A 56,094-nucleotide genomic window follows, 5' to 3' on the forward strand; every position below is an offset into this window, starting at 1 on the left:
CGCCATGAGTGCGATGAGGGCCACCACCGCCATCGGAGTGGCCGTGAGGCGGCGGAATTCGGCCATGAGGAGCGCAGGGACGCGCACGGGGCTGCGCCTCATGCGAGGGCCTCCGCCTCGGCGGGCGCGCACGCCACGGAGGGCTCGGAAGCCTCGGGGGTGGGCTGCCCGGCGGGCTCGGGGGAGGCCTCGAACAGGTCCGGCGCGCCGCCCACCGGCGTGCGCGCAATCGCGGCCATCGCAGCATCGCCCACCAGTGCCAGGACCGCGAGATCGCGTCGCGCGAGCGCGAGCGCCGCGTTCCACCAGCCGGCGGGGTCACCGCCGTGCCGGTCGGGCGAGACAAGGACGACGCCCTCGACGCCGGGGCGCAGCGCGGCGAGCTCGAGCAGCAGGCGGCAGCGATCCGTGGGGGCGACCGCGCCGATGGGGATCCGGGCCCACTGTTCGAGGTCCAGGGATGCCAGCAGGCGGCGGGCCGCTCGCGGGTGGGCGGCCCGGCCGGCGAACATGAGCTCCTCCTCGACGATTCCGAGCGTGGAGACCTCGGGCGCCGGGTCGCAGACGGCGGGCGCGTCCACGAGGGCGACGGAGCGACGCAGCCTTGCCCGGTCCGGCCGTCCGTCGATCGTGACGGTGCCCGACGAAGGAGCCATGCGGCCGGACGCGAGGAGCCCGAGCACTGCCGGGCGCTGCTGGGTCTCGACGCGTGCCGCGGTCACGCCGCCGGAGGAATACGTCAAGGTCACCGGAGCGAGCGCCCTGCCGCGACGACCCTTGGAGACCTGTGCGAGAGCGACCCTCATGCCGCGTCGACCTCGTGGGCGACCTCGAGCGCGCGCTCGCCGCCTACGCCCGCCGCGCACAGCGGGTGGGTCATGGCGAGCAGGCGGGCATCGCCCGCGGGGGAGTCGCCGGTCACCTCGAGCACGTCGAGGGCGGCGCGCTCGACGAGCAGGGCGAGCGTGGTGAGGCCGACGTCGGTGCGGACCTCGCCGCGGGCCGCGGCGCGCTCCAGAATGCCGCGCATGCGCTCGCGCACCGGGGCGAGCCCGCGCGCCACGAACGCGGCGTGCGGGGTGGCGACCGCCGCACGGGCGAATGCCCGCACCTCCGCGACCTGGTCCCAGAGTGCGCCGCCGAGTCGCGCCAGCGCGTGCAGCGGCGGCTCGTCGCGCGCCTCGCCCACGGCTCCCGCGATCCGGGCCGCACCTCGCTCGAGCATCGCTGCGACCAGGTCGTCGCGGCTGGGGAAATGGCCGTACACCGCCCGCCGCGTCAGGCCCGCCGCGGCCGCGATGGCGTCGAGCGGGGCGTCGAAGTTCTCCCGCAGCAGCGCGGTGGCGGCGTCGAGCAGCGCCTCGCGGTTGCGGGCGGAATCGGCGCGTGGGGGGCGGGGCGACATGCCCTCCACGGTAGGAAATTGCACGTCGATGTGCAAGTTAGTCGGGTCGGCGGGTCGCCCCGCCGGTCGGTCAGCCCACGAGCGACGCGGCCGCGCCCACGATCCCCAGCACGCCACCGATGATGGCGAACGTCCGTGTGGGTGCGTGCCGTGCGTTGAGCAGGAACGCGATCACGGCGAGGAGGATCGCCGCGGCCGCCAGCAGCGGCATGGTGAGGCCGACGAGTCCGAACACCATCGAGACGATCGAGAGCGGGAAGGCGACCTCGGGGTCGGTGCGTCGGGGCGGGCGGTCCTGGCCGTCGGCCCCCGCATCGTCGCCCGGGTCGGTGGTCACTCGCGCACCCGCGCGAGCGCGTCCCGGTAGACGGCGCCCAGGCGGTCGAGCAGTGCATCGTCCGCGGCGTCGACCACCTGGCGCGCGGGGTCCGCCTCGAACCAGTCGACCGCGCGCCGGATGCCCTCGTCGAGCGGCACGCGTGCCTCCCAGCCCGGCACGAGCGTGCGGATCAGCGACGTGTCGTAGATCGCCGCGTGCATCTTGTCGCCGCGCGTGCCGCCCTCGAGCGAGGGGTCGACGGCGACCATCGCATCGGTCGGGACGCACACCGCCTGCGCGTCGAACTGCGCGGGCGTGAGGCCCGCGGCCTCCGCGACGGTCGCGAGGATGCCCCGCCAGGTGTGGGGCACGTCCGACGTGATGTGGACCGCGCGGCCCAGCGCGTCGGCGTTGCCCAGCAGTCCCAGGATGCCGGCGGCGACGTCGTCGGCGTGGGTGAGCGTCCACAGCGACGTGCCGTCGCCCGGGACGATGATGTCCGCGCCCCGGCGCATGCGGTCCACCAGGGTCCACGGCGCGCGGGAGTTGCCGATGTACGACGGGATCTTCGAGTCGCCGTACGTGTGGGCGGGCCTCACGACGGTCCAGCCCAGGCCTGCCGGCCCGGCCGCGTCGCGCAGCACCCGCTCGCAGTCCGCCTTGAGGCGGGCGTACTCCCAATACGGGTTCTCCTGCGGGGTGTCCTCGGTGAGCGGGTGGTAGTGGGGGTATGTCGCGTAGGCGGCCGAGGTGGCGATGAGGGCGTACTGGTCCGTCAGCGGGGCGAAGGTGGCGACGTCGTCCGCGACGTGCTCCGGGCGGAACGCGACCGACTGCACCACGGCGTCGAAGCGCTCCCGGCGCAGGCGCATCCCGTGGAGGGCGTCGCGCATCGCCGTCGCGTCGGTCGCATCGGCATGGATGGTCCGGGCTCCGGGCGGGGCGGGAGTGCTCGAGCGGCCGCGCGTGACGAGCGTGAGCTCGTGCCCGGCCGCGGCGGCCTGGGAGGCGAGCGCGCCCGAGATGAGTCCGGTTCCGCCGACGATGAGGATCCGCATGTCTCGACCCTAGGGCAATCGTCGGACCGGGTCCGCAGCCCCCGCGTCAGTACACGACGCGCGACAGCAGCGCGACGCGGACCGTGTCCCCGCGCGTCCACTGCTCGGCGACGCGCTGGAAGCCCAGGCTCTCGTGGAAGGCGAGCGAGTTGGGGTTCGGCGGCTCGAGCTGGATCTCCGTGGTCACCTCGCTCGCGCCGCGCTCGCGGGCGCGCTCGAACACCGACTCGTAAAGGGCGCGGCCCACGCCGGTGCCCTTGGCCGTGGGGGCGACGACGATCCGGTCGATGTACTGGTGCCGGCGTCCGCGGGCCTCGAACCAGCGGTAGTTCTCCGAGCCGTACGGCTGTCCCGGCGCGAGCGACAGCACGAACGCCTGCAGCCGCCGGTCGCGGTCCGTGGCCACCAGCGCGACGTCCGTCATGGCGAACAGCGCGCGGAGGTCCTCCTCCGGCATGGGGTTGACCGCGGGCGCCGCCGCGGCGTTGAGGGCGGCGACGGCGGGCACGTCCGAGTCGCGCATGATGCGGAGCCGGAGGTGATGCATGCCGTTATTGTGCCCAATCCGTGTCACGAGCGTGTGACGTGGGCGTGTCGCGCGCGCGACGGGCCCCGGCGGGCGGCGATGGACGGGCCTGGACCCGGGACGATGCGCGGGCCGGGTCAGGGGTGGAGCAGCACCTTGCCGCTGGTCGCCCGGGACTCGAGCGCGCGGTGCGCGTCCGCCGCCTCCTCGAGCGCGAGCCCGCGGTCGATGCGCACCGTGATGTCGCCCAGCAGCACGCCGTGCAGGATGTCGCCCGCGCGCCATTCGCGCTCCTCGGGGGTCGCAAGGAAGTCCCGCAGGATGGGGCGCGACAGCATGACGGACCCGGCGCGCATGAGGCGCATGGGGTCGACCGGCGGCACCGGGCCGGACGCGCCGCCGAACAGCACCAGGTGGCCGCGGCGCGTGAGCGAGGCCAGCGAGCCGTCGAAGGTGGCGCGGCCCACGCCGTCGTACACCGCATCGGCGCCGGCGGGGGAGAAGCGGCGGACCGCCTGCGGCAGCTGCGTCGCGATGTCGTCCATGAGGTCGTAGCGGATCACGTGGTGGACGCCGGCCTGCTGGGCGATGCGGGCCTTGTCCTCGGTGCCCACGGTGCCGATCACGGTGGCGCCGCGCGCCGCCGCGAGCTGGGTGAGCAGGAGGCCCACGCCGCCGGCGGCCGCGTGCACCAGCACCACGTCGCCGGGCTTGACCGCGTGCGACGAGGTGACCAGGTAGTGCGCCGTCATGCCCTGCAGCATCACCGCGGCGGCCATGTCGAGCTCGATCTCGCCGGGCAGGGGGTAGGCGTCCTCGGCCGGCAGGAGCACGTACTCGGCGTACGAACCGGTGGTGAAGGCCCACCCCACGGCGTCGCCCGCGGCGAGGCCCTCGACGCCCTCGCCCACCGCGACCACCTCGCCGGCGCCCTCGGAGCCGGGGACGAACGGCAGATCCACGGGGTAGAGTCCGGAGCGCTGGTAGGTGTCGATGAAGTTCACGCCCGCCGCCTCGACGCGGACCAGGACGTGTCCGGGGGTCACCTCCGGGAGGTCGAGCTCGACGACCTCGAGCACCTCGGGGCCGCCCGGCCGCGTTACCTGGATCGCTCTCACACGGTGAATCGTACGTCCCGGTGCGAGGGTCCCAGACCACTCATGCAGTCGTGTGTATATTTATGCACATGACCCTCTCTGTCGCCGTCTCCGGCGCCTCCGGCTACGTCGGGGGCGAGGTGCTGCGCGTGTTCTCCGCCCATCCGGACGTGGAATTCGGCGCTCTGACCGCCCACTCCAGCGCGGGCGACCGCCTGGGCGCGCACCAGCCCCACCTGCGCACCCTCGCCGACCGCACCCTGGTGCCCACGACCGTGGAGGAGCTCGCGGGGCACGACGTGGTCGTGCTCGCCCTCCCGCACGGCGCGTCGGGGGAGATCGCGGCGCAGCTGCCCCCCGAGACCCTGGTGCTCGACTGCGGCGCGGACCACCGCCTGTCCGACCCCCAGGCGTGGCGGCACTACTACGGCGGCGAGCACGCGGGCACGTGGCCCTACGGCATGCCGGAGCTCATCACCCCGGACGGGCATCAGCGCGACGCGCTGCCCGGCGCCCGGCGCATCGCCGTGCCCGGCTGCAACGTCACCGCCGTGACGCTCGCGCTCCAGCCCGGCGTCGCGGCCGGCGTCGTCGATCCCACGGACGTGGTCGCCGTGCTCGCGAACGGCTACTCGGGCGCGGGTCGCAAGCTCGCGCCGCACCTGCTCGCCTCCGAGGCGCTCGGCGCCGCCGCCCCGTACGCGGTGGGCGGCTCGCACCGGCACATCCCGGAGATCGTCCAGAACCTCGAGTCCGCCGGCGCCGCCGACGTGCGGATCAGCTTCACGCCCACGCTCGTGCCCATGGCGCGCGGCATCCTCGCGACCGTGACCGCGCCGCTCGCGGCGGGCGTCCACGTCGAGGCCGTCCGCCACGCGTGGGAGCAGGCGTACGCGGACGAGCCGTTCGTCCACCTGCTGCCCCAGGGTCAGTGGCCCTCGACGGCCGCGACGCTCGGCGCCAACACCGCGCTCATGCAGGTCGCCGTCGACGGCCGCGCCGGGCGCGTGGTCATCGTGTGCGCGATCGACAACCTGGTCAAGGGCACCGCCGGCGCCGCGCTCCAGTCCATGAACGTCGCGCTGGGCCTCGAGGAGACGCTCGGCCTCACCACGCTGGGGGTCGCGCCGTGAGCATCACCGCAGCGCAGGGATTTGTCGCCGCCGGCGTGGCCGCCGGCCTCAAGTCCACCGGAGCGAGGGACGTGGCCGTCGTGGTGAACGAGGGCCCCGAGCGCATCGCCGCGGGCGTCTTCACCACCAACCGCATCTGCGCCGCGCCGGTGACCTGGTCGCGCCAGGTGGTCGCCGACGGTCGCGTCGACGCCGTCATCCTCAACTCCGGCGGCGCGAACGCCGCCACCGGGCCCGAGGGCTTCGCGGACACCCACCGCACCGCCGAGCACCTCGCCGCGTCGCTCGCCGCCACCGGGCGCGACGTCTCCTCCGGGGACGTCGCCGTGTGCTCGACCGGGCTGATCGGCGTGCGGCTGGACATGGAGGCCCTCCTGTCCGGGGCCGATGCGGCGGTCGCCGGCCTCTCGGAGGGCGGCGGGGACGACGCGGCCCACGCGATCATGACCACCGACACCGTCGCCAAGCAGGCCGTCGCCGGCGGCGACGGCTGGACCGTGGGCGGCATGGCCAAGGGCGCCGGGATGCTCGCGCCGGGCATGGCGACCATGCTCTGCGTGGTCACCACGGACGCGTCGCTCACCGCCGAGCGCGCGGACGCGGCGCTGCGCGCCGCGACCGGCGTCACCCTCAACCGGGTCGACTCCGACGGCTGCATGTCCACCAACGACACGGTGCTGCTGCTCGCCAGCGGCGCCTCGCGCATCGTCCCCGGTCCCGGGGAGTTCGAGGCGGCCCTCACCGACGTGCTCGCCTCGCTCGCCCGCGGCCTGGTCGCGGACGCCGAGGGCGCGAGCCACGACATCGCGGTGACCGTGGAGAACGCCACCACCGAGGCCGCCGCGGAGGCGGTCGCGCGCGCGATCACCCGCTCCAACCTCTTCAAGGCGGCGATCTTCGGCAAGGACCCCAACTGGGGCCGCGTCATCTCCGCCGCCGGCACCGTGCCGGAGGAGGTCGCACCCTTCGACCCCGCGCTCATCGACGTCCACATCAACGGCGTCCAGGTGTGCCGCGGCGGCGGCGTGGGCGACCCGCGCGAGCTGGTCGACCTCGAGCCCCGCGAGGTCCAGGTGCGGGTCGACCTCCACGCGGGCGGAGCTTCGGCCACCGTCTGGACCAACGACCTCACGCACGACTACGTCCACGAGAACAGCGCGTACTCCTCATGACCGACCTCGACCTCACCCCCCAGCAGAAGGTGGGCGTCCTCATCGACGCCATGCCGTGGATCGAGCAGTTCCGCGGCGCCATCACCGTCATCAAGTACGGCGGCAACGCCATGATCGACGACTCACTCAAGCGCGCCTTCGCCCAGGACGTGGTGCACCTGCGCCTGCTGGGCCTGCACCCCGTCGTGGTGCACGGGGGAGGACCGCAGATCTCCGGGATGCTCGACAGGCTGGGCATCGAGTCCGAGTTCCGCGGCGGCCTGCGCGTCACCACGCCCGAGGCGATGGACATCGTCCGCATGGTGCTCACCGGGCAGGTCTCGCGCGAGCTCGTGGGGCTCATCAACGACCACGGGCCGCACGCCGTGGGGCTGTCGGGCGAGGACGCCGGGATGCTGCAGGCCAAGCGCCGCCACGCGCTGGTCGACGGCGCACCCGTCGACGTCGGCCTCGTGGGCGACGTCGTCAAGGTCAACCCGGGCGCCGTGCTCGACATCATCGAGGCCGGCCGCATCCCCGTGATCTCCACCGTCGCGCCGGACATCGACGATCCCACGCAGGTGCTCAACGTCAACGCGGACACCGCCGCCGCGGCCGTCGCGATCGCGCTGCGGGCCCGCAAGCTCATCGTGCTCACGGACGTGGAGGGCCTGTACGCGGACTGGCCGGACCGCGACTCGCTCATCAGCCAGATCCACGCGACCGAGCTCGAGGGGATGCTGCCCTCGCTCGAGTCCGGCATGCGACCCAAGATGGAGGCGTGCCTGCGCGCCGTGCGCGGCGGGGTGCCGCAGGCGCACATCATCGACGGCCGCGACCCGCACTCGATCCTCACGGAGGTGTTCACCACCGCCGGCGTGGGAACCATGGTGCTCCAGGACAAGGAGATCTGGGTATGACGCTCACCGGACACAACGAGGCCGGCCTCGAGCACGGCCGGGTGGACCTGCAGCGCTACGACCACGCCCTCATGGGCACGTACGGCACCCCGCAGCGGGTGCTGGTGCGCGGCGAGGGCTCGTGGGTGTGGGACGCGGACGGCAACCGCTACCTCGACCTGCTGGGCGGCATCGCCGTCAACGCCCTGGGCCACGCGCATCCGGCCTGGGTCGAGGCGGTCTCCGCGCAGGCGGCGACGCTCACGCACACCTCGAACTTCTTCGCGACCGAGCCCCAGATCCGCCTGGCCGAGCGGCTGCTGACGCTCGCGCACGCGCCCTCGGGCTCGCGCGTGTTCCTGTGCAACTCCGGGGCGGAGGCCAACGAGGCCGCGCTCAAGCTCGCGCGCCGCACGGGCCGGCGCACGGTGATCGCGCTCGAGGGCGGCTTCCACGGCCGCACCGCGGGTGCGCTCTCGGTCACCGCCAAGGAGGCGCTGCGCGCACCCTTCGAGCCGCTGGTCGCCGGGGCGGTGTTCGTGCCGCCCACGGTCGACGCGATCCGCGAGGCCGCGTCCGCGGCGGGGGAGGACCTGGCCGCGATCCTGGTCGAGCCCATCCAGGGCGAGGCCGGCGTGCGCCCGGTGCCCGTCGAGGTGCTGCGCGTCGCCCGCGAGGCGGCCCACCGGCACGGCGCGCTGCTGGTCATGGACGAGGTCCAGACCGGCGTGGGCCGCACCGGCGCGTGGTTCGCGCACCAGCTCGCCGGCGTCGTGCCGGACGTCATGACCCTCGCCAAGGGCCTGGGCGGCGGCTTCCCCGTGGGCGCGGTGGTCGCGTTCGGCGAACGGGCCGCCACCGCCCTGGTCAAGGGCGACCACGGGACCACCTTCGGCGGCAACCCGCTGGCCTCCGCGGCCGCGCTCGCGACCCTCGACGCGATCGAGGCCGACGGCCTGCTCGACCACGCCCGCAGCCAGGGCGAGCACCTGCGGGCGGCGCTCGCCGCCGTGCCCGGCGTCACGGAGGTGCGCGGCGCGGGGCTCATGCTGGGCATCGGCCTCGCCGCACCCGTCGCACCCGCGGTGGTCGCCGCGGCGCTCGCGGACGGCTTCATCGTCAACGCCCCCGATCCCGCCACCATCCGGCTCGTCCCGGCGCTCACCCTGACGCGCGCCGAGGCCGACGCCTTCCTCGCCTGGGCCGCGGCGCATCTGCCCGCCCTCGTCACCAAGGAGCCTGCATGACCCGCCACTTCCTGCGCGACGACGACGTCACCGCCGCCGAGCAGCACGAGATCCTCGAGCTCGCGCTGCAGTTCCGCAAGAACCGCCACCTCGAGCAGCCCTTCGCCGGGCCGCGCGCCGTCGCGGTGATCTTCGACAAGCCCTCGACGCGCACCCGCGTGTCCTTCTCCGCCGGCATCGCGGAGCTGGGCGGCTACCCGCTGGTCATCGACTCCGCGTCGTCGCAGCTGGGCCGCGGCGAGTCCGTCGCGGACACCGCGCGCGTGCTCGAGCGGATGGTGAGCGCGATCGTGTGGCGCACGTTCGGCCAGGACCGCATCGAGGAGATGGCCGCGCACTCCACGGTGCCGGTGGTCAACGCCCTCACCGACTCGTTCCACCCGTGCCAGATCCTCGCGGATCTGGCCGCGGTGGCCGATGCGCGGGGCGGGGTGGACGCCCTGCCCGGCCTCACGCTCGCGTACGTGGGCGACGGCGCCAACAACATGGCCCACTCCTACCTGCTCGGCGGGGCGCTCGCCGGACTGCACGTGCGCATCGGCACGCCCGCCGACTACCAGCCCGACCCGGACGTCGTCGCCGATGCCACGCGCATCGCGGCCGCCCACGGAGGCTCGGTGCTGGTCACGTCGGACCACGACGAGGCGGTCGCCGGCGCCGACGTGCTCGCCACGGACACATGGGTGTCGATGGGGGACGAGGACCAGTACGCGGCGCGCGCGGAGGTGTTCCTGCCGTTCCAGCTCAACGCGCGGTCCCTGACGCTGGCCGCCGACGGCGCGCAGGTGATCCACTGCCTCCCCGCGTACCGCGAGAAGGAGGTCACGGGCGAGGTGCTCGACGGACCCCAGTCCATCGTGTGGCTCGAGGCCGAGTACCGCCTCCACGCCCAGAAGGCGCTGCTCGCATGGCTGGCGAGGCACTGATGGCCGCCTCCGTCCCGCCCACCAAGTCCGCCCGCCAGGCGCTGGTCGCGCGGCTCATCGAGTCCTCGACCATCCGCTCGCAGGCGCAGCTCGCGCAGGCGCTCGAGCGCGACGGCATCCACGTCACCCAGGCGACGCTGTCGCGCGACCTGCTCGACATCGGCGCCGTCAAGGTGCGCGACGCCGGCGGGCAGATGGTCTACACGACCCAGGCCGCGCTCGAGGCGGGCGAGGACACGGACGCGCGGCTCACACGGCTGTGCATCGAGCTGCTGCACTCCGCCGACGCCTCGGGCAACATCGCGGTGCTCCGCACGCCCGCGGGCGCGGCGCAGTTCCTCGCGACGGGCATCGACGCGCACGACGACCCCGAGGTCGTCGGCACCGTCGCGGGCGACGACACGCTGTTCGTGCTCGCCCGCGACACCGACGGCGGCGAGCGGCTCGCCCACAGGTTTCTGGACCGCGCGAGCGGCCAGCGGTAATCGGCAACGAGAGAAGGAAGAGACATGACTGAGCGCATCGTGCTGGCGTACTCGGGAGGACTGGACACGTCCGTGGCCATCGGCTGGATCGCCGAGGCGACCGGCGCCGAGGTGGTCGCCGTGGCCGTCGACGTGGGCCAGGGCGGCGAGGACCTCGAGGTTATCCGCCAGCGCGCGCTCGACTGCGGCGCCGTCGAGGCGTACGTGGCCGACGCGCGCGACGAGTTCGCGGAGCAGTACTGCATGCCCGCGCTCAAGGCCAACGCGATGTACCACGACAAGTACCCGCTGGTCTCCGCGCTGTCGCGGCCCGTGATCGTCAAGCACCTGGTCCACGCCGCGCGCGAGTTCGGCGCCTCGACCGTGGCGCACGGCTGCACCGGCAAGGGCAACGACCAGGTGCGCTTCGAGGTGGGCATCGTCTCCCTCGCGCCCGAGCTCAAGTGCATCGCGCCGGTGCGCGACCTCGCGCTCACCCGCGACAAGGCGATCGACTACGCCGAGCGCCACGCGCTGCCCATCGCGACCACCAAGAAGAACCCCTTCTCGATCGACCAGAACGTGTGGGGCCGCGCCGTCGAGACCGGCTTCCTCGAGGACATCTGGAACGCGCCCACCAAGGACGTCTACGACTACACCGACGACCCGGCCTTCCCGCCGGTGCCGGACGAGGTGGTCATCGGCTTCGAGCGCGGCATCCCCGTCTCGATCGACGGCCAGCCGGTGACGCCGCTGCAGGCCATCGAGCAGATGAACCAGCGCGCCGGCGCCCAGGGCATCGGCCGCATCGACATCGTCGAGGACCGCCTGGTGGGCATCAAGAGCCGCGAGATCTACGAGGCGCCCGGCGCCATCGCGCTCATCGAGGCGCACAAGGAGATGGAGAACGTCACCCTCGAGCGCCAGCAGGCCCGCTACAAGCGCCTCATCCAGGAGGAGTGGACCGAGCTGGTCTACGACGGCATGTGGAGCTCCCCGCTCAAGAAGTCGCTCGACGCCTTCATCGAGGACACCCAGCAGCACGTGTCGGGCGAGATCCGGATGGTCCTGCACGGCGGCAAGGCCGTGGTCACGGGTCGCCGCTCCGAGACCGGCCTGTACGACTTCAACCTCGCCACCTACGACGAGGGCGACACCTTCGACCAGTCCGCCGCCCGCGGCTTCATCGAGATCTACGGGCTCGCGGCCAAGCAGGCGGCCGCCCGCGAGGCGCGGCTGGCGTAGGGTCGCCGGTAAGGGGCCCGGGCCCGCCGGTCCGCAGTGTCCCGTGGGATGCCACGGGGTCGGATCGGCGGTCCGGCGCGTCCCGATGCAGGGGCTACCTGCGGCCAACCGGTCCGCAGTGTCCCGGAGCAGGTTTCTGAGGTGCGTGAGCGGCACTGACTGTCCCGGATGGGGCGGGGTCCGCAGTGGAGGGGTGACATGGAGCAGGCGACGAACGAGGGTGCCCTGTGGGGCGGACGCTTCGAGGGCGGGCCGGACGCGGCGCTCGCCCGACTGAGCAAGTCGACTCACTTTGACTGGCGGTACGCGGACGACGACCTCCTCGGGTCCATCGCGCACGCGCACGCGCTCGAGCGGGCCGGCCTGCTCACGGCGGACGAGTCCGCGCGCATGGTGGGGGAGCTCCAGCAGATGCGCGCCGACGAGGCCGCCGGCACGCTGCACCCGGCGGACTCCGACGAGGACGTCCACGGCGCCCTCGAGCGCATCCTCATCGAGCGCCTGGGGCCGGAGCTGGGCGGGAAGCTGCGGGCGGGACGCTCGCGCAACGACCAGATCGCGACGCTGCCGCGCATGTTCCTGCGCCGCCACGCGCGCCTCATCGCGTCGGAGCTGCTCGACCTGGTCGACGCGCTCCTGGGCCAGGCGGACCGCCACCTCGACGCGCCCATGCCGGGCCGCACCCACTTCCAGCACGCCCAGCCCGTCACGCTCGGGCACGCGCTGCTGGCCCACGCCTGGCCGCTGCTGCGCGACGTCGAGCGGCTCACCGACTGGGACTCGCGCGCGGCGTTCTCGCCCTACGGCGCAGGCGCCCTCGCCGGCTCGACGCTCGGGCTGGACCCGAAGGCCGTGGCGCAGGAGCTGGGCTTCGTGGGTCCCACGGAGAACTCGATCGACGCGACCGCCGCGCGCGACGTCATGGCGGAGTTCTCCTGGGTGGCCGCCATGATCGGCGTGGACCTGTCGCGCATCTCGGAGGAGATCATCGCGTGGTCCACCGTCGAGTTCGGCTTCGTCGCGCTCGACGACGCCTACTCGACGGGCTCGAGCATCATGCCGCAGAAGAAGAACCCCGACATCGCGGAGCTCGCGCGCGGCAAGGCCGGGCGGCTCATCGGCGACCTCGCGGGCATGCTCGCCACGCTCAAGGGTCTGCCGCTCGCGTACAACCGCGACATCCAGGAGGTGCACGAGCCCGCCCTGGACGCGGTCGACACCCTCGAGACGGTGCTGCCCGCCTTCACCGGCATGGTCCGCACCCTGGTGTTCCGGGTCGAGCGCCTCGCCGAGCTCGCCCCCGCCGGCTTCTCGCTCGCCACGGACATCGCCGAGTGGATGGTCAAGCAGGGCGTTCCCTTCCGCGAGGCCCACGAGGTCGCCGGCGCCTGCGTGCGCCTGTGCGAGAAGCGCGGCAAGGACCTGCACGAGCTCACCGAGCAGGAGATGCAGGCGATCCACCCGGATCTCACGCCTGGGGTGCTCGAGGTGCTCACCGTCGAGGGCTCGCTCGCCGCGCGCTCCGGCGCCGGCGGCACCGCGCCGTCCCAGGTCACCGAGCAGGGCAAGGCCGCGCGTGCGCGCGTGCGCCACTTCCGCCCCTGGGCCAGCGGGCAGTAGGGCGCGTCAGTCCTTCCGGTCGCGCCGCGAGCGACGGGCGGGGGAGAGGCGTCCCCACCTCGTCGTCTCGGGGGACGACGCGTCGGTCGCCTCGTCCTGCTCGGGCGCCCCGCCGTGGCTCGCCTCCGTGACGATGGGGATGGCTCCGGTCACGACCTCGTCGAACGACGGGAGCGCGGGCTCGGGCCCCGGCTCGTGCGCCCCGGCGGCGGCCTCGGCCTCCAGCCGGCGCCGCCGCTCGCGGCGCGACTCCTTCACGGGAACGGCGGGAGCCTCGGGCTCGCGCACCGGCGGCGGGGCCATGGGCACCTTCTCGCGCTCGCGCGGGGGCGAGGGCAGCACGTCCTTGCGCCGGCGTCCGGTCTCCGCGATGCCGCGTGCGTGAAGCGCCTGGCCCAGCTGGAGCGCGAAGCCCACGGACCGGGTCGCGGACGGCACGAGCACCGCGCGCAGCGACCGGTCCATGCCGCGGGCGCGCGCGGCGATGCGCGCCTCGACCATGATGCGCGCGGCCTCGGGCAGCGCGCGCAAGGTGAGCGCGACCATGACGCCGATGGTGTCCGGCGGCAGGATCCACCGCAGCGGCTGCGCCATCGTGGAGACGAAGTCGAGCATCTCCTCCATCGACGTCGAGCTCGCGATCGCCAGCGCGAGCGCCGCGATGGAGATGAGGTCGCCCGCGAGGTCGAGCGCGCGGATGTAGTCGCCGCGCCAGACCTGGAAGAGCGTCGTCAGCGCAGCGATGACGATGATGAGGCTCATGCCCTTGAGCGTGGCCTTCGCCGGCGGCAGGGTGGACGCGAGCAGCAGCAGGCACGCCGCGGTGATGCCGATCGAGGTGACCGGCTCGGAGATGATGAGGCACGCGACCGACAGGCCGAGCATGAGCAGCACCTTGAACCACGCGGGCGCGAGGTGCATGGGCGTCCGGCGGCGCCGGTAGAGCCCGAAGAGCGAGATCACGCAGTCGCCCCCTGCGAGGCGCGCCCGAACATGAGGTCGCGGTACAGCCGGATCGCCTCCTTGGGGTCGCCGTCGAACACCACCTCGCCCAGGTCGATCACCAGGGTGCGGTCCGCGCGCGAGGCGGCGTCGAGGTCGTGCGTGACCTCGATGACCTGCAGCGGCAGCGACCGCAGCAGCGCGCCCACGTGCGCGCGCCAGCGCAGGTCCAGGAGAGTCGTGGGCTCGTCGGCGACCAGGATCGAGGGGGTCGTGGCGAGCACGCCCGCGAGCGCGAGCAGCTGGCGCTGGCCACCCGACAGGGCGTTGACGGAGACGTCCGCCTTGCTGGCGAGGCCGATCTCGCGCAGCGCGTCGAGCGCGGCCTTCTCCCGCTCGCCGCGCTTCCTGATGACGCGGCGCAGCGACAGCATCACGTCCTCGATGGCCGTGGGCATGATGAGCTGCGCGGAGGCATCGGTGAACAGGTAGCCCACCTTGCGGCGCACGTCGGCGCCGCGCTTGACGGTGTCGAGGCCGTCGACCTCGACGGATCCGCTCACCGGCGTGACCAGGCCGTTGATGAGGCGCGCGAAGGTGGACTTGCCGCCGCCGTTGGCGCCGATGATGCTGATCCGGTCCTCGGTCAGCGTGAGCGACGTGGGCTCGAGGATGGGCACACCGGAATCGGGCGCGACGACGGCGGCATCCTTGAACTCGATCATGCGGACAAGGTTAGGCGGTGGCGGTCCCGCCCGATTCCTCCGCCAGGGCGACCCGTGCATCGTCCCTGGTCGCGCGCGTGGCGACGCGCGCCCTGCCCAGCAGGCCGGGGAAGGTGCGGTGGACGGCGGCGGCGACCACGCCGGCCGCTGCGACCTTGATGAGGTCCGGGACGATGAACGGGATCACGCCCACGGTCACCGCGGAGACGCAGTCGGAGTCCGTCAGCCCGGTGCAGCTGACGGGCATGACCGGCATGCCCGTGCGCCACGCGAGCCACGGCACGCCCACGGCGTAGACGAGCGGCAGCGACACCAGCCCGGCGGCGGCGAGCATCGCGGCGGACCACACGCGGCGATGCAGCAGGCCGCGGCGGGCGAGGGCGCGCGCGATGAACCCGATCGCGGTCGCGGCGAGGATGAACCCGAACAGGTACCCGCCGGTCGGGCCGCTGAGCACCACGATCCCCGCGACGCCGTTGGCGAAGATGGGCGCGCCCATGAGGCCCATGAGGAGGTACAGCGACACGGCCGCGAGCGCCCGCCATGGTCCCAGGACCAGCCCGGCGAGGACCACCGCGAAGGTCTGGAGCGTGATGGGCACGCCTCCCAGGAGGGTGAACTCGGGCACCAGCGTGGACGCCGCGATGACCGCCGCGAAGACCGCGACGAGCGCGATGTTCTGGCCGGTGAGATGACGATGCAGCGACACGGGCGACCTCCGGGGATAATGGACGGCGGCCACCCTACCGACGGGGTACCCCGCTCAGGGCCGATGCACGGAACGTTGTGGGGATGCCACAAACCTTTGGTCCCCCAAGTCAGGAGTACGTGTGATCGTCGCCAAGGATCTGGAGATGCGCATCGGCGCCCGCGTGCTGCTGCACCCTGCGAGCTTCCAGATCGGGCCCGGCGACCGCGTGGGCCTGGTGGGCCGCAACGGCGCCGGCAAGACGACCATGACCCGCATCCTCGCGGGCGAGGGGCAGGCGACCGGCGGCCAGGTCACCCACAAGGGGCGCATCGGCTACCTGCCGCAGGACCCGCGCGAGGGCGAGCCCACCCAGATGGCGCTCGACCGCATCCTGGGCGTGCGCGACCTGGCCGGCCTGCTCACCAAGATGCGCGCGGCCGAGGAGGCCATGGCCGGCGACGACGAGAAGGCGCGCGACAAGGCCATGAACGCCTACCCGCGCCTCGAGGAGCGGTTCCGGGCGGCGGGCGGCTACGCGGCCGAGTCCGAGGCGCAGAAGATCGCGGCCAACCTGGGGCTCGACCAGCGCATCCTGGGCCAGCCGCTGGGCACGCTGTCGGGCGGTCAGCGCCGGCGCGTCGAGCTCGCGCGCATCCTCTTCTCCGACGCGGAGACGCTCCTGCTCGACGAGCCGACCAACCACCTCGACGCGGACTCGATCATCTGGCTGCGCACGTTCCTCGCCCAGTTCTCCGGCGGGCTCATCGTGATCTCGCACGACGTGGACCTGGTCCGCACGGTGGTGACCAAGGTGTTCCACCTCGACGCCAACCGCGGCGAGCTCGACCAGTACGCGATGGGATGGGACCTCTACCTCAAGCAGCGCGAGACCGACGAGAAGCGCCGCCGCCGCGAGCGCGACAACGCGGAGAAGAAGGCCGCAGCGCTCATGGCCCAGGCCGCCAAGATGAAGGCGACCGCGACCAAGGCCGTCGCCGCGCAGAACATGGCCAAGCGCGCCGAGAAGATGCTGGCCGGCGTCGAGGGCGAGCGCGTCCAGGACCGCGTGGCCGCGCTGCGGTTCCCTACGCCCGCCGCGTGCGGCAAGACCCCGCTGCGCGCCTCCGAACTGTCGAAGTCCTACGGCTCGCTCGAGGTCTTCACGGATGTGGAGCTCGCGATCGACCGCGGCTCGCGCGTGGTGGTGCTGGGCCTCAACGGCGCCGGCAAGACCACGCTGCTTCGCCTGCTGGGCGGGGTCGAGGACGCCGACACCGGCCAGGTCGAGCCCGGCCACGGACTCAAGCTGGGCTACTACGCCCAGGAGCACGACACGCTCGACCTCGACGCCACCGTGCTGGAGAACCTGCGCCACGCCGCGCCCGACCTCACCGACACCGAGGTCCGGAACGTGCTCGGCTCGTTCCTCTTCGCCGGAGACGACGCGCACAAGCCCGCGCGCGTCCTGTCGGGCGGCGAGAAGACGCGCCTCGCGCTCGCGACCCTGGTCGTGTCCCAGGCGAACGTGCTCCTGCTCGACGAGCCCACCAACAACCTCGACCCCGCCTCGCGCGCGGAGATCCTGCGCGCGCTGCGCACCTACGAGGGCGCCGTCGTCCTGGTCACCCACGACGAGGGAGCCGTCGAGGCCCTCGAGCCCGAGCGCGTGCTGCTGCTGCCCGACGCGGTCGAGGACCTGTGGAACGACGAGTACCGGGAGCTCATCTCGCTCGCGTAGCGGCGCCGTTCCACCCCGCGCAAGCACCACCTGTTGTCCGCGCAACGACAACCATCTACCCGTGGGACGCGGCGACCTCCCCAAAGCGACCGTCAGCTACCCATTTGCCTGAGCGGCGCAGGTGGGGCGGCGCGCGGGGTCGGCCGGAGGGGGAGTTGCTTCCGTCGCACTAGCCGAATTCGTGCACTTTGGGCGGTCCGTCCGCACCGACCCGCCCAAACTGCATGAATTCGGCTAGCGTCGCGCAACACACCGCCCTGCCCCCGGCACGTGAACGGTCGGGCGGATTCGAGCGCATCGATTCCACGCGCCCGCCTCAGGGACGGCTAGAGAGCGTCCTCGATCTCCTCATCGGAGAGTTCCCGCGTGCGCCGGGCCGATGCACGGGCGGGCCTGGCGGGGCGCGCACGCTTTCGAGCGGCGACGGACGCAGGTCCGGGTGCGGCGTCGGAAGGCGCTGCGGCCGGCGGGGCAGCGGCGGAGGCGGCGGCCGGCGGGGCGGGGCCTGCGGCCGGCGGGGCAGGAGCGGGCTCCGACTCGTCGTTGGAGGTACGCTCGGCGCTCAGCACCCACTCGCGGCGCGCGAGCAGCACGCCGCCGACGGGCGCGATGAGCGCGAACGCCCACCACTGCCACGCGTAGGCGAGGTGCGGGCCCAGGCTGAGCGTGGGCAGTGGGACGGGGGAGCCGAACGCGTCGACGCAGCCGTCGGCGGAGCATGCCTGGGTCACCACGGCGTAGCCGTCGATCGGCTCGGCGGGAGGCGCGGGCATCTGCGCGGCCGCGATGCGGGTGGCGCCGTCGTCACGGCGGCCGTCGTCGGGCTCGCTCTGGCGCAGCACCGCGGTGACGGTCACGTCGCCGGCGGGCCAGGCGGGCACCGCGAGGTCCTCGAGGGGGCCGGGCACCGGGATGTGCCCGGCGTTGAGCAGCAGCGCTCGGCCGGAGTCGGTCTCCATCCACACGAGCAGCTGGTAGACGCGCTCGCGGTCGACCGGACGGTTGCGCAGCAGGGTGAGCGAGTCGCCCACGATGCGGCCGGTCACCTCGACGGCGCGCCACTCCTCGGTCGCGTCGACCGCGAGGTCCGTGCCCACGGCCTCCTCGAGCGAGGCCGGCGGCAGCGAGGCGTTGGCGTCCGAGGCGGCGATCGCCTCCGAGCGCGCCACGTGCTTGCCGTACTGCCACGCGCCCGCGCGGACCCCGACCACGGACACCGCCAGCCCGACGGCGACGATGATCGCCGCCGTGAGCGCGCGTCGCGCGGGGGAGTGGGGCACGCTCCCGATGCTAGCGGCGGCCGCCGGGCCGCCAGGCCCCCGCCACCATCGCATCGTCCCCGGTCCATGTCGTAGAAATCCCCAAAGTCCGGGGTGCGACCTTGGAAGCGGCGGTGACGGCGTGCGCGGCGGGGCCGGGATAGCGTGGCGGTCATGAGTCGTCACGTCATCGTCACCGGCGCGAACCGCGGCATCGGCCGCGCGATCGCGGAGGCCTTCGTCGCCCAGGGGGACACCGTCTCCACCATCTACCGGGGAGGCGACCTTCCCGAGGGCGTGGACGGCGCGATCGCGGACGTCACCGACACGGATGCGGTGAACGCCGCGTTCGACCAGCTCGAGGAGCGCCACGGCCGCGTTCGCGTCCTGGTCGCCAACGCGGGCGTCACCAAGGACGGCCTGCTCATGCGCATGTCCGACGAGGACTTCGAGCGGGTCGTCGACGTCAACCTCACCGGCACCTTCCGGTGCGTGCGCCGCGCGGTGAACTCGATGCTGCGCGAGCGGTTCGGGCGCATCGTGCTCGTCGGCTCGGTCGTGGGCCTCATGGGCAACCCCGGCCAGGTCAACTACTCCTCGTCGAAGGCGGCGCTGGTGGGCATGGCGCGCTCGATCACCCGCGAGGTGGGCGCGCGCGGCATCACCGCGAACGTCATCGCGCCGGGCTTCATCACCACCGCGATGACCGCGGAGCTGCCCGAGGCCACCGTCAAGCAGTACGAGGCCACCATCCCCGCCAAGCGCTTCGGCGCCGTCGAGGAGGTCGCCGCCGCGGCCACCTACCTGGGCTCCGACGCCGCCGGCTACGTCTCGGGCGCGGTGCTGCCCGTCGACGGCGGCCTGGGCATGGGCCACTAGAACTCAAGGAAGCGAGACACACCATGGGCATGCTCGAAGGCAAGAACATCCTCGTCACCGGGGTGCTGACGGAGGGCTCGATCGCCTTCCACGTCGCGCGCCTGTGCCAGGAGCAGGGCGCGACGGTGGTCCTCACCGGCGTGGGCCGCTCCCTCAAGATCACCCAGGCGATGGGCCGGCGCCTGCCGGTCCAGGCGGCGGTGGTCGAACTCGACGTCACCGACCCCGACCACCTCGCGGCGCTCGCGGACCGGGTCAAGGAGCACGTGCCGCACCTCGACGGCGTGGTCCACTCGATCGGCTTCGCGCCCCAGTCCGTCATGGGCGGCAACTTCCTCGCCGGCGAGTGGGACGACGTCGCCACGGCGATGCACATCTCCGCGTACTCGCTCAAGGCGCTCGCGGTCGCCGCCGAGCCGCTCATGGTCGAGGGCTCCGCGATCGTGGGGCTCACCTTCGACGGCCGCTTCGCGTGGCCCGTCTACGACTGGATGGGCGTCGCCAAGGCCGCGCTCGAGGCCACCTCCCGCTACGTCGCGCGCGACCTGGGGCCGCAGGGGATCCGGTGCAACATCGTCTCCGCGGGGCCCATCAAGACCACCGCGGCGCGCCACATCCCGGGATTCGAGCAGATGGAGGGTCACTGGTCCGAGCGCGCCCCGCTGGGGTGGAACTCGGATGACCCGGAGCCCACCGCGCGGACCGTGACGGCCCTGCTCTCGGACTGGTTCCCGGCCACCACGGGCGAGATGATCCACGTCGATGGCGGCGTTCACGCGATGGGCCAGTAGCCTCCGCTAGGCTGACCACGTGCCCACGCTCATCCTTGCCCGTCACGCCAAGGCAGAGGGCCCCACGCCCGGCCTGACCGACGACGCCCGCCCGCTCGCGCTCATCGGCCGCAAGGCCGCCGCCCGCCTCGGCGAGGTCATCGCCGAGGCCGGGTACAACCCGGACCTCGCGCTCGTGTCTCCCGCGGTGCGCACCCAGCAGACGTGGAAGCTCATGGAGGCCTCGCTCGCGCCCACGTCGGCCAGCACCATCGACGCGCTGTACGAGACCCACGTCCAGGGCGTGCTCGCCGAGCTCGCGGAGCTGGGCGACGTCGAGACCGTGATCGTCGTGGGGCACGAGCCCACGTCGTCCGCGACCGCGGCCTTCCTGGCCGGCAAGGGGTCGGACACGCCGGCCCTCAAGCGCATCGCGCACGGCATCCAGACCGGCACCGCCGCGGTGCTCGAGTTCGAGGGCGAGTGGGACTCGCTCAAGGCGCGCTCGGCGAGGCTCCTCACGGTGCTGTCCGGCCGCGACGTCGAGGTCCCCTGACCCCTCGCATGACGGACGCCGCCGCGCTGACGCGCGCCCTCCTGACCTTTCCGCGCGCCTCGTGGGAGCAGGGTGTCGCCTCGCATGCGGCGCTCGACCGGGGAGATGCGGCGCTGGCCGCGATGCTCGCCCGCCACGGCGTCTCGCACGCCGCGCCCGACGGGCGGCTCGGCGCGCTCGGCGAGGCTGCCTCGGTCAACTCGGGCGCGCTGCTCGAGGCGACGCTTCGCCTGGGGACGGGGGACGATGCGGCGGCCCGGGCCGCGCAGACCCAGCGCTGGTGGCTGCTCCGGTACGCGCCGCGCGACGACTCGGGCGTGCTGCATCACCGGCTCGACTCCGAGGAGGTGTGGGCCGACTCGGTCTACATGATCGTGCCCGCGCTGGTCGCGTGCGGGGACATCGCCCCGGCGGACATGCAGTACCGCATGCACCGCGAGCACCTGTGGGATCCGGCGACGGGCGTGTACCGGCATCGGCGCGACCTCGCGACCGGCGAGCTCACCCGCGGGGCGCGCTGGGCCGGCGCGAGCGGATGGGTGGCCGCGGGCCTGGCCCGGTCGCTCCGGCTGGGAGTGGCGGCGGAGCAGATGCGGGAGCGGTGGCGGCGCGAGACGCGCGAGCTGCTCGACGCGTGCGCCGCGTTCGAGCGCCCGGACGGCCGGTTCCACGACGTGCTCGACGACCCGGAGTCCTTCGTCGACGGCACCGCCGGGCTCATGCTCGCGTACGCCGCCCTTACCGGCGCGGCCGGCGGCTGGCTGCCGGAGGCCTACGCGGAGTCGGGGGAGCGGTGGCTGGCCGCGTCGCTGGCCCGGGTGGACCAGGACGGCTTCGTCCGCGAGGTGTGCGGCGCGCCGCTGTTCGACCGGCCCGGGGTCTCGCCCGAGGCGCAGGCGTTCGCGCTCATGGCGCTGGCCGCGCGCGAGCGGCTCGACGGCACGCTCCCCACGACCTAGGCCTCAGGACCGGGCGCGGATCACCTCGAGCGCCTCGTCCAGGCGCTCGCCGTTGAGGGCGACGTCGGCCTGCTCCTGCACGATCGGCTTGGCGTGCCACGCGATGCCGAGGCCCGCGGCCGCCATCATGTCCAGGTCGTTGGCACCGTCCCCGATGGCCACCGCATCGGCCAGGGGGCAACCCACCTCCGCCGCGAAGGCGCGCAGGGTGTCGGCCTTCGCCGCCCGATCGATGACCGGGCCGACGGTGCGGCCCGTGAGCCGCCCGTCGACCACCTCGAGCGAGTTCGCACGGAAGCGGGTGATGCGCAGCCGCTCCGCGAGCCCGCCCACCACCTCGACGAAGCCGCCGGAGACGAGCGCGACCTCCCAGCCCTCGTGCTGGAGCGTCGAGATGAGCGACTCCGCGCCGGGCGTGAAGCGCACCTGGGCGAGCACGTCCGCGAACACGGAGTCGGGGACACCCGCGAGCGTGGCGACGCGCTCGCTCAGCGAGGCCGAGAAGTCGAGCTCGCCGCGCATGGCGCGCTCGGTCACGGCCGCGACCTGCTCGCGCGTGCCCGCGCGCTCCGCGATGAGCTCGATGACCTCGGACGTGATCAGCGTGGAGTCGACGTCGAGGACGCAGAGCCTCACTCGATGACCGTGCCCTTCGCGACGACCGTGATGCCGGACTCCGTGACGGTGAAGCCGCGCGCGAGGTCGTGCTCGCGGTCGATGCCCACGCGGGCACCCTCCGACACCACCACGTCCTTGTCGAGGATCGCGCGGTGCACCTGGGCGTGGCGGTTGATCTGCACGCGGTCCAGCAGCACCGAGTCCGAGACGGTCGACCACGAGTGCAGGCGCGCACCGGGCGACAGCACCGAGCCCGTGACCGTCGCTCCGGAGACGATGACCCCCGGGGAGACGACCGAGTCCGCGGCGTGGCCCAGGCGGCCCTCCTCGGAGTGGATGAACTTGGCCGGCGGGTTCGTGATGAGCCCCTGGTGCAGCGGCCACTCCTCGTTGTACACGTTGAACACCGGCATGACCGCGATGAGGTCCATGTGGGCGTCGTAGTACATGTCGAGCGTACCCACGTCGCGCCAGTAGTCGCGGTCGCGGTCGGTCGAGCCCGGGACGTCGTTGCGAATGAAGTCGTAGACGCCGCAGGAGCCCTTCTCGACGAAGTAGGGGACGATGTCCCCGCCCATGTCGTGCTTCGACGTCGGGTTGTCGGCGTCCGCCTGGAGCGCCTCGAGCAGCGGGCCCGCGGTGGCGACGTAGTTGCCCATCGACGCGAGGATCTCGTGCGGGCTGTCCGGCAGGCCCTCGGGGTCGGTCGGCTTCTCGAGGAACGCGCGGATCCTGTCCGGCTGGGTCGGGTCCGCGTCGATGACGCCGAACTGGTCGGACAGCGAGATGGGCTGGCGGATGCCCGCGACGGTGAAGTCCGCGCCGGACTCGATGTGCGCGTCGACCATCTGGGAGAAGTCCATGCGGTACACGTGGTCCGCACCCACGATCACCACGTAGTCGGGGCGCTCGTCCTCGATGATGTTGACCGTCTGGTAGATCGCGTCGGCGGAGCCCAGGTACCAGTGGGGGCCGCGACGCTGCTGCGCGGGCACCGGGGCGACGTAGTTGCCCAGCAGCGGCGACATGCGCCACGTGCGCGCGATGTGGCGGTCGAGCGAGTGGGACTTGTACTGCGTCAGCACGACCACGTGGAGGTAGCGCGAGTTGACCAGGTTGCTCAGTGCGAAGTCGATCAGGCGGTACGTGCCACCGAACGGCACGGCGGGCTTGGCGCGGGCGGCGGTGAGGGGCATGAGGCGCTTGCCCTCACCCCCGGCTAGGACGATGGCGAGAACTTTCGGCGCTGACATGGGGCCAGCATAGGGGTTTCTTCGGGGTGCGATGTGAGCCTTGGCACACGTCGGAGCGACTAGGTTGGTGGCCATGCGAGTCGACATCCTCACCCGTGAGTACCCGCCCCACATCTACGGCGGCGCCGGCGTCCACGTCAACGAGCTGGCCGCCGTGCTGCGCGGCCACATCGACGTGCGGGTCCGCGCCTTCGACGGACCCCGCGAGGAGGAGGGGGTGACCGGCTACGAGGCCCTCGGCGGCGGCGTGGGCGACGCCTCGCTCGACGTCCTCGCCCACAACCTGCCCATGGCGAAGGACGTCGCCGGCGCGGACCTGGTCCACTCCCACACCTGGTACGCGAACATGGGCGGCCACTTCGCCTCGCTGCTGCACGGCGTCCCGCACCTGATCTCCGCGCACTCGCTCGAGCCGCTGCGGCCGTGGAAGGCCGAGCAGCTGGGCGGCGGCTACCGCGTGTCCTCGTGGATCGAGAAGACCGCCTACGAGGCGGCCGCCGGCATCATCGCCGTCTCCGACGGCATGCGCAAGGACGTGCTGCGCTGCTACCCGGACGTCGACCCCGCGAAGGTCCACGTGGTCCACAACGGCATCGACCTGTCCGCCTGGGCCAAGCCCGTCACCGACGAGGAGCGGGCGAAGGCCGATGCGGTGGTCGCCGAGTGGGGGATCGACCCCACCCGTCCGGCGATCGTCTTCGTGGGCCGCATCACGCGCCAGAAGGGCCTGCCGCACTTCCTCAAGGCCGTCGAGCAGCTGCCCCAGGACATCCAGGTGGTGCTGTGCGCCGGCGCCCCGGACACCAAGGAGATCGCCGCCGAGGTCTCCACCGCGGTCGCGAAGCTCCAGGAGGAGCGCGACGGCGTCATCTGGATCGAGAAGATGCTCCCGCGCCCCGAGCTGGTCGCCGTGCTCGACGCGTGCACCGCGTTCGTGTGCCCGTCCGTCTACGAGCCGCTGGGCATCGTCAACCTCGAGGCCATGGCCGTGGGGCTCCCGGTGGTCGCGACCGCGACCGGCGGCATCCCCGAGGTGGTCGTCCACGGCGAGACCGGCACGCTCGTGCCCATCGAGCAGGTGCAGGACGGCACCGGCACCCCGCTCGACCCCGAGGGCTTCTCGCGCGACCTGGCCGCGGCGCTGACCGACATGGTGGCGGACACGGACCGGGCCGCTCGCATGGGCGAGGCCGGCCGGCAGCGCGCCGCCGACGCGTTCTCGTGGGAGGCGATCGCGGAGCGGACGCTCGACGTCTACCGCCAGATCCTTCGCTAGGCTCGCGCCCATGACTGAGGTGCTCGCATTCGAGGGCGTGACGGTGCGCCGGGGCGACAACGACATTCTCCGCGACGTGTCGTGGACCGTCGACGACCGGGATCGCTGGGTGATCCTGGGGCCCAACGGCGCGGGCAAGACCACCCTCATGTCCATCGTGGGCGCGCGCCTGCACCCCACCTCGGGCACCGCGCGCGTCCTCGACGAGACGCTCGGGGAGACCGACGTGCGGGAGCTGCGCGTGCGCGTGGGCCTCTCGAGCGCCGCGCTCGCCGACCGCATCCCCGGGCACGAGACGGTCAAGAACGTGGTCATGACCGCCTCGTACGGCGTCACCGGGCGCTGGCGCGAGGAGTACGACCCCATCGACGAGGAGCGGGCCGATGCGCTGCTCGCGGCGTTCGGCATGTCCGGCTTCGCGGGGAGGGAGTTCGGGACGCTCAGCGAGGGCGAGCGCAAGCGCGTCCAGGTGGCCCGCGCGCTCATGGCCGACCCCGAGCTGCTCGTGCTCGACGAGCCCGCCGCGGGCCTGGACCTGGGCGGCCGCGAGGAGCTGCTCGCCGCGCTCACCGAGCTGGCGGGGGACCGGCGCTCGCCGGCGATCCTCATGGTGACCCACCACGTCGAGGAGATCCCGGTGGACTTCACCCACGTGCTCCTCATGCGCGACGGCCGGATCGTCGCCGCGGGCCCCCTCGCGGAGACCCTCACGGAGGCGAACCTCGAGGCCACCTACGGCATGCCGATCGCCCTCACGGAGGCCGACGGCCGCTACGCCGCCCGGGGCGCCTGACGGTCCATCCCGCCACGTAATCCCCGGGGTGAGCGCCGCCCTGGCGGGCGGTGCGACCGTCCTGGCCGTGCATCGTCCCCCGGTACGATGTGGGGAGACGGCAAGCGCCATCGGGCGCGACGCGAGGAGGCGGACGATGCAGTTCCTGTGGTGGTTCATCGGTGCGATGATCCTGGGCGCGGCCGAGCTGTTCACGCTCGATCTGCTGTTCGCGATGCTCGCCGTGGGCGCGCTCGCCGGCGGCGTGGCCGCGCTGCTGGGCGCGCCGTGGTGGCTGAGCACGATCGTCGCGCTGGCCGTGGCCTCCGCGCTCATCGCCGGGCTGCGGCCCTTCCTGCTGAAGACGCTGCGCGCCAAGGGCGAGGCACAGCCGCAGACCAATACCAAGGCGCTGGTGGGCCGCGAGGCCCGCGCCATCGACGAGGTCACCGAGGTGCGTGGCCGGGTCAAGCTCGCGGGCGAGGTCTGGACCGCCCGCACCGAGAACGACGCGCCGCCCATCCCCGAGGGGTCCGAGGTGCGCGTGCTGAGAATCGATGGGGCGACGGCGATCGTCGGCCCCGAGGAGGCATGATGGAAGACGCTCAGATTGTCACGATCGTCGTGTGGGTCGCTGTCGCGGTTCTCGCGCTGTTCGTCATCACCGCGATCGCGAAGGCGGTCGTGGTGGTCCCGCAGACCCAGGCGATCATCGTCGAGCGGCTGGGCCGCTACCACGTCACCATGGATGCCGGACTGCACCTGCTGGTGCCGTTCATCGACCGGGCGCGTGCCAAGGTGGACCTGCGCGAGCAGGTGTACTCGTTCCCGCCGCAGTCGGTGATCACGTCCGACAACCTGGTGGTCGACATCGACACGGTCATCTACTTCCAGGTGACGGACGCGAAGTCCGCGGTGTACGAGATCCAGAACTACATCATCGGTGTCGAGCAGCTCACCACCACGACGCTCCGTAACATCGTCGGCACCATGGACCTCGAGCAGACGCTCACCAGCCGCGACCAGATCAACGGCCAGCTGCGCGGCGTGCTCGACGAGGCGACCGGCCGCTGGGGCATCCGCGTCAACCGCGTGGAGCTCAAGTCGATCGAGCCGCCGCTGTCCATCAAGGACTCGATGGAGAAGCAGATGCGTGCCGAGCGTGACCGCCGCGCCGCGATCCTCACCGCGGAGGGCGTCAAGCAGTCGGCGATCCTGACCGCGGAGGGCGAGAAGCAGTCCGCGATCCTCAAGGCCGAGGGTGAGGCGCAGTCCAAGATCCTCACCGCCGAGGGTGAGGCGCGCGCGATCCTGCAGGTGTTCGACGCCATCCACGAGGGCGACGCCGACTCCAAGCTGCTCGCGTACCAGTACCTGCAGGTGCTGCCCGAGATCGCGAAGACCGAGTCGAACAAGGTGTGGTTCGTGCCCACCGAGTTCACCGGCGCGCTCAAGTCCATCTCCGCGGCGTTCGGCGCCGAGGAGTCGCTGTCGCCGCTCGAGCGCGACCCCGAGCGTGCCCGGACGGGCTCGCGGATCACCTCCGCGCTCGCCGACCCGCGCGAGGCGCTCGAGGAGGCCCGCCGCCAGGCCGAGGGCTTCGCCGCCGAGGCGGACCAGGCCGGCACCGGCTCGGGCCGCAGCTTCGACCCGGACGCAGAGAAGGGGCAGTAAGGGGTTCGGCTCGCGCCGCACCTACTCGACGCTCTCCCTACCGCTTCGTCCTCCGAAACGAGGCCATCTGGTTCAGATGGCCTCGTTTCGGCCGTGTGCGGGGCTCAACCCAGGCCGATGCGCGCCTCGCTCAGCCGGGCGGCGCCTCGGTCAGCCGGGCGGCGCCTCGCTCGGCCGGCGCGTCCGGTCCCGCACCATCCACACGGCGGCGACCACCAGCAGCACGCCCGTCGCGAGCACGCCGAGCCACGTCGCGAACGCGTCCTCGACGACCTCCTCGATGAGCTGCGGCATGGCCGTGAGCAGGCCGATGCCGCCGGGCACGATCAACACCGCCACGTCCCGGCGCGTGATGGCGGCCACGATCATCGCCACCGCGCACGCGACGGCCGCCGCCAGCACCCACGCGCGGGCGTCGTCGAAGGCGCTGGTCTGCAGCCCGTAGATCACCGTGAGCCCGCCGATCACGAGTCCGAGCTTCTCGGGCACGAGCCGCCCCAGCGCGGACAGCACGATCCACACGGCGCCGATGGCGGCCGTCGTGAGGCCCGAGGCGAGCGACATGGTCATTCCGCGATCGTCGAGCACCGTCGCGTAGAGCGCGGTCGCGGTGGCGAGGATGCCGGCGAGCAGGGCCATCTGGGCCAGCGCCCGCCGTCGCGCCGCGTAGATCGCCGCCGCAACCGCCGTGGCTGCGCCCGCCGCGATCAGCGCCGACGCGGGGTCCTCGACGCCGCCGCTGTCCGCGGAGAGCCAGGCGAGCCACGCGGTGAGGCCCACGGTCACGGCCAGCAGCGCGGAGGCGAGGCGCTGGGCCGGCGCCGTCGGATAGCGCGCCGTCACCAGGCCCGCGACCAGAGCGGCGATCGTCAGCGCCGCGACGACGCCCACCCGCGCCGCGTCGTTGAGGTCCTCCCACGCGTTGCCGATGAGGAACGTCACGGCCGACACGACGAGCACCGCGCCCAGGTAGCCGACGATCTCGCCCACCACCGCGAGCGCGTGCGGCGCGGCCGGTGGGGCCTCGTGCGCGGCCTCACGCGAAGCCTCCGACCCGGGCGCTGCCGGCGCGGCCTCACGCGAAGCCTCCGACCCGGGCGCTGCCGGCGCGGCCTCACCGGGCGGGGAGGGAGGCGTGGTCCCGTCCGGTGAGGAGATCTCCGTCGTCTCCATCTGGCCGCGCTCGCGTTCGAAACCGAGCAGCCGCTCGGCGGTCTCGCGATCGATGAGGCCCGCCTGGGCCCACGCCTCGATGCGCGAGGCGATCCCCGGTCCGGTGCCTGCCGGTGCGTCGTCCATGGCGCGCCACCTTCCCTCCGCGCGGCGACTCCCGTTACCTGCGATTTTACTCCCGGGATGGGCGCGCTGCACGGGCGTCGCGGGCGCCCTGAGACAATGCCGCCATGCCCGTGATCCGCCTCGCCGACGCCCCCGCCGACGCCGCTCCAGCCGACGCCGCGCACCCCGAGGCGTCCGCCGCGGACCCGCTCGCCGACTACCGCGGCCTCACCGACGTCGCCCTGCGCCGCGTGCTCGAGCCCGAGCGCGGCCTCTACATGGCCGAGGGCGCCAAGGTGATCTCCCGCGCGCTCGCCGCCGGCCACGAGCCCCGCTCCGTGCTCGTCACCGAGCGCTGGCTCCCCGGCGTCGAGGAGGCCCTCGCCGCCGCCGGCGTCGACGCGCCGGTGTATGTCGGCTCGGAGGCCCTCCTCGAATCCGTCACCGGATTCCAGGTGCACCGGGGCGCCCTGGCGGCCATGCATCGTCCCGTGCTGCCCAGCCTGGAGGAGCTCGCCCGGGAGGCCCGGCGCATCGTGGTCCTCGAGGGGATCGTGGACCACACGAATGTGGGGGCCATCTTCCGGTCCGCGGCCGGGATCGGGGCCGACGCGGTGGTCGTCGCGCCCACCTGCGCGGACCCGCTGTACCGGCGCTCGGTCAAGGTGTCGATGGGGACCGTGTTCCAGGTGCCGTGGACGCGCGCGACGCAGTGGCCGGACGCGCTCGACACCCTGCGCGGCCTGGGCTTCGCGGTCGCGGGCCTCGCCCTGAGGGACGACGCGGTGCCCCTCGACCAGTACGCGGCCCGCGGCCACGAGCGGGTCGCCCTGGTCATGGGCGCCGAGGGCGACGGACTCACCCGCGCCGCGCTCGCCCATGTCGACGACGCGGTCGTCATCCCCATGCACGGGGGAGTGGACTCCCTCAACGTCGCGGCCGCCTCCGCGGTCGCGATGTGGGCGCTGCGGGCCCGCTGAGCCCCCTTCTTCCCCGGACACTCCGCACGGATTCCGGCTCGACACGGGACCCCTCGCGGTTCGGGACACTGAGGACCGCTTTGCGGGGGCAACTGCGCGCTGCGGGACAGTGTGGACCGCGGATGCCGCGGTGGACCAGTCCGCAGTGTCCCGCAGCGCACGCGGATCGCACTCTGGCGGTCCTGACTGTCCCGGTCGGGAGGCGAGGCGCTCGGGGCGTGGAGCTCGCGTCATGCCTCGGGGCGACGGTGCAGATCACCTGTCCACACGTTTTCTGCGCTGCTCCACACACGGCCCGGCGTGTCGTCGGCGTGTCGCCGCGATATCAGCGAATTTGCGGCGGATCCCGGCTGCCGTGTGTGGACAGGTGACGGCCGTCGCGCCGGTCCTCCACGGCGCCTTGCCGGTGTCGGAGGGGTGGTTCATAATCGAAGACGTGTTCGAACATGTGTTCGAATGGGTGGACGATGAGACGGCCGGGAGGTGGGTATGGAGACGGTGGAGGCTCGCCTCGCCAAGGCGCGTGAGGCGCTCGCGGGGGTGCAGCGGAGGGTCGGCACCACGCGGGAGCGATGGGAGGCTCCCGTGCTCCCGCTCGCGCCGGTGCTCGACCAGGTGCTGCCGGAGGGGTTGAGGCGCGGGCGCGTGGTCGCGGTGGACGGCTCCACGTCGCTCCTGCTCGCGCTCGCGGCGGAGGCGTCGCGCGCCGGGGCGTGGACCGCGTTCGTCGGCCTGCCCTCGGTCGGGGTGGTCGCGGCCGCCCGACGCGGGATCGATCTGGACCGGGTGGCCGCGATCCCGCATCCGGGCGCCCACGCGGCCGCGGTCGCCGGTGCGTGCGTGGAGGGGATGGAACTGGTGTTGCTCGGGACGGGCCTCGCACTGTCGGACGCGGACCGGCGCCGGCTCGCCTCGCGGGCGCGCGAGCGTGGCGCGGTGCTGCTGTGCCAGGGGCGATGGCCCGGCGCGCACGCGACCGTAACGGCGCTGAGGTCGCGGTGGCACGGGCTGGGCGCGGGCGACGGGCGGCTGCGCGGCCGCGACCTCACCGTGCAGGTCGAGGGCCGCAACGCGGGCGCGCCCAGATTCGTGACCGTGCCGCTGGACGGCGAGGCGCCGTTGCTCGGTCGGGGCGGCGCGCCCGGGCGCGCCGCGGCGCGGGTCTCTTCCGGAGCCTCGGCGGGGCGGCGCGCCCTCGGAGGCGCGGCATGAGCGCGCGGGCGGGGGTGCGTGCGGGTGCCTCTCGGGCGGGGGCGCCTCGAACGTCCACGCCGTCCCGACCCGGCGCGCCCCGACCCGGCGCCGTGGTCGCCGCGGTCGAGACCGTCCGCCGCGTGGTCCTGTGGGTGCCGGACTGGCCCGTCGTCGCCGCGATGGCGGACGCGGGGCTGGGGGCGGAGGCGCCCGCGGCGGTGCTCCACGGCCGCGGCCTCGTCGCGGTATCCGCGGCCGCGCGGGCGGCCGGGGTGCGCCGCGGCTCGACCCGTCGGGTCGCCCAGCGGGTGCTGCCCGACCTCGCGATCCTGCCCTTCGACGAGGCGCGCGACTCGCGACGGTTCGAGGCGGTCGCCGCCGCGGCCGAGCAGGTGGTCGCCGGCGTGGAGATCTCCCGTCCCGGCCTGATGATCATTCCTGCCGGGGGAGCGGCCCGCTTCCACGGCTCGGAGGAGGCCCTGGCGGAGGCGCTCGTGGGCGCCGTCGCCCAGGATGCCGGCGTCGAGTGCTCCGTGGGCGCCGCGGACGGGCTGCTCGCCGCCGTGCTGGCCGCCCGCGGCGCGGACCTGGTGCCGCCCGGCGCCTCGCGCGACTACCTGGCGCCCGCCGCGGTCGACTCGATCACGCTCGCCGCGATGGAGCGCGCCCAGCGCGCCGAGGTCGAGCGCTTCGCGAGCGTGCTCGTGCGACTCGGCCTCCACACCCTGGGCGACCTCGCGGCGCTGCCGCGCCCGGACCTGCTGTCCCGCTTCGGCCCGGTGGGCGCATGGGCGCATCGGCTCGCGTGTGGGGAGGACCTCGCCCCGCCGGTGCTGCGCCGCAGCGAGGAGGACATCGCGGTCGAGCACGTCTTCGAGGACCCCGCCGAGCGGATCGAGCAGCTCGCCGCCGTCGCCGCCGTCGCCGCAGAGCGCCTCGATCAGGCGCTGCTCGAGGCCGGCGTGCGCTGCGGCCGCGTGCGCATCACCGCGCGCACCGAGCGCGGCGAGGACCTCGAGCGCGTGTGGCGCACGGACGTGGGCACCCGCGCGGGCGCCTTCGCCCGCCACATGACGGACCGCGTGCGCTGGCAGCTCGAGGGCTGGCTGTCGGGGCGCGCGGGAGGGCCGGAGCCCGCGCCGCTGACGGCGCTCGGACTCGTGGCCGAGGACGTCGTGCCGCTCGGCGACGAGCAGGCCTATCTGTGGGGCGGAACCTCGGGCGCCGATGCGCGCGCCCACCGCTCCCTCGAGCGCGTCCAGGGGCTCCTCGGGGCCGAGGGCGTGCTCGCGGTCGCCGAGCAGGGCGGTCGCTCTCCCCGCGACAGGGCGTTGCTCACGCCCTGGGGCCAGGAGGCGCCGCCCGCCCGCGCGATCGCCCACCCGTGGCCGGGGCGCATCCCCGACCCGCCGCCCGCGACGGTGCCGCCGGCCCCGCGCCCCGCCCTCGTGCTGGACGCGGGCGGCGGCCTCGTCACCGTCAGCCGTCGCCTCGCCGTGAGCGCGCCACCCACCTGGGTGCGGCTCGAGGCGGACCCGGACGACGAGCGCGCTCGCGCGGCGAACCGGCACCCCTCCTCCGGGCACGTGGGCCGCGTCGAGGGGCCGGTGTGGGACATGCCGCGCCCGGTCGAGTCCTGGGCCGGACCCTGGCCGGTCGCGGAGCGCTGGTGGGCCCAGGACGGCTCGCGGCGCGCCTACCTCCAGGTCGCGCTGAGCGACGGCGACGGCGGCACCACCGCGGTGCTGCTGGCCTTCACCCAGGGGCACTGGGAACTCGAGGGCGTCTATGACTGACGTCGCCGACTACGCCGAGCTCCACGCCCACTCCGCCTTCAGCTTCCTCGACGGCGCCAGCCAGCCCGAGGAGATGGCGGCCGAGGCGGGCCGCCTGGGCCTCAGTGCGCTCGCCCTCACCGACCACGACGGCCTCTACGGCGCCGTGCGCTTCGCGAATGCGGCGCGCGAGATCGGGCTGCCCACGGTGTTCGGCTCGGAGTTGTCGCTCGCGGTCGAGGGTGCGGGCGGCCCGCCCGTGCTCGACCCGCCCACCGGCGTGCCCGACCCGCGCGCGAGCCACCTCGTCGTCCTCGCGCGCGGCGCCCGCGGGTACGCGCGGCTCAGCCGCGCCATCGGCATGGCGCACCTCGCGACGGGGGAGAAGGGCATGGCCCGCTACACCCTCGAATCCCTCGCCGCGGAGGGCGACGGCGACCTCCTGATCCTCACCGGCTGCCGCAAGGGCGCGGTCCGGCGCGCCCTCATGGGGCTCGGCGGCGGCGGTCGGAGGGCGGGGGCCGATGCCCTGTCCGGGGGCGTCTCCCGCGACGGCTACGCAGCGGCCCGGGTGGAGATCGACCGGCTGGTCGCGCTGTTCGGCCGCGAGGGCGTCGCGGTCGAGATCACCGACACCGGCGCTCCCCACGACTCCGAACTCAACGACGCCCTGGCGGACCTGGCCCTCGACGCGGGACTGCCGCTCGTGGCGACCACGAACGCGCATTACGCGGCGCCGCGCGAGGCGGACCTCGCCGGCGCGCTCGCGGCCGTGCGCGCGCGGTCCTCGCTCGACGACATGGACGGCTGGCTGCCTGGCTCGCCCGGCCAGCACCTGCGCAGCGCCGGGGAGATGCTCTTCCGCCACCGGCGGCACGCGCAGGCGGTGCTCACCGCGTCCCGACTCGCCGCCGAGTGCGCGTTCGACCTCGACCTGGTCGCCCCCCACCTGCCGCCGTACCCGGTGCCGCGTGGGCACACGGAGGCCACCTGGCTGCGCGAGCTCACCTATCGCGGCGCCCGCGAGCGGTACGGCCCGCCCGACGCCGAGCGCATCCCGGGCGCCTGGAGGCAGATCGAGCACGAGCTGGCCGTCATCGAGGCGCTCGACTTCCCCGGCTACTTCCTCATCGTCCACGACATCGTGTCCTTCTGCCGCCGCGCGGACATCCTGTGCCAGGGCCGCGGCTCGGCCGCCAACAGCGCCGTCTGCTACGCGCTCGGCGTCACCGCCGTGGACGCCGTCACGCACGGGCTGCTGTTCGAGCGGTTCCTCGCACCCGAGCGGGACGGCCCGCCGGACATCGACGTCGACATCGAGTCCGACCGCCGCGAGGAGGTCATCCAGCACGTGTTCCAGCGGTTCGGCCGCATCAACGCCGCGATGGTCGCCAACGTCATCCAGTACCGACCGCGCTCGGCCGTGCGCGACGCCGCCCGCGCGCTGGGCTACGACGTGGGCCAGCAGGACGCCTGGTCCAAGTCGATCGACCGCTGGAGCTCGCTGCGGCGGACGCCGCAGCAGGAGGCCGAGTGGGCCGAGCGTCAGCGCGACGCCATGTGGCCCGAGGCGCCGCCCGCGCAGGACCTCGACCACATCCCTGAGCCCGTCCTGGACCTCGCGGAGCGTTTCCTGCGCCTGCCCCGCCACCTGGGCATCCACCCCGGCGGCATGGTGCTGTGCGACCGGCCCGTGATCGACGTGTGCCCCGTCGAGTGGGCGCGCATGCCCGGCCGTACCGTCCTCCAGTGGGACAAGGACGACTGCGCGGACGCGGGCCTGGTGAAGTTCGACCTGTTGGGCCTGGGCATGCTCTCCGCGCTCAAGTACGCGTTCCGCTACGTCCACGACACCGAGCGCGAGGACCTGCAGCTGCACAACATGCCGCAGGAGGATCCCGCGGTGTACGACCTGCTGTGCGCCGCGGACACCGTCGGCGTGTTCCAGGTGGAGTCCCGCGCCCAGATGGCGACGCTGCCGCGCCTGCGGCCGCGGCGCTTCTACGACATCGTCATCGAGGTCGCGCTCATCCGGCCCGGCCCCATCCAGGGCGGCTCCGTCCACCCGTACATCAACCGGGCGCGCGGCCGCGAGCCGGTCACCTACCTGCATCCGTCGCTCGAGAAGTCGCTGGGCAAGACGCTCGGCGTGCCGCTGTTCCAGGAGCAGCTCATGCAGATGGCCATGGACGCCGCCGGCTTCGACGGCGCCCTCGCGGACCAGCTGCGCCGCGCGATGGGCTCCAAGCGCAGCCCCGAGCGCATGGAGGCGCTGCGCGCACGGTTCATGGTCGGCGCGAACGAGCGCGGCATCACCGCGGACGTCGCCCACCAGATCTTCGACAAGCTCAAGGCCTTCGCGGACTTCGGCTTCCCCGAGTCGCATTCGTTCTCGTTCGCCTACCTCGTGTACGCGTCGAGCTGGCTCAAGGTCAACAAGCCCGCGGCCTTCTACGCGGGCCTGCTCGCGGCGCAGCCCATGGGCTTCTACTCGCCGCAGTCACTCGCGGCCGACGCCCGCCGCCACGGCCAGGCGATCCTGCGCCCGTGCGTGGTGCGCTCGGAGGTGCTCGCGATCGTCGAACGCCAGGACGAGCCCTTCCGCGTCCCGGACGAGCGGCGCGAGGAGATGGCGGCGCTCGTCCGCATCGACCGCACCCTCGCGGTGCGGATGGGGCTCGGCGCGATCCGCGGGCTCGGCACGGAGGCCGCGCAGGCGATCGTCGAGGCGCGCGAGGAGGCGCCGTTCGCCTCGCTCCACGACATGGCGCGCCGGGTGCGCGTGCGGCCCAAGGGCGTGGCAGGGGAGTCCGGACTCGCCCCGGACAAGGGGCTCACCACCGCCCAGTGGGAGGCGCTCGCCACCGCCGGGGCGCTCGCCGAGCTCGGCGTGAGCCGCCGCGAGGGCCTGTGGGCCGCGGGGGCGCTCGCCAAGGAGGGACCCGCGACCCTGCCGGGAACGGTGCCGGGCGCTCAGGCGCCCACGCTGCCCGGCATGTCCGTGGTCGAGGAGGCGGTGGCCGACGTCTGGGCCTCCGGGGTCTCGGTCGAGGGCTACCCGACGGCGTTCGTCCGCGACGGGCTCGACGCCGCGGGCGTCCTGCGGGTGGGTGACGTGCTCACCCACGAGGCGGAGCGTCGCATCGTCACCGCCGGCGTGGTCACGCATCGGCAGCGTCCCGGCACCGCGAAGGGGGTGACGTTCCTGTCGCTGGAGGACGAGACGGGCTTCCTCAACGTCATCTGCTCGCAGGGGGTGTGGCGCCGGTTCCAGGCCGTGGCCCGCAGGTCGCCCGCGCTCGTGATCCGGGGACGCATCGAGCGCGCCGACGGCGCCACCAACCTGGTCGCGGAGCACCTCGCGCCGCTGTCCCTCAAGGTGCCCTCGAAGAGCAGGGACTTTCGGTGACGGCGGGCAGTGGTCATCGAGCCCCTCCGAGCCGTGCTAAAGTTTTCTTCGCGCTGAGGCGCTCCACGGAGTTCCTTGGTCCACTCGTCCGGGTGGCGGAATTGGCAGACGCGCTAGCTTGAGGTGCTAGTGCCCGTATTAGGGCGTGGGGGTTCAAGTCCCCCCTCGGACACCGTGTGATGTCTCAGGACATCGTGAACGGGTGAACCCCCAGTGATGGGGGTTCACCCGTTTTTGCGTTGGTAGCCGCGGCTGGGGTCGAGGGTGAAGGTCGCGAGGGTGTTGCCGGTGTCGGCGGTGATGATGGTGGCGTCGCGGTCGTGGATGAGTGCAATGATCTCGGTGCGGGCGTGGGCGCGGCCGATGCCGAGGTGGTGGAGGCGCACGCAGCGGCGAACAGTTCACCCTGTGACCTGGCCGGCCTGTCTGGCTGCACGGCGGATTGGCTAGCGCACACGATAGATTGATCCCCCTTGGTAGTGGTTCCGTAGGTGGAGGTATCAGTGCAACTCGACAAGCCGACCCTTGGCGACGTGGTTGACGGCGCGAAGACGCGCTATCAGATTCCCCTCTATCAGCGGACCTATGACTGGGGAACTCCGCAGTATGAGCAGTTGTGGGCAGATGTCCTTAGCCTCGCGGTTGCGAGGCGGGAGACCAAGGCCAAGGAGCACTTCCTCGGCACGTTGGTCTTGGACATGGGCCATCAGACTCCGAACGAGAACACATTTCTCGTAGTAGACGGCCAGCAGCGCCTCACAACGCTCACCATGCTGCTCGCGGCGCTTCGCGACGTCTACAAGGAGAGCGGCAGCTCCCGCGACAACGACACGGCCGAAGAGATCCATGAAGACCGCCTGGTGCATCGCAAGAAGCTCTCAGGCCCGGAGCGGTTTCGTCTATGGCCGACGCAGGGTGATCGCGCTGCCTACATGGAGGTGATTGACGGCGAGGTGGATCGCCGATCTGGCAGCAACATCGTTCAGGCGTACCTGTACTTCGTCAAGGCTATCCATGCCGCGATCAAGGAATCTGAAGTCGAACTATGCGAGCTCTATGACGCGATTCTCGACGGTCTGCGCTTCGTGTCAATTACGGCAGAAGCGCAGGACAACGTTTACGCCATCTTCGAATCGCTCAACAACACAGGCCTGAAGCTCACACAGGGCGACTTGCTTCGAAACTTCTATTTCTCGCGGCTCGGCGACCTTGCTGAATCGACCCATGAGTCATTCTGGTATCCGATGCAAGAGAGGCTCTCCCGCGCCGACCTTGCCCACCTCTTCTGGCTTGATATGACGTGGAGCAACACGGAAATCAAGAAGGACGACACGTTCAAGGAGCAAGCAGCCCGCGTAAGCGGATTGAGCCCCGAGGGTCTTCGAGATGAAGTGAAGCGGTTCAACCATCTCTCGGTGCTCCTTGAGGTAATGCGACGTCCGAGCAACGAGACGGACTCAGCCGTGCGTCGTGCACTCCAACGCCTAGTGGACTTTGGCATTGAGTCGATCGACCCTCTCGTCCTTGGCCTACTCAGCCTGCGACAACAAAACCGGACCGACGCCACCCAGACTGCCGACGCGCTGGCGGTCATTGAAGCCTTCCTCGTGCGAAGGCTGGTCGTGCGTGCGCCACACAACGCGCTCTCGCGTATCCTCATGCGCGCTTTCGGGTCTATTGACGAGTCCGATCCTGCAGGGTCGTTGCGCGACTACTTGTCTCGAGACAACAAGGACTTCGCGACGGATGATCAGATCCGCGAGGCGGTCGTGTCTGTGAACTTCTACCGATCGGGGTCTCGGAAGCAGCAAAAGACACTGCTGATGTGGCTTGAGGGCGCACTGGCCGGCAACGAACCCGCGGACCTCTCAAGGGCAACCGTTGAGCACGTGCTTCCTCAGAAGCTCAGTGACGACTGGCGTGGCGAGTTGAGTCCGGATCTTGGTGAATTCGATTCGCCCGAAGCAGTGCACGAGACGTACGTCCACACCTTGGCGAACCTCACTCTCTCGGGCTATAACTCCGCGCTGAGCAACAAACCGTTTGCGGAGAAGCGCAGCCTTCTCGTTGAGAAGGGGAACATCGAACTCAACAAGTGGATCGCTGGCAACGGGCAGTGGAGGCGCACCCAGATCATCGAGCGCGGCAAGCTGTTGAGTGAGCAAATCATCACCTCCTGGCCCGGCCCGATTTCGGTGGCCCCCGTTGCGGACTCGTCGGCGCGCAATACGGAGGAGGTCGCTGATGCACTTCAGCGCGTTCCCGCGGGGAAGTGGGTTTCCTTCGGAGACCTCGCTAATGCGACTCAACTGACCATCGCCGCGGTCCGAGATGTCGTGGCTAAGGAAGACATCCAGTTCGGATGGCGTGTTATGGAAGCCGACGGCCGGTACTTCTCCGATAGTGCGTCAAGTGCATCGCGAGATCAACTTGAGACCGATGGCGTTCAATTCGATGCCGCCGGTGCAGCGATGCAACAGCACCGTTGGCACTTCGCCACGAATGACAGTGACGCCCCAGTCGGTACACAGTCCGTTGCTAGCGAACTCCATGCCGGGCCAATCAAGGACTTCCTCGACGAGGCGGCAAACAGGCTGGCCCCCTCAGTTGCCGAAGCGCTGCGTGCCACCACTGCGGAGTTGCTGGCGCGCGGCGGGCGTGTTCTCTTGAGCATCGATGCTCAGGAGCAGGATGTGTTCACGGCAGCTCTGCATGACGTTGACGTCTCGGAGGCATTCGCAGAGGTACGACTGACCCCCTTTGGCGGCTTGTGGATTCGTCGGGATGTCTCTACCGAGTTTGAGTTGGTCGACGCGAAATCTGTCTCTGCGCTCCGTTTGCCAGTCCGCGCCGACTGAATCTGGCTCACTGTTGCTTGTGGCGTCGTCAAGAGCGCGTCGCCATCGACATCCGCTGCGTCAACCTCTCGATTCCGAGGGACCGCGACCGCAAACTTGTCGTCGACCCCGTCGGAACCACTTCCCGGCGTGGATACGATGCGACCAGCGCCACCGTCCGCGCGCGGCGCCCGTTCCACGCCGCCGCGGGCCGCGCGCACGACGCGTCCCGCCCACCCGAAGGAGCCCCGGTGCCCGAGCCGACCCGCACCCGGGTGCCCCCGCCCGCCGAGTGGCTGGGCCGCGCCGAGGAATGGGCGGCCGGCTTCCGCGACTCGCGAGCCTCGCGCTGGTGGGTGACGCTGCTCTACGTCGTCGTCAGCGCCGTGATCGTCATCCCCGTGGTGACCGGTCCGGGCACGGCGCTGTCGCGCATCGACGAGCCCACCCACGCGGACTACGCCTACCAGGTCGCCCACGGCACGGTGCCGTACGCCGGGTCGGTGATCGCGCCGGAGATCCGCGACCTGTGGGCGTGCGCGGGCCAGGAGCGGTACGAGCTGCCCGCGTGCGGCGACGACGCCGAGGCGTGGGAGTTCCCCTACCAGGGGCAGCAGTACAACTACCCCCATCCGCCGCTGTACTACGCGGTGGTCGGCGTCCCGGCCCGCGCGATCGCCGCCGTCACGGGCACGGACTTCATCACGGCCGCACGCCTGCTGGGCATCGGCTGGCTCGCCGGCGGCATGCTGATGCTCTTCGTGGCCCTGCGCCGCTGGCGCATCGACCCCGCCGCCGCGATCATCGCGCCGCTCCTGCTCCCGGCCTTCCCCCGCGTGCTCCACGCGGTGACCACCGTCAACCCGGACGCGGCCGCAATCCTGATCGGCGCATCGGCCCTCTGGCTCGCCGCGCGGATCCTGGTCGACGACGACGCACCGTGGTGGCTGGGCGCCCTGCTCGCCGGCGCGGCCGGCATATCGAAGACCATCACCACGGTGCCGTTCATCGCGCTCGGCGCGCTCATGACGTTCCGCGCCCTGCGCGACTGGCGCCGCCGCGGCCGCCCGCGAGGCAGGGACGTCGCCATGATCGCCGGGATGGCGGGGGCGATCCTGCTGCCCTACCTCGCCTGGAGCGCGTTCCAGTCCGGACACGGCGACCCCCACTGGGTCAACCCCCTGGTGGGCCTCAACACGAGGGACGTCGTGGGCCTGCCGGGCTCGGAGTGGATGGAGACGCTGTTCAGCGGGCTCGAGCTGGCGTCCGACTACTACGTGCAGCCGCCGCTCAACGTGGCCCTGCTGGTGTCGTGGACCCGCCTGCTCAACGTGCTCATCATCGGCGCGATCTTCGCCGTCATCGTGGCCTGCGCCAAGGAGCCGGCCCGCCGCTCGCTCGGATGGCTGGTGCTCGCGGGGACCGCGCTGTTCCCGACCATCGTCCAGATCCAGGCCTACTTCAACACCGCCGTGCCGCAGTACTTCCCCCACGTCACGGGACGCTATGGGCTCGCGCTCATCCCGGCGGCCGTCGCGTGCATCGTGGTCGCCGCGCACAAGGCCGGCTATCGACGGCTGGTGTACGTGCTCAGCGCGGGCGGGCTGGTGGTGCTGGCGGTCGTCATCGGCAACGGGGTCCTCGTCTCCTGACGCTAGCCTTCTCGGCATGACCGAGTCCGACGTCGTCTCCCTCGCCCGCGACCTCATCCGCATCGACACCTCGAACTACGGGGACGCCGACGGCCCCGGCGAGCGCGAGGCGGCCGAGTACGTCGCATCGTTCCTCTCCAATCTGGGCCTCGAGCCCACCATTCGCGAGTCCGAGCCCGGCCGCGCGAGCGTGGTCGCCCGGTGGGAGGGTTCCGACCCCGCCCGCCCGGCGCTGGTCCTGCACGGACACCTCGACGTGGTGCCCGCGTTCAAGGAGGACTGGAGCGTCGACCCGTTCGGCGCGGAGATCAAGGACGGCATGATCTGGGGCCGCGGCGCGGTCGACATGAAGGGCGCGGACGCGATGTACCTCGCGGCCGTCAAGCGCATGATCGACGCGGGGGAGCGCCCGCCCCGCGACATCGTGCTCGCGTTCTTCGCCGACGAGGAGCACGGCGGCCGCAAGGGCGCCAAGTGGATGGTCGAGAACCACCCCGAGGACTTCGAGGGCGCCACGGAGGCGGTGTCCGAGGTGGGCGGCTTCTCCATCGAGGTGGCCGGCCGCCGCGTCTACCTGTTCCAGACGGGGGAGAAGGGGATGCAGTGGCTGCGCCTCGCCGCGCAGGGCATCCAGGGCCACGGCAGCCTGGTCCACCGCGACAACGCGGTGACGCACCTCGCGGGGGCGATGAGCCGCATCGGCCACCACGAGTGGCCGCTCGAGATCACGCCCACCGTCGAGCGCCTGCTGCGCGGCGCCGCGGACATCCTGGGCGTCGACTACGCCGAGGACCCCGAGACGCTCGACCGGCTGGTCGCGGGCCTGGGCAGCGTGGGCCGCATGGTCGAGGCCTCCCTGCGCAACACGTCCAACCCCACGATGATGGACGCCGGCTACAAGACCAATGTCATCCCCGACGTCGCGGGCGGGTTCGTCGACAGCCGCTTCCTGCCCGGCCAGCAGGAGCAGGTCCTGCGCACCATCGAGGAACTCGCGGGCACGCACGTCAAGGTCGAGCAGTACATCACCGAGCGCGCGATCGACCTGCCCTTCGACGTCCCGCTGGTGCGCAAGGCCATCGACGCCGTCACCGCCGACGACCCCGACGCCGTGGTCCTGCCGTACATGATGATGGGCGGCACGGACAACAAGCACCTCGCCTCGCTCGGCATCGCCGGCTACGGCTTCGCGCCGCTGCGGCTGCCCCCCGAGCTCGACTTCCCCGCGCTGTTCCACGGCATCGACGAGCGGGTGCCGGTCGAGAGCCTCGAGTTCGGCACGGACGTAATGGTGCGGTTCCTGCGCGACTGCTGATCCCCCGGGGACGATGCGCGGGCCGGGGCGGCCTCGAGCCTCCCGGGCCTCGCCGGGGCCCGCGCCGCGGCGCGTCCACGAGCCACCCCACCTAGGCTGGACGGGGAGCACCGGCGACGGGGCGAGGTGAGAACCCATGCGCGCGAGGGCGCCGATCGTGGTGGCGGCGACGGCCGCGGCGGGCGTGCTCGGCCTCGCGGCGTGCGGCGGCGGGGGACCGTCGGCCCAGGAGCTGGCCGCCGTCGAATACGCGCCCGAGGCCTTCGACGGCTTCGAGGCCTCCACCCCGGAGGCGGAGGGCCTCGTCCCCGACGCGGTCGCGGAGGTGTTCTGGCGCGCCGGCGAGCTCGAGTCCATCCACAGCCTCACGGTCATCGCGAACGGCCGCGTGGTCGCGCAGGACTACTTCAACGGCACCGGCCCGGAGCTGTCGCAGAACGTGCAGTCCGTGACGAAGAGCTACACGGGCGCGCTCGTCGGAATCGCGATTGAGCAGGGCTGCATCGACGGACTCGACCAGCCGATGATGGACTTCTTCCCCGAGCTCGCCGCCCGCGTCGAGGACCCGCGGAAGTTCGACATCACCATTCGCCAGCTGCTGCAGATGCGCGCGGGCTACCCGTGGCTCGAGGCCTCGGCGGAGGGCGTCGAGCTGCTGTTCCACGGCTTCGCGCCATCCAACATCGTCGACGTGCCCCTCGCGCGCGACCCGGGCACGGGGTGGGACTACTCGAACCTGTCCTCGCACTTCTTGGCGACCATCGTCACCCGCGCCTGCGAGGTGGAGGACCTGCAGGACTTCGCGCAGGAGCACCTGTTCGACCCGCTCGCCACGACCCCGAGCGACTGGACCACCGACTGGGAGGGGTACCGGCTGGGCTACACGGAGCTGTTCGTGACGGCGCGGGAGATGGCGCGCTTCGGCCAGATGTACCTCGACGGCGGCGCGGTCGACGGCGAGCAGGTGGTGCCCACCGCATGGGTGGAGCAGTCCTGGACCCCGTACACGGAGGGCGCCTGGTACTACAAGGTGGGCGACAACTTCGACCGGACCGCGTACGGCTACCAGTGGTGGATCATCGACGCCGGACCGCACACCTACTTCCTCGCCTGGGGACACGGCGGCCAGCAGATCGCGGTGCTCCCCGAGCTCGACATGGTCGTGGTGGTCACGGCGGACCCGCTCCGCGGTCAGCTGGGGGACAAGCCGTGGGCGCTCGAGAAGGCCAACCTGAACCTGGTCGCGGACTTCATCGCGGGTCTGCCCGCCAAGGAAGGGACCTGACTCAGGCCGCGTCCGTGCGCTTGACCTTGAGGGCGCGACGCTTGAGCCACACCCGCCGCGCGCCGCCGCGGTACAGCTGCGTGCGCGCCAACTCCCAGCGTCCGTACTCGGCGTGCTCGGTGAGCATGGCCCGTGCATCGTTCCTGGGCATATCGCGGGGGATGTCGACCACCCGCCACTCGATGCGCGAGGTCTCCGCGTCGGTGCGGCGACGCGGATCGATCACGTGTGCGGAGCGGTGGCGGTGGGTCATCGTCCCTCCTCAATACCAGACATATGGGGGTACTGTCTCAGACATGAGTGGAACCGCCCAAGAGGCCCTCCGCATGTTGGTGTCCGCCTTCGAGGAGCACCTCGCCGCCGTGCAGCAGCGCCGGGGCGAGCAGGACGTGGCCGTGGACGACGCGTACGACGCGCTGGCGGAGGCGTTCGACCGTTACGAGGCGGCGATGGACGTCGAGCATGGCGAGTCGCTGCCCATGCTGCTCGACGAGGACGGCGACCTCGAGGAGGAGCTCGACGAGCTCGACCCCCACGCCGAGGAGGACGAGGACGAGCTCGACGACGACGTGGTCGACTTCGACCTCGAGCGCGAGTAGTCGCGGCGTTCCGCCGGATTCCGGGGGACGATGCGCGGGTCGCCCGGGCGGGTGGCCGTCAGGGCCGCTCGGGGTAGCCGAACGTGATCCGGGACACCTCGTCGAGGGCCGTGGCGATCGCCTCGGGCAGGACCAGATCCGCGGCCCCGAGCATCGTCCGCAGCTGATCCGTGGTGCGCGCGCCCACGATCGCGGCGGCCACCGCCGGCCGCCCCAGCAGCCATGCGAGAGCGGCCTCCTGCGCGGTGACGCCCAGGCCGTCGGACGCGGTCACCAGCGCCTGCACGATCGCCCCGCACCGGTCGTCCAGGTAGGGCGCCACAAAGCCCGACAGGTGCTCGGAGGCGGCGCGCGAGTCCGCGGGGATCGCGGTGCGGTACTTGCCGGTGAGGACGCCGCGGCCCAGGGGAGACCAGGCGAGCACGCCCATGCCCAGGGACGATGCCGCGGGCACCACCTCGCGCTCGACGCCCCGCTGGACCAGCGAGTACTCGACCTCGGTCGCGGCCAGCGCCGGCCGGCGCCCCGCGAGGGTCGCGGCCTGCGCCGTCGCCCAGCCGGGGTAGTTGGACACTCCCACGTAGCGGGCGCGACCCGAATTGACGGCGATCTCGAGGGCGTGGACGGTCTCGTCCGCGTCGGTGGCCGCGTCGTGCCGCTGCACCAGCCACAGGTCCACATGGTCGGTGCCCAGGCGTCGCAGGGACGCGTCGAGCGTGTCGAGCATCGAGTCGCGCGAGGCGTCGACGACGCCGCCGGTCGCGGTGCGGCGGATGCCGGCCTTGGTGACGATCTGCACGTCCGCGCGGGACACGCCGCCCGCGAGCAGCCCGCCGATGAGTTCCTCCGAGCCGCCGCCCGCGTAGGACGCCGCGGTGTCGATGAGCGAGCCGCCGGCGTCGACGAAGGCGCGCAGCATGGTCGCGGCCTCGTCGGCGCCGGTGTCGCGGCTCCACGTCATGGTGCCGAGCGCCAGGCGCGATACCTCGAGACCCGATGAACCCACCCGTGCGCGTTGCATGGGTGCGACGGTACCGGGCACCGGGGTCCCGGGGGATCGCGACGCGCGGCGGCTACTGTGGCGCCCATGATGGAATGGTGGGAAGCGGTCATCCTCGGCCTGGTGCAGGGACTCACGGAGTTCCTGCCCGTGTCGTCGTCGGCGCACGTGAGGGTCATCGGGCCGCTCCTGCCGCATGGCGCGGACCCGGGCGCGGCCTTCACCGCCATCATCCAGATCGGCACCGAGCTCGCGGTGCTGCTGTACTTCCGCAAGGACATCGCCCGCATCGTCACGGAGTGGTTCCGCGCGCTCGGGGGCGCCGACGGCACCGGCTGGAGGGCGCGCATGGGCGCGCACCGTGCCGATGCCCGCATGGGCTGGTTCGTCATCCTGGGCTCGATCCCCATCGTGGTGCTGGGCCTGCTGCTCAAGAGCCACATCGAGACCAGCCTGCGCAACCTCTACCTCACCGCCACGGTGCTCGCGCTCTTCGCCGTGGTGCTGGCAATCGCCGACAAGGTGGGCGCCAAGCGCCGCGAGATGCACGAGGTGCGCCCGCGCGACGCCGTCGCGCTCGGCTTCGCACAGGCCATGGCCCTCGTCCCCGGCGTCTCGCGCTCGGGCGGCACCATCTCCATGGGACTCTTCCTGGGCCTCACGCGCGAGACCGCGGCCCGGTACTCGTTCCTGCTCGCCATCCCCGCCGTCATGGGGTCGGGGCTGTTCGAGCTGGTCACCGAGTTCGAGACGCTCACCTCGCCCGGCGCGCCCGGGCTGCTCAACACGCTCATCGCGTCCGTGGTCGCGTTCGGCGTGGGCTACGTGGTGATCGTGTGGTTCCTGCGCCTCATCAGCCACCGGTCGTACATGCCGTTCGTCATCTACCGCATCTGCGCGGCGGCGGCGATCTTCGCGATGCTCGCGGCGGGCATCATCCTGCCGCTGCAGTAGTCAGGCGACTCGCTCGCCACGGCCAGGGGGCAGGCAGGGGGCCGATGCGCGGGCCGGGTCAGGCCTTGCCGTTGCCCCTGTCGCGGCGGCGGAGGAACTGCTCGAACTCGGCCGCGATCGCCTCGCCCGACGCCTCGGGCAGGCTCGTCTCGTCCATGACGGACTCGAGCTGGGTGACGTGGGCACCGATCTCCTCGTCGTCGGCCGCGAGCTCGTCCGCGCCGCGCTGCCAGGCGTCGACCTCGTCGGCCAGGTCGCCCAGGTCGATCGGCTCGCCCAGGAAGCGCTCGATCTGCGACAGGATCGCCACCGTGGCCTTCGGGCTCGGCGGGTGCGCGATGTAGTGGGGCACGCCCACCCACACGGAGACGACGGTGATCCCGCGCAGGTGCGCCTCGTGGCCCAGCACGCCCAGGATGCCGGTGGGTCCCGCGTAGTCGGAGCGCTCGAGGTCGAAGGCGCGGCGCGCCTCGGCGCTCTCGCTCGTCACGAACGTGGGCAGCGGCCGGGTGTGCGGAGCGTCGACCAGCAGGGCCCCGCAGGTGATCAGCGTCGACACGTCGAGGGCCTCGGCGTGGTCGAGGATCTCCGCGACGAACCGGCGCCAGCGCATCGACGGCTCGATGCCGCGCACGAGCGCGACGGTACGGTCGCCCACCCACGGGCCGTTGGCGGTGGAGACCACCGTGCCGGGCCAGGAGATCACGCGCTCGCCGTCGGGCAGGGTCTGGATGGCCGGCCGGGCGACCTGGAAGTCGTGGTACTCCTCGGGGTCGAGCACGGCGAGCTCGCGCGCGGTCCACGCGGTCGCGAGGTGGTCCAACGCCGACGACGCGCCCGAGCCGGCGTCGTTCCAGCCCTCGAAGGCGGCGATCATCACGGTCTCGTCGGCGGCGAGGGCGGCGGGGTCGCGTTCGGCGTTCATCGGGCCAGCCTAGACTTTCGCTCCGTGGATGTTAACGAGCCCCGCCCCGCCGCGGTCCTGTGGGACATGGACGGCACGCTGATCGATTCCGAGCCGTACTGGATCGAGGCCGAGAAGGACCTCGCGCGCGGCTTCGGCGTCGACTGGACCGACGAGGACGGCATGCTGCTCGTGGGCAACAACCTGCCCACGAGCGCGCAGATCCTCATCGATCGCGGGGTCGACATGGAGCCCGGCGACCTCATCGACCACCTCCTGGTCCGCGTGACCGCCCGCGTCCGTGAGTCGGTGCCGTGGCAGCCGGACGCCCGCGCCCTTCTCGAGAAGGTGCTCGCGGCGGGCATCCCGTGCGCGCTCGTGACGGCCTCCTACCGGCTCTTCGCGGATGCCTTCGTGTCGCGCGCCCCCGACGCCTTCGCGGCCGTGGTCGCGGGCGACGACGTCGAGCGCGGCAAGCCCGCACCGGACCCGTACCTGCTCGCCGCGCAGCGCCTGGGCGTGCCCATCGAGCGGTGCGTCGCGATCGAGGATTCGCGCACCGGCATCGCCTCCGCGCACGCCTCGGGCGCCGCGACCCTGGGCGTGCACCGCCTGGTCCCCATCGAGCCGCGGCCGGGCCTCAGCCGAGTGCGCTCGCTCGAGGGCCTCGACGTGGCCTTCCTGGGGCGTCTGGTCCAGGGCGAGGTCGTCGACGAGCTCGCCGACGCGGTCTGACCCGGGCCCGGCCCGGCTCCACCCCGACTCAGGCGGTCGCGGGCCGCACGCCCGTCGCGCGCTCGACCGCGTCCGGGTCCAGCGCGAGCTCGGCGCCGCCGAACTCCGGGCAGCGGTCCTGGAAGCTGCACCACCCGCACAGCTTCGACGTGCGGGTCCGGAACCTGCCGGCGGCCGCGGCCGCGGTGATCTGCGCCCACAGCTCCCGGATCTCGTGCTCGATCTGGGCGATGTCGTCGCCCGTGGGACGGATCTCGAGCCGGCCGCCGTCGCGCAGGAACAGCAGCTGGAGCAGCGCCGGCCGGCGCTGACGGATGCGCTCGATCACCAGGGCGTAGAAGCGCATCTGGAAGCGCTCCTTGCGGGCACCCCAGCGGGGGTCGGGGGTCTTGCCGGTCTTGTAGTCCACCACCCGGATGGACCCGTCGGGCGCGATGTCGATGCGGTCGACGATGCCGCGCAGCAGGGGCCCGTCCTCGAGCTGCACCTGCACGAACTCCTCGCGCCCCGCGGGCTCGAGCCGCTGCGGGTTCTCGAGCTCGAAGTACGTCGACAGCCGCTCGCGCCCCTGCGCCAGCCACTCCGCCTCCGCCGCGGCGTCCGCGTGCAGGTCCGCGAGGCGGGGGTCCTTCTCGAGCATCGCCCGCCACCGGGGCTCGATCGCGCCGTGCGTCGCCTCCACCGTGCGCTCGCGCGCGGGCAGGTCGTACAGGTCCTCGAGCACCGCGTGCACGAGCGTCCCGAGCGTCGCCGCGGCGGACGGTGGCTCCGGGAGCCGGTCGATCACGCGGTAGCGGAACAGCAGCGGGCACTGGGTGAAGTCGCCCGCACGCGACGGCGACAGGGAGGGAGCGGCGGCCATGGAGACAGCGTAGGCGGAGCCTCCGACGCGGCCCGGCGGGCCTGGGGACGGGCGCCCGCGGCGGGGGACCAGGGACACACCCCACCAGGGCCGATGCGGTGGTCGGCACCGGCCACGAGCGCCGCCTCGCGGCGGTGTCGGAGGCCCCCGCTACGGTAGGCGGCATGAATCGACCCGCCCGCTCGCGTGGCATCCCGCTCGGCCGCGTGCTCGGCGCGCGGGTGCTCCTGCGCCCGTCCACGGTGCTCATGGCGGTGCTCATCGCCGTCCTCGTCGGCACCACGGAGCAGGGCCTGACCCGCCAGAGCTTCACGCTCGGCCTCGCGGTCGCCGTGGGCCTGTTCCTCGCCGTCTTCCTCCACGAGGTCGCGCACACGGCCGCGGCGCGCGCGTTCGGCCGCGAGGTCGACGAGATCGTGCTGACGTTCCTGGGCGGCCACACCCAGTTCCAGGCGAAGGACCCCCGCCCGCTCGAGATCGGCGTCATCGCCGCCGCCGGCCCCGTCGCCAACGCGCTGCTGGGCGCGGGCGCCTGGGCCACGGCCAACGTGCTCACCGGCATCCCCGGGATGATCGCCGGGGCGTTCGGATGGCTCAACCTCATCCTCGCGGCCTTCAACGCGCTGCCGGGCACCCCGTTGGACGGCGGCCGCGTGCTCAACGCGATCGTGTGGGCCGTGCGCGGCGACCGCTGGGCGGGGCACCGCGCGGCGGCATGGGGCGGGCGCATCATCGCGATCGGCGTCGTCGTCTGGGCGGTGGGCGCCCCGCTGCTCGACGGCAGGCGCCCGGACCTCATCACCATGCTGTGGTCCGTCCTGCTGTTCTCCGTGATCTGGCCCGCGGCCACCCAGGAGCTCAAGGCCGCCTCCGTGCTGTCGCGCCGCGAGGACGTCACGCCCCTGGGCCCGGGCGTGTCCGCGATCGGGGTGCCCTACCAGCTGTCGGTGCAGCAGGCCCGCGAGGCGGCCCAGGCGGCGGGCGCGCGCGAGGTGGTCGTCCTCGCCGCGGACGGCCAGCCGGCCGGCCACTTCCCGGTGCAGCTCACGGACGTGGTCCCCGAGGCCGAGCGCGCCACCACGCCGCTGTCCGCCGTCACCATGCCCGTGGTGCGCGGCGCGGAGATCCCGGCGAGCCTCCGGGGAGAGGAGGTGGTCCAGGCGCTGCTGCCGTGGCTGGGCAAGACGGACGTGCTCGTCATCACCGACCGCGGCGCGCCCGTGGGCATCGTCATGGTCGAGGACCTCAAGCGCGCGCTCACCTGACCCGGCCCGCGCATCGTCCCCGCCTAGACTGACGCGCATGACCCAGGCCACCCCGATCGGCGCCGAGCAGCGCCGGGGCCCGCTGCGCGCGGGCGACAAAGTCCAGCTGACCGACCCCAAGGGTCGGCACCACACCATCGTCCTCACGCCCGGCAAGGCCTTCCACACCCACCGCGGCATGTTCCAGCACGACGACGTCATCGGCAGGCCCGAAGGCACCGTGGTGCGCAACACCGGGGGCATCGAGTACCTGGTGCTGCGGCCGCTGCTGAGCGACTACGTGCTGTCGATGCCGCGCGGCGCCGCGGTGGTCTACCCCAAGGACGCCGGGCAGATCGTGCAGATGGCGGACATCTTCCCGGGCGCCCGCGTGGTCGAGGCCGGCGTGGGCTCCGGCGCGCTCACCATGTCGCTGCTGCGCGCGGTCGGCGACGGCGGCCAGCTGGTCTCGATCGAGCGCCGCGAGGACTTCGCGGACATCGCCCGCGCGAACGTCGAGGGGCACTTCGGCGGGCCGCACCCCGCGTGGCGCCTCGAGATCGGCGACTTCGCCGACCGCGTGGGCGAGGCATTCCCCGCGGGCACGGTCGACCGCATCGTCCTCGACATGCTCGCACCCTGGGAGAACATCGAGGCGGCGGCCGATGCGCTGGCGCCGGGCGGCGTCCTCCTCGCCTACGTCGCGACCACCACCCAGCTGTCCCGCCTCGCGGAGGATCTGCGCGAGCACGGCGGCTTCACCGAGCCGCAGGCGTGGGAGACCATGGTCCGCACGTGGCACCTCGAGGGCCTCGCGGTCCGTCCCGACCACCGCATGGTGGGCCACACCGGCTTCCTCATCACCGCCCGCCGCATGGCGCCCGGCGTCGACGCGCCGCTGCGCCACCGCCGGCCCGCGAAGGGCTCGTACCCGCACGAGGAGACGTGGACGCCGGCGGACCTGGGCGAGCGGCCCGTGTCGGAGAAGAAGATCCGCAAGGTGCGCCGGGACGTGACGGCCGGCACCGCGGACGGCGCGACGACGCCCGCGGCCGACCACGGCACCCCCGCCGGGGAGGACTGAATGGTTGCCGACGCGCAGGACATCATCGGCCGGCTCGAGCGCCAGAACGCTGACCTGCAGCGGCTGCTCACCACCGCGCGCGACCAGATGGGGGAGATGCGCCAGCAGCTCGCGGACGCGTCGCAGCCCCCGCAGACCTTCGCGACCTTCGTCGCCTGGGCCGGCAGGCACGCGGACGTGGTGGCCAACGGCCGCCGCATGCGCGTCGCGGTCCTGCCCACGCTCGAGGCGCGCCTGAACCCGGGCGACGAGGTGCTGCTCAACCCCATGAGCGTCGTGGTCGACGTCGCGGTCCCCGAGCGCAGCGGCCAGGCCGCGATCGTGCGCGAGGTGATCGACGACGACCGCGTGCTGGTGGTCTCCCGCGGCGAGGACGAGCGCGTCGTCGTGCTCATCGGCGGGGACGCGGCCGCGCGCGTCCACGAGGGCGACACCGTCATCATCGATCCGCGCACCGGCTTCGCGTCCGAGAAGGTCGAGCGCACCGGCGTCGAGGCGCTCCTGCTCGAGGAGGTGCCGGACATCGACTACGCGCGCATCGGCGGCCTCGCCCCGCAGATCGAGCGCATCCGCGACGCCATCGAGCTGCCGCTGACCCACCCCGAGCTCTACCGCGAGCACGACCTGCGTCCGCCGCGCGGCCTGCTGCTGTACGGCCCGCCCGGCTGCGGCAAGACCCTCATCGCCAAGGCGGTCGCGCATTCGCTGGCCGATGCGGTGGGCGCCGACCGCTCCTACTTCCTGTCGGTCAAGGGTCCCGAGCTGCTCAACAAGTACGTGGGCGAGACCGAGCGGTACATCCGCACCATCTTCGAGCGTGCCCGCGCCAAGGCGCACGGCGGCGCCCCCGTGGTGGTCTTCTTCGACGAGATGGACGCGCTGTTCCGGGCACGCGGCTCGGGCGTGAGCTCCGACATGGAGACCACGATCGTCCCGCAGCTGCTCACCGAGCTCGACGGCGTCGAGTCGTTGGGCAACGTCATCGTCATCGGCGCCTCCAACCGCGAGGACATGATCGACCCCGCGATCCTGCGCCCGGGCCGCCTCGACGTGAAGATCGAGATCTCGCGCCCCGGCCCCGAGGCCACCGCGGACATCTTCGGCAAGTACCTCACGCCCGACCTGCCGCTCACGGCCGCGGACCTCGCCGCGCACGACGGCGACCGCGCGGCCACCGTGCGCGCGCTCATCGCCGGGGCCGTCGCACGGATCTTCTCCCACGCGGACGCCTCCCAGCACGTCTCCGGCGCGGTGGTGCGCAACGTCGTCGACCGCGCCAAGACCCGCGCCATCAAGGGCGTGGTCGCGGGCGGCGAGCGCGGCGTCACGCTGGCGCACCTGGTCGACGCGGCGGACCAGGAGCTCGACGAGGCGCGCGCCGTCGCGGCCCGGTCCCTGGGCGGCTGAATGCGCATCCGCGGCATCGAGACCGAGTACGGCATCGTCGACCCCGACGAGCCGCGCGCCAACCCCATCCTGCTGTCCTCCCGGCTGGTCGCCGCCTGCCGGGCCTGGGCGGGCCAGGCGACCGCCCGCTGGGACTACGGCGGCGAGGACCCGCTGCAGGACCAGCGCGGCTTCCGCCGCTCCCGCATGAGCGCGACGCCGGACATGCTCACCGAGGACCACGAGTACGACCCCGAGCGCGGCACCGTGACGCTGCGCCGGCGCCGCGGCTCCTGGGAGGACCCGGCGCACCTCAACGCGGTGCTGGCCAACGGGGCGCGCTTCTACGTGGACCACGCCCACCCCGAGTACTCCGGCCCCGAGGTGACGACGGCCCGCGACGCCGTCACGTGGGACCGTGCCGGCGACGCGATCGCGCTCGCGGCCGCCGCCCGCTACGCCGCGGACGAGGACGGCCGCGTCGAGCTGTACAAGAACAACGTGGACGGCAAGGGCGCGAGCTACGGCACGCACGAGAACTTCCTGGTGCGCCGCGACGTCGACTTCGAGGACCTCGCGCGCCGCCTCACCCCCCACCTGGTCACGCGCCAGGTGTACACGGGCGCGGGCCGCGTGGGGCTGGGACAGTTCGGCGACGAGGCCGGCTTCCAGGTCTCCCAGCGAGCGGACTACATCGAGGCGGAGGTGGGCCTCGAGACCACCCTGCGCCGGCCCATCGTCAACACGCGCGACGAGCCGCACGCGGACCGCGACCGGTACCGGCGCCTGCACGTGATCCTGGGCGACGCGAACCTCTTCGACGTCGCCACCTGCCTCAAGATGGGCACCACGTCGCTCGTGCTCGCCGCGATCGAGGCGGACGACGAGCGTCTCGACGCGCTCGAGCTCGCCGCCCCGGTGGAGGCCGTGCGCGTCGTCTCGCGCGACCTGGGCCTCGCCGCGCGCCTGCCGCTCGCGGACGGCGAGGCCGCCACGGCGCTCGAGGTGCAGCGGGCCCTGCTGGAGATCTGCCGTTCCTACGCCGCGGACGCGGACGACGCGGCCGTGCTCGCGCGCTGGGAGGACGTGCTCGAGCGGCTCGCGCGCGATCCCGGGTCCGCGGCGCGCGAGGTCGAATGGGTCGCGAAGCTCCAGCTGCTGGGCCGCATGCGCGCCCGCCACGCCTCGCCCGCCAGCCCGGACGGGCTGCCGTGGGACGACGCCCGCCTCGCCGCGCTCGACCTGCAGTGGTCTCGCCTGGGCGACGGCCTGGCCGCCCGGCTCGACGCAGCCGGGGCGGTGGAGCGCATCGTCCCCGATCACGAGGTCGAGGCCGCCGTGGCCCGCGCCCCGCAGGACACCCGCGCGCGCCTGCGCGGCGGCATGGTCGCCCGCGCGGCCGGCGTGGTCGACGCGGCCGGCTGGTCCACGGTGGTGCTCGACCGCGAGTCCGACCACGGCCACCTCGAGGTGGTCCACCTGGACGACCCGCACGTCGCGACGCACCGGCTGCTCGACTCCCTCATGGAGGGCTGAGGCCGGCCCGCGGCTACAGTGGGACGCATGGCCCAGCTGCAGTCGCAAGGACAGCCCTTCGAGGACGACGACGCGCCCGAGGCGCCCGCCCCGGCCCCCGCCGCGCAGGCGAACACGGACGCGATCGACTCGCTGCTCGACGAGATCGACGAGACGCTGCAGGTCAACGCGACGCAGTTCGTGCGCTCCTTCGTGCAGAAGGGCGGCCAGTAGGCCGCGTGATCTCCACCGACATCCCGGCGCCGCTCGAGGTCGACCCGGCGCGCCGCATCTTCGGGCTCGAGACCGAGTTCGGGCTCCACCTCGACGCCGCGAACGCGCGCGCCGTCACGCCCGAGGAGGTGGCCGGCCACCTGTTCCACTCGGTGGTCGCGTGGGGGCGGTCCTCGAACGTGTTCCTGCCCAACGCCTCGCGCCTGTACATCGACGTGGGCGCGCACCCCGAGTACGCGACCGCCGAATGCGACAGCCTCGAGGACCTCATCGCCCTCGACAAGGCGGGCGAGCGCATCGTCGCCGCCCTGGTCGCCGGGGGAGAGGAGCGCCTGCGCGCCGCCGGCGTGGACGGCCGGATCCACCTCTACAAGAACAACACGGACTCGGCCGGCAACAGCTACGGCTGCCACGAGAACTACCTGGTGCGCCGCCGGGCGGACTTCAAGGCCTTCGCCTCCGCGCTGCTGCCGTTCCTGGTGACCCGGCAGATCGTCACCGGCGCCGGCTGCATCACCCGCACGCCCACCGGCGCGCACTACAGCTTCTCGCCGCGGGCGGACCACATGTGGGAGGGGCTCAGCTCCGCGACCACCCGGTCGCGGCCCATGATCAACACGCGGGACGAGCCGCACGCCAACGCCGAGCTCTACCGCCGCATGCACGTCATCGTGGGCGACTCGACCATGGCCGAGCCCACGACGCTGCTCAAGGTGGGCGCGACGGACCTGCTCCTGCGCGTCATGGAGGCCCGGGTCCCCGTCCCGGACCTCACCCTGGCGCACGAGATGCAGGCGATCCGCGACGTCGCCCACGACCTCACCGGCGCCGCGACGGTCGAGCTCGCCGATGGCCGCCGCCTCACCGCGGTGGAGGTGCAGCAGACCTACCTCGACGCGATCCGCGGCCACGTGGGCGGCATCATCGCGCCCACGGCGCAGGTCGACCAGATCCTCGACCTGTGGCAGCGCGGCATCGACGCGGTGCGCACCCAGGACCCGTCCCTCGTCGACACCGAGCTGGACTGGGCCATCAAGCTGCGCCTGCTGCGGCGCTACCAGGAGCGGCTCGGCTGCGCGCTCGACGACCCGCGCCTCGCGCGCCTCGAGCTCGCCTTCCACGACGTCGCGCCCGGCCGGGGCCTCGCCCCCCGGCTCGAGGCCGAGGGCCTCATGCGGCGCATCGTCCCCGAGGACGCGATCGAGCGCGCCATGACCACGGCCCCCGCGACCACCCGCGCCCACCTGCGCGGCCGTTTCGTCGAGGCGGCGCTCGCCGCCGGCCGCGACTACACGGTCGACTGGGTGCATCTGAAGATCTCCGGCAGCGCCGGCCGCACGGTGCTGCTCAAGGACCCCTTCCGCCACGAGGACGAGCGCGTCGACGCGCTCCTGGAGATGCTCGACCCCGCCTGAGGCCTACACTCTTGGGGGCCCGTCTCCGGGCCGTGGAAGGAGACCATGCGCCGCCTCGTCACGCCCGCGCTCGCCCTCGCGGCGCTCGTCGCGCTGCCCGCCCTGACCGCCTGCTCGGCGACCGCGCCCGACGCGGACGCCAGCGCGAGCCCCGCGGCCACGATCGACGACATCGTCATCACCAACTCGGACACCCTCGCACCCGCGCTCGAGCTGCCCGCGGGCGCCGAGTTCGCGGCCGAGGCGGCCAAGGTCGTGTGGGACGGCGACGGGCAGCGCCTGCAGGAGGGCCAGCCGCTGCTGCTCGACATCTACGGCGAGTCGCTCACGGGCGGCACGCCGGTCATCAACACGTACGACGGGCTGCCGCGCTCGTTCCTCATGACGGAGGACATGGTGGGCGAGGCCATGTACGCGGCGCTCCACGACCTGCGGGTGGGGGCGCGCGTCCTGGTGGTCGCGCCCCACAGCGACGAGTCCGGCGAGGACTCGATCGCGATGGTCGTCGACGTGCTGCCCGTGACCACGACCGGCACGGAGCTCGAGCCCGACCCGGGCCTGCCCACCGTGACGCGCGACGCGACCGGCGAGCCGTCGATCGACCTGGGCGAGCGCACCGACGCGCCCGCGGACCTCACCGTCGCGACCCTGATCGAGGGCCGGGGCCCGCAGGTGCGCGAGGACTCCTATCTCACCGTCAACTACACGGCGGTGTACTGGGCGGACGGCTCCGACGGCGAGGCAGAATGGAGCCGCGGCGACGTGTTCGAGTCGTCGTGGCCGCTGGAGAAGGCCCCGTTCCAGTTCCAGCTGGGACAGGGCCGGGTCATCCGCGGCTGGGAGGAGGGCCTGCTCGACCAGACGGCGGGCTCCCAGGTGCTCATGGTGGTGCCCACGTCGTACGGGTACGCCACCAAGGGCACGCTCGTGTTCGTCGTCGACATTCTCGACGTGTGGAATCCGGAGGTGTGACATGGGCGTGTCCGTCCGTCTGATCCCGTGCCTGGACGTCGACGCGGGACGCGTCGTCAAGGGCGTGAACTTCGAGAACCTGCGAGACGCCGGGGACCCCGTCGAGCTCGCCTCCACGTACGGCGCCGCCGGCGCCGACGAGCTCACCTTCCTGGACGTCACCGCCTCGTCCGGCGACCGCGAGACCACCTACGACGTGGTGCGCCGCACCGCCGAGCAGGTCTTCGTGCCCCTCACCGTGGGCGGCGGCGTGCGCACCCCGG

At 72.8% G+C, this 56,094-nt stretch carries 55 protein-coding genes and 1 tRNA gene (2 of these 56 running past the window's edge); 37 read left to right on the forward strand and 19 right to left on the reverse strand.

The annotated features are described in order from the left end of the window. The 7 genes from AOM03_RS01345 to AOM03_RS01375 form a co-directional block, all read right to left on the reverse strand. Positions 1–102, reverse strand: partial view of a YhgE/Pip domain-containing protein gene (locus AOM03_RS01345; RefSeq protein ID WP_439645014.1) — the beginning only. Its footprint begins 1,935 nt before the window's first position; the window shows 102 of its 2,037 coding nt (coding positions 1–102); its start codon is at positions 100–102; its stop codon lies beyond the left edge, outside the window. Beyond that, positions 99–749, reverse strand: a complete 651-nt coding sequence (locus AOM03_RS01350) for a hypothetical protein (protein WP_174441924.1) — start codon at positions 747–749, stop codon at positions 99–101. The genes AOM03_RS01345 and AOM03_RS01350 overlap by 4 nt, the downstream gene beginning before the upstream one ends. 53 nt (positions 750–802) lie before the next feature. Then, positions 803–1,405: a TetR/AcrR family transcriptional regulator gene (locus AOM03_RS01355; RefSeq protein ID WP_062377526.1), complete on the reverse strand. Its 603-nt coding sequence runs from the start codon at positions 1,403–1,405 to the stop codon at positions 803–805. A 70-nt stretch (positions 1,406–1,475) separates the two neighbouring features. After that, positions 1,476–1,742 (reverse strand): hypothetical protein, encoded by a 267-nt coding sequence (locus AOM03_RS01360; protein ID WP_062377528.1) that lies wholly within the window; start codon positions 1,740–1,742, stop codon positions 1,476–1,478. Next, positions 1,739–2,782 (reverse strand): NAD-dependent epimerase/dehydratase family protein, encoded by a 1,044-nt coding sequence (locus tag AOM03_RS01365; protein WP_062377530.1) that lies wholly within the window; start codon positions 2,780–2,782, stop codon positions 1,739–1,741. Before AOM03_RS01365 ends, AOM03_RS01360 begins: the two co-directional genes overlap by 4 nt. A 46-nt stretch (positions 2,783–2,828) precedes the next feature. After that, positions 2,829–3,329 (reverse strand): GNAT family N-acetyltransferase, encoded by a 501-nt coding sequence (locus AOM03_RS01370; protein ID WP_062377532.1) that lies wholly within the window; start codon positions 3,327–3,329, stop codon positions 2,829–2,831. A gap of 116 nt (positions 3,330–3,445) precedes the next feature. Further along, entirely contained in the window at positions 3,446–4,426 is a 981-nt protein-coding gene (locus AOM03_RS01375) for a quinone oxidoreductase family protein (protein ID WP_174441925.1), read from the reverse strand. Positions 4,427–4,488: 62 nt separating this feature from the next. Between AOM03_RS01375 and argC the strand changes: the two genes are divergently transcribed. The 8 genes from argC to argH all read left to right on the forward strand — a co-directional run bounded on the left by argC (position 4,489) and on the right by argH (position 13,090). Beyond that, positions 4,489–5,538: an N-acetyl-gamma-glutamyl-phosphate reductase gene (gene argC, locus AOM03_RS01380; protein WP_062377533.1), complete on the forward strand. Its 1,050-nt coding sequence runs from the start codon at positions 4,489–4,491 to the stop codon at positions 5,536–5,538. Then, the gene (gene argJ, locus AOM03_RS01385) at positions 5,535–6,710 is read left to right on the forward strand and encodes a bifunctional glutamate N-acetyltransferase/amino-acid acetyltransferase ArgJ (protein WP_062377535.1); all 1,176 of its coding nucleotides are present in this window, start codon (positions 5,535–5,537) and stop codon (positions 6,708–6,710) included. The genes argC and argJ overlap by 4 nt, the downstream gene beginning before the upstream one ends. Then, positions 6,707–7,609: an acetylglutamate kinase gene (gene argB, locus AOM03_RS01390; protein WP_062377537.1), complete on the forward strand. Its 903-nt coding sequence runs from the start codon at positions 6,707–6,709 to the stop codon at positions 7,607–7,609. Before argJ ends, argB begins: the two co-directional genes overlap by 4 nt. Next, positions 7,606–8,835 (forward strand): acetylornithine transaminase, encoded by a 1,230-nt coding sequence (locus AOM03_RS01395; RefSeq protein WP_062377539.1) that lies wholly within the window; start codon positions 7,606–7,608, stop codon positions 8,833–8,835. Before argB ends, AOM03_RS01395 begins: the two co-directional genes overlap by 4 nt. After that, positions 8,832–9,761 (forward strand): ornithine carbamoyltransferase, encoded by a 930-nt coding sequence (argF, locus tag AOM03_RS01400; RefSeq protein ID WP_062377541.1) that lies wholly within the window; start codon positions 8,832–8,834, stop codon positions 9,759–9,761. The genes AOM03_RS01395 and argF overlap by 4 nt, the downstream gene beginning before the upstream one ends. After that, positions 9,743–10,246: an arginine repressor gene (gene argR / locus AOM03_RS01405; RefSeq protein ID WP_062377543.1), complete on the forward strand. Its 504-nt coding sequence runs from the start codon at positions 9,743–9,745 to the stop codon at positions 10,244–10,246. Before argF ends, argR begins: the two co-directional genes overlap by 19 nt. Before the next feature lie 24 nt (positions 10,247–10,270). Next, positions 10,271–11,470, forward strand: a complete 1,200-nt coding sequence (locus tag AOM03_RS01410) for an argininosuccinate synthase (protein ID WP_062377544.1) — start codon at positions 10,271–10,273, stop codon at positions 11,468–11,470. Positions 11,471–11,668: 198 nt separating this feature from the next. Continuing rightward, positions 11,669–13,090 (forward strand): argininosuccinate lyase, encoded by a 1,422-nt coding sequence (gene argH / locus AOM03_RS01415; RefSeq protein ID WP_062377546.1) that lies wholly within the window; start codon positions 11,669–11,671, stop codon positions 13,088–13,090. A gap of 6 nt (positions 13,091–13,096) precedes the next feature. Here argH and AOM03_RS01420 read toward each other — a convergent pair whose 3' ends face one another. From AOM03_RS01420 to AOM03_RS01430, 3 genes are read right to left on the reverse strand one after another with little or no spacing between them, the layout of a single operon-like run. Next, entirely contained in the window at positions 13,097–14,053 is a 957-nt protein-coding gene (locus tag AOM03_RS01420) for an energy-coupling factor transporter transmembrane component T family protein (protein WP_062377548.1), read from the reverse strand. Beyond that, entirely contained in the window at positions 14,050–14,757 is a 708-nt protein-coding gene (locus tag AOM03_RS01425) for an energy-coupling factor ABC transporter ATP-binding protein (RefSeq protein WP_062377550.1), read from the reverse strand. Before AOM03_RS01425 ends, AOM03_RS01420 begins: the two co-directional genes overlap by 4 nt. A 10-nt stretch (positions 14,758–14,767) precedes the next feature. After that, the gene (locus AOM03_RS01430; RefSeq protein ID WP_062377552.1) at positions 14,768–15,466 is read right to left on the reverse strand and encodes a biotin transporter BioY; all 699 of its coding nucleotides are present in this window, start codon (positions 15,464–15,466) and stop codon (positions 14,768–14,770) included. Between the two features lie 145 nt (positions 15,467–15,611). Here AOM03_RS01430 and AOM03_RS01435 point away from each other — a divergent pair, with 145 nt between their 5' ends. Beyond that, positions 15,612–17,186, forward strand: coding sequence for an ABC-F family ATP-binding cassette domain-containing protein (locus tag AOM03_RS01435; RefSeq protein ID WP_439645022.1), 1,575 nt, complete (start codon positions 15,612–15,614; stop codon positions 17,184–17,186). A gap of 326 nt (positions 17,187–17,512) precedes the next feature. Here the strand turns inward: AOM03_RS01435 and AOM03_RS01440 are convergent, their stop codons facing one another. Further along, positions 17,513–18,466, reverse strand: coding sequence for an SURF1 family protein (locus AOM03_RS01440; protein WP_062377556.1), 954 nt, complete (start codon positions 18,464–18,466; stop codon positions 17,513–17,515). 153 nt (positions 18,467–18,619) lie between these two features. On the opposite strand from AOM03_RS01440, the gene fabG reads away from it, so the two are divergent. Genes fabG through AOM03_RS01460 form a run of 4 tightly spaced genes read left to right on the forward strand, consistent with a single transcriptional unit; the run spans position 18,620 to position 21,609 of the window. After that, positions 18,620–19,324, forward strand: coding sequence for a 3-oxoacyl-ACP reductase FabG (gene fabG, locus AOM03_RS01445; protein ID WP_062377558.1), 705 nt, complete (start codon positions 18,620–18,622; stop codon positions 19,322–19,324). A gap of 23 nt (positions 19,325–19,347) precedes the next feature. Then, entirely contained in the window at positions 19,348–20,115 is a 768-nt protein-coding gene (gene fabI / locus AOM03_RS01450; RefSeq protein WP_062377560.1) for an enoyl-ACP reductase FabI, read from the forward strand. A 19-nt stretch (positions 20,116–20,134) separates the two neighbouring features. Continuing rightward, positions 20,135–20,650 (forward strand): SixA phosphatase family protein, encoded by a 516-nt coding sequence (locus AOM03_RS01455; protein WP_062377562.1) that lies wholly within the window; start codon positions 20,135–20,137, stop codon positions 20,648–20,650. Between the two features lie 8 nt (positions 20,651–20,658). After that, positions 20,659–21,609 carry a glycoside hydrolase family 88 protein gene (locus tag AOM03_RS01460; RefSeq protein WP_062377564.1) on the forward strand — a complete coding sequence of 317 codons (951 nt, stop codon included), beginning with the start codon at positions 20,659–20,661 and terminating at the stop codon, positions 21,607–21,609. Between the two features lie 3 nt (positions 21,610–21,612). Here the strand turns inward: AOM03_RS01460 and serB are convergent, their stop codons facing one another. Together serB and glgC are read right to left on the reverse strand one after the other, a co-directional pair. After that, a complete protein-coding gene (serB, locus tag AOM03_RS01465) occupies positions 21,613–22,245 on the reverse strand; it encodes a phosphoserine phosphatase SerB (protein ID WP_062377566.1) in 633 nt (210 codons plus the stop codon). Further along, positions 22,242–23,480, reverse strand: coding sequence for a glucose-1-phosphate adenylyltransferase (gene glgC / locus AOM03_RS01470; protein WP_062377568.1), 1,239 nt, complete (start codon positions 23,478–23,480; stop codon positions 22,242–22,244). The genes serB and glgC overlap by 4 nt, the downstream gene beginning before the upstream one ends. A 73-nt stretch (positions 23,481–23,553) precedes the next feature. Between glgC and glgA the strand changes: the two genes are divergently transcribed. The 4 genes from glgA (at position 23,554) to AOM03_RS01490 (ending at position 27,202) form a co-directional block, all read left to right on the forward strand. Continuing rightward, positions 23,554–24,756, forward strand: coding sequence for a glycogen synthase (glgA, locus tag AOM03_RS01475; protein ID WP_062377570.1), 1,203 nt, complete (start codon positions 23,554–23,556; stop codon positions 24,754–24,756). Positions 24,757–24,766: 10 nt separating this feature from the next. After that, a complete protein-coding gene (locus AOM03_RS01480) occupies positions 24,767–25,549 on the forward strand; it encodes an ABC transporter ATP-binding protein (RefSeq protein WP_062377572.1) in 783 nt (260 codons plus the stop codon). A gap of 136 nt (positions 25,550–25,685) precedes the next feature. Continuing rightward, positions 25,686–26,123, forward strand: coding sequence for an NfeD family protein (locus AOM03_RS01485; RefSeq protein ID WP_062377575.1), 438 nt, complete (start codon positions 25,686–25,688; stop codon positions 26,121–26,123). Next, the gene (locus AOM03_RS01490; RefSeq protein ID WP_062377577.1) at positions 26,123–27,202 is read left to right on the forward strand and encodes an SPFH domain-containing protein; all 1,080 of its coding nucleotides are present in this window, start codon (positions 26,123–26,125) and stop codon (positions 27,200–27,202) included. The genes AOM03_RS01485 and AOM03_RS01490 overlap by 1 nt, the downstream gene beginning before the upstream one ends. A 150-nt stretch (positions 27,203–27,352) precedes the next feature. On the opposite strand, the gene AOM03_RS01495 is transcribed toward AOM03_RS01490, so the two are convergent. Next, positions 27,353–28,501: a DUF2157 domain-containing protein gene (locus AOM03_RS01495; protein WP_062377579.1), complete on the reverse strand. Its 1,149-nt coding sequence runs from the start codon at positions 28,499–28,501 to the stop codon at positions 27,353–27,355. A gap of 104 nt (positions 28,502–28,605) precedes the next feature. Between AOM03_RS01495 and AOM03_RS01500 the strand changes: the two genes are divergently transcribed. From AOM03_RS01500 to AOM03_RS01520, 5 genes are all read left to right on the forward strand, one after another. After that, positions 28,606–29,460 carry a TrmH family RNA methyltransferase gene (locus AOM03_RS01500; RefSeq protein WP_082092010.1) on the forward strand — a complete coding sequence of 285 codons (855 nt, stop codon included), beginning with the start codon at positions 28,606–28,608 and terminating at the stop codon, positions 29,458–29,460. A 489-nt stretch (positions 29,461–29,949) separates the two neighbouring features. Beyond that, positions 29,950–30,672 (forward strand): DnaE2-dependent mutagenesis accessory factor ImuA', encoded by a 723-nt coding sequence (gene imuA' / locus AOM03_RS01505; protein WP_062377581.1) that lies wholly within the window; start codon positions 29,950–29,952, stop codon positions 30,670–30,672. 92 nt (positions 30,673–30,764) lie between these two features. Further along, on the forward strand, positions 30,765–32,450 hold the full coding sequence (locus tag AOM03_RS01510) for a DNA polymerase Y family protein (RefSeq protein ID WP_227589839.1): 1,686 nt from the start codon (positions 30,765–30,767) through the stop codon (positions 32,448–32,450). Next, positions 32,443–35,838, forward strand: coding sequence for an error-prone DNA polymerase (locus AOM03_RS01515; protein ID WP_062377583.1), 3,396 nt, complete (start codon positions 32,443–32,445; stop codon positions 35,836–35,838). Before AOM03_RS01510 ends, AOM03_RS01515 begins: the two co-directional genes overlap by 8 nt. Positions 35,839–35,924: 86 nt before the next feature. Then, a tRNA-Leu gene (locus AOM03_RS01520) sits at positions 35,925–36,010 on the forward strand. 52 nt (positions 36,011–36,062) lie between these two features. Here the strand turns inward: AOM03_RS01520 and AOM03_RS12600 are convergent. Beyond that, a complete protein-coding gene (locus AOM03_RS12600) occupies positions 36,063–36,224 on the reverse strand; it encodes a hypothetical protein (RefSeq protein ID WP_156157572.1) in 162 nt (53 codons plus the stop codon). Positions 36,225–36,341: 117 nt separating this feature from the next. Between AOM03_RS12600 and AOM03_RS01525 the strand changes: the two genes are divergently transcribed. The 4 genes from AOM03_RS01525 (at position 36,342) to AOM03_RS01540 (ending at position 42,927) form a co-directional block, all read left to right on the forward strand. Beyond that, positions 36,342–38,696, forward strand: a complete 2,355-nt coding sequence (locus AOM03_RS01525; RefSeq protein ID WP_062377585.1) for a DUF262 domain-containing protein — start codon at positions 36,342–36,344, stop codon at positions 38,694–38,696. A 230-nt stretch (positions 38,697–38,926) separates the two neighbouring features. After that, positions 38,927–40,327 carry a glycosyltransferase family 39 protein gene (locus tag AOM03_RS01530; protein WP_062377587.1) on the forward strand — a complete coding sequence of 467 codons (1,401 nt, stop codon included), beginning with the start codon at positions 38,927–38,929 and terminating at the stop codon, positions 40,325–40,327. A gap of 16 nt (positions 40,328–40,343) precedes the next feature. Further along, on the forward strand, positions 40,344–41,642 hold the full coding sequence (locus AOM03_RS01535; RefSeq protein ID WP_062377589.1) for a M20/M25/M40 family metallo-hydrolase: 1,299 nt from the start codon (positions 40,344–40,346) through the stop codon (positions 41,640–41,642). Between the two features lie 136 nt (positions 41,643–41,778). Next, the gene (locus AOM03_RS01540) at positions 41,779–42,927 is read left to right on the forward strand and encodes a serine hydrolase domain-containing protein (RefSeq protein WP_062377591.1); all 1,149 of its coding nucleotides are present in this window, start codon (positions 41,779–41,781) and stop codon (positions 42,925–42,927) included. Between the two features lies 1 nt (position 42,928). On the opposite strand, the gene AOM03_RS01545 is transcribed toward AOM03_RS01540, so the two are convergent. Beyond that, positions 42,929–43,180 (reverse strand): DUF5703 family protein, encoded by a 252-nt coding sequence (locus AOM03_RS01545; protein ID WP_062377597.1) that lies wholly within the window; start codon positions 43,178–43,180, stop codon positions 42,929–42,931. 43 nt (positions 43,181–43,223) lie between these two features. Between AOM03_RS01545 and AOM03_RS01550 the strand changes: the two genes are divergently transcribed. Then, on the forward strand, positions 43,224–43,526 hold the full coding sequence (locus tag AOM03_RS01550; RefSeq protein ID WP_062377599.1) for a hypothetical protein: 303 nt from the start codon (positions 43,224–43,226) through the stop codon (positions 43,524–43,526). A 58-nt stretch (positions 43,527–43,584) separates the two neighbouring features. Here AOM03_RS01550 and AOM03_RS01555 read toward each other — a convergent pair whose 3' ends face one another. Beyond that, positions 43,585–44,547: an aldo/keto reductase gene (locus tag AOM03_RS01555; RefSeq protein ID WP_062377601.1), complete on the reverse strand. Its 963-nt coding sequence runs from the start codon at positions 44,545–44,547 to the stop codon at positions 43,585–43,587. Between the two features lie 69 nt (positions 44,548–44,616). Here AOM03_RS01555 and AOM03_RS01560 point away from each other — a divergent pair, with 69 nt between their 5' ends. After that, entirely contained in the window at positions 44,617–45,480 is an 864-nt protein-coding gene (locus AOM03_RS01560; RefSeq protein WP_062379079.1) for an undecaprenyl-diphosphate phosphatase, read from the forward strand. 58 nt (positions 45,481–45,538) lie between these two features. Here the strand turns inward: AOM03_RS01560 and AOM03_RS01565 are convergent, their stop codons facing one another. After that, a complete protein-coding gene (locus tag AOM03_RS01565) occupies positions 45,539–46,405 on the reverse strand; it encodes a PAC2 family protein (RefSeq protein WP_062377603.1) in 867 nt (288 codons plus the stop codon). Between the two features lie 24 nt (positions 46,406–46,429). On the opposite strand from AOM03_RS01565, the gene AOM03_RS01570 reads away from it, so the two are divergent. Beyond that, complete coding sequence (locus AOM03_RS01570) at positions 46,430–47,119, forward strand: HAD family hydrolase (RefSeq protein ID WP_227589841.1); 690 nt, start codon at positions 46,430–46,432, stop codon at positions 47,117–47,119. Positions 47,120–47,147: 28 nt separating this feature from the next. On the opposite strand, the gene AOM03_RS01575 is transcribed toward AOM03_RS01570, so the two are convergent. Beyond that, the gene (locus tag AOM03_RS01575; protein ID WP_174441926.1) at positions 47,148–47,981 is read right to left on the reverse strand and encodes a RecB family exonuclease; all 834 of its coding nucleotides are present in this window, start codon (positions 47,979–47,981) and stop codon (positions 47,148–47,150) included. A 164-nt stretch (positions 47,982–48,145) separates the two neighbouring features. On the opposite strand from AOM03_RS01575, the gene AOM03_RS01580 reads away from it, so the two are divergent. The 8 genes in view from AOM03_RS01580 to hisF are tightly spaced (at most 45 nt apart) and all read left to right on the forward strand, a layout consistent with a single transcriptional unit that may run on beyond the window. Continuing rightward, a complete protein-coding gene (locus AOM03_RS01580) occupies positions 48,146–49,246 on the forward strand; it encodes a site-2 protease family protein (RefSeq protein ID WP_062377607.1) in 1,101 nt (366 codons plus the stop codon). Between the two features lie 37 nt (positions 49,247–49,283). Next, positions 49,284–50,309 carry a tRNA (adenine-N1)-methyltransferase gene (locus AOM03_RS01585; protein WP_062377609.1) on the forward strand — a complete coding sequence of 342 codons (1,026 nt, stop codon included), beginning with the start codon at positions 49,284–49,286 and terminating at the stop codon, positions 50,307–50,309. Beyond that, on the forward strand, positions 50,310–51,716 hold the full coding sequence (arc, locus tag AOM03_RS01590) for a proteasome ATPase (RefSeq protein WP_062377611.1): 1,407 nt from the start codon (positions 50,310–50,312) through the stop codon (positions 51,714–51,716). Beyond that, positions 51,717–53,231 carry a depupylase/deamidase Dop gene (dop, locus tag AOM03_RS01595; RefSeq protein WP_062377613.1) on the forward strand — a complete coding sequence of 505 codons (1,515 nt, stop codon included), beginning with the start codon at positions 51,717–51,719 and terminating at the stop codon, positions 53,229–53,231. It begins immediately after the preceding gene. Between the two features lie 27 nt (positions 53,232–53,258). Continuing rightward, positions 53,259–53,444 (forward strand): ubiquitin-like protein Pup, encoded by a 186-nt coding sequence (locus AOM03_RS01600; RefSeq protein WP_062377615.1) that lies wholly within the window; start codon positions 53,259–53,261, stop codon positions 53,442–53,444. Positions 53,445–53,449: 5 nt separating this feature from the next. Continuing rightward, entirely contained in the window at positions 53,450–54,859 is a 1,410-nt protein-coding gene (pafA, locus tag AOM03_RS01605) for a Pup--protein ligase (RefSeq protein ID WP_227589843.1), read from the forward strand. Positions 54,860–54,904: 45 nt separating this feature from the next. Next, positions 54,905–55,831 carry an FKBP-type peptidyl-prolyl cis-trans isomerase gene (locus tag AOM03_RS01610; RefSeq protein ID WP_062377617.1) on the forward strand — a complete coding sequence of 309 codons (927 nt, stop codon included), beginning with the start codon at positions 54,905–54,907 and terminating at the stop codon, positions 55,829–55,831. 1 nt (position 55,832) lies between these two features. Continuing rightward, positions 55,833–56,094, forward strand: the 5' portion of a protein-coding gene (gene hisF / locus AOM03_RS01615; protein WP_062377619.1) for an imidazole glycerol phosphate synthase subunit HisF. It continues 509 nt past the right edge of the window; the window shows 262 of its 771 coding nt (coding positions 1–262); its start codon is at positions 55,833–55,835; its stop codon lies beyond the right edge, outside the window.

Origin of the sequence: Demequina pelophila (genome assembly GCF_000971175.1) — a bacterium.
GTDB lineage: Bacteria > Actinomycetota > Actinomycetes > Actinomycetales > Demequinaceae > Demequina > Demequina pelophila.

Coding starts and splice junctions, on each gene's coding strand:
- AOM03_RS01355 (WP_062377526.1), bottom strand. CDS start 1,405: ATGTCGCCCCGCCCCCCACGCGCCGATTCCGCCCGCAACCGCGAGGCG.
- AOM03_RS01365 (WP_062377530.1), bottom strand. CDS start 2,782: ATGCGGATCCTCATCGTCGGCGGAACCGGACTCATCTCGGGCGCGCTC.
- AOM03_RS01370 (WP_062377532.1), bottom strand. CDS start 3,329: ATGCATCACCTCCGGCTCCGCATCATGCGCGACTCGGACGTGCCCGCC.
- argC (WP_062377533.1), top strand. CDS start 4,489: ATGCACATGACCCTCTCTGTCGCCGTCTCCGGCGCCTCCGGCTACGTC.
- argB (WP_062377537.1), top strand. CDS start 6,707: ATGACCGACCTCGACCTCACCCCCCAGCAGAAGGTGGGCGTCCTCATC.
- AOM03_RS01395 (WP_062377539.1), top strand. CDS start 7,606: ATGACGCTCACCGGACACAACGAGGCCGGCCTCGAGCACGGCCGGGTG.
- argF (WP_062377541.1), top strand. CDS start 8,832: ATGACCCGCCACTTCCTGCGCGACGACGACGTCACCGCCGCCGAGCAG.
- argR (WP_062377543.1), top strand. CDS start 9,743: ATGGCTGGCGAGGCACTGATGGCCGCCTCCGTCCCGCCCACCAAGTCC.
- AOM03_RS01410 (WP_062377544.1), top strand. CDS start 10,271: ATGACTGAGCGCATCGTGCTGGCGTACTCGGGAGGACTGGACACGTCC.
- argH (WP_062377546.1), top strand. CDS start 11,669: ATGGAGCAGGCGACGAACGAGGGTGCCCTGTGGGGCGGACGCTTCGAG.
- AOM03_RS01425 (WP_062377550.1), bottom strand. CDS start 14,757: ATGATCGAGTTCAAGGATGCCGCCGTCGTCGCGCCCGATTCCGGTGTG.
- AOM03_RS01435 (WP_439645022.1), top strand. CDS start 15,612: ATGCGCATCGGCGCCCGCGTGCTGCTGCACCCTGCGAGCTTCCAGATC.
- fabG (WP_062377558.1), top strand. CDS start 18,620: ATGAGTCGTCACGTCATCGTCACCGGCGCGAACCGCGGCATCGGCCGC.
- fabI (WP_062377560.1), top strand. CDS start 19,348: ATGGGCATGCTCGAAGGCAAGAACATCCTCGTCACCGGGGTGCTGACG.
- AOM03_RS01460 (WP_062377564.1), top strand. CDS start 20,659: ATGACGGACGCCGCCGCGCTGACGCGCGCCCTCCTGACCTTTCCGCGC.
- glgC (WP_062377568.1), bottom strand. CDS start 23,480: ATGTCAGCGCCGAAAGTTCTCGCCATCGTCCTAGCCGGGGGTGAGGGC.
- glgA (WP_062377570.1), top strand. CDS start 23,554: ATGCGAGTCGACATCCTCACCCGTGAGTACCCGCCCCACATCTACGGC.
- AOM03_RS01480 (WP_062377572.1), top strand. CDS start 24,767: ATGACTGAGGTGCTCGCATTCGAGGGCGTGACGGTGCGCCGGGGCGAC.
- AOM03_RS01485 (WP_062377575.1), top strand. CDS start 25,686: ATGCAGTTCCTGTGGTGGTTCATCGGTGCGATGATCCTGGGCGCGGCC.
- AOM03_RS01490 (WP_062377577.1), top strand. CDS start 26,123: ATGGAAGACGCTCAGATTGTCACGATCGTCGTGTGGGTCGCTGTCGCG.
- AOM03_RS01495 (WP_062377579.1), bottom strand. CDS start 28,501: ATGGACGACGCACCGGCAGGCACCGGACCGGGGATCGCCTCGCGCATC.
- AOM03_RS01500 (WP_082092010.1), top strand. CDS start 28,606: ATGCCCGTGATCCGCCTCGCCGACGCCCCCGCCGACGCCGCTCCAGCC.
- imuA' (WP_062377581.1), top strand. CDS start 29,950: ATGGAGACGGTGGAGGCTCGCCTCGCCAAGGCGCGTGAGGCGCTCGCG.
- AOM03_RS01515 (WP_062377583.1), top strand. CDS start 32,443: ATGACTGACGTCGCCGACTACGCCGAGCTCCACGCCCACTCCGCCTTC.
- AOM03_RS01535 (WP_062377589.1), top strand. CDS start 40,344: ATGACCGAGTCCGACGTCGTCTCCCTCGCCCGCGACCTCATCCGCATC.
- AOM03_RS01540 (WP_062377591.1), top strand. CDS start 41,779: ATGCGCGCGAGGGCGCCGATCGTGGTGGCGGCGACGGCCGCGGCGGGC.
- AOM03_RS01545 (WP_062377597.1), bottom strand. CDS start 43,180: ATGACCCACCGCCACCGCTCCGCACACGTGATCGATCCGCGTCGCCGC.
- AOM03_RS01550 (WP_062377599.1), top strand. CDS start 43,224: ATGAGTGGAACCGCCCAAGAGGCCCTCCGCATGTTGGTGTCCGCCTTC.
- AOM03_RS01555 (WP_062377601.1), bottom strand. CDS start 44,547: ATGCAACGCGCACGGGTGGGTTCATCGGGTCTCGAGGTATCGCGCCTG.
- AOM03_RS01560 (WP_062379079.1), top strand. CDS start 44,617: ATGGAATGGTGGGAAGCGGTCATCCTCGGCCTGGTGCAGGGACTCACG.
- AOM03_RS01565 (WP_062377603.1), bottom strand. CDS start 46,405: ATGAACGCCGAACGCGACCCCGCCGCCCTCGCCGCCGACGAGACCGTG.
- AOM03_RS01575 (WP_174441926.1), bottom strand. CDS start 47,981: ATGGCCGCCGCTCCCTCCCTGTCGCCGTCGCGTGCGGGCGACTTCACC.
- AOM03_RS01580 (WP_062377607.1), top strand. CDS start 48,146: ATGAATCGACCCGCCCGCTCGCGTGGCATCCCGCTCGGCCGCGTGCTC.
- AOM03_RS01585 (WP_062377609.1), top strand. CDS start 49,284: ATGACCCAGGCCACCCCGATCGGCGCCGAGCAGCGCCGGGGCCCGCTG.
- arc (WP_062377611.1), top strand. CDS start 50,310: ATGGTTGCCGACGCGCAGGACATCATCGGCCGGCTCGAGCGCCAGAAC.
- dop (WP_062377613.1), top strand. CDS start 51,717: ATGCGCATCCGCGGCATCGAGACCGAGTACGGCATCGTCGACCCCGAC.
- AOM03_RS01600 (WP_062377615.1), top strand. CDS start 53,259: ATGGCCCAGCTGCAGTCGCAAGGACAGCCCTTCGAGGACGACGACGCG.
- AOM03_RS01610 (WP_062377617.1), top strand. CDS start 54,905: ATGCGCCGCCTCGTCACGCCCGCGCTCGCCCTCGCGGCGCTCGTCGCG.